Origin of the sequence: Vibrio sp. 10N.247.311.49 (assembly GCF_041467655.1) — a bacterium.
Taxonomy (GTDB): Bacteria; Pseudomonadota; Gammaproteobacteria; order Enterobacterales; family Vibrionaceae; genus Vibrio; species Vibrio crassostreae_C.
Genome location: NZ_JBFSVA010000001.1, coordinates 35263 through 92933 on the forward strand (window position 1 = coordinate 35263; position 57671 = coordinate 92933).

The window sequence follows — 57671 nt, forward strand, 5'->3', positions numbered from 1 at the left end:
GCCCAGAGCCAGAGCCAGAGCCAGAGCCAGAGCCAGAGCCAGAGCCAGAGCCAGAGCCAGAGCGCCAATTTTCGAGTCACCACTCTAGCTACGCAGAAATACGCGCGGCTGAGTTTGAGGTTCCTAACCTTGAAGATGTTCAGAAACTACTCAGCCGTTTAGAGGCGACCAATGTTGTTGATGAACTGAACCTTGATGAGTTGATGGATCAGAACACCCAGAAAATCGCCCAGCAAGCAGACATGCAAATGTTTGATGCCGCGGTTGAGTCTGTTCAAGTGTTCGAAGAGCCAGAGATTCAGGATTGGAATCTTCCAGAACCCGATTTATCAATTGTTTTAGAGCCACCTGTTGAATCGCAGCAAATTGAAGAGTTACAAGCTGAATCGTTGGAGACGGAACAAGTAGAAGTTAAGGCTGTTGAGCCTGAACTTGACGTTCCTGATCCCGAGACAGTTATTGAACCCGAAACTCAAGCAGGAGGTGCTGACCAGTTTACCTCTTGGGAAAGTACGGTTCGCAAAGAAGACTTTCAAGTCTTGTATTTTGATGTAAACGGCGTGACCTTTGCGGTGCCACTTGATGAGCTTGGCGGCATCCATCGCCTTGAAGAGTTAAGTCATATCATTGGTAAGCCAGCTTGGTATTTGGGTTTACAAACCAACCGTGATAGTCAGCTAGATGTGGTCGACACCGCAAAATGGGTGATGTCTGAGAAACTATCAGGTGACGAATACAAAGAAAACTATCAATATATAGTGATGCTTGGAGAGAGCTTGTGGGGCCTGGCGGGCACAGAGCTCAAAGGCACCGAGCTACTTAATACAGACAAAGTACGTTGGCGAGAAATGGCAGGGAAACGCCCATGGCTCGCTGGTATGGTAAAAGAAAAAATGTGTGCTTTGATTCATGTTGAAGCATTAATCGCCATGCTAAACGCAGGGCTAGATGTAAAAGCATTAAGCTAGTAATAAGCATTGGGCTAACAATAAGCATCAAGTTAATAATAGTGGTCGGTAACGACGGCAAGAGGATTATCTATGTCTCATATGAGTGAAGTTGAAGTAAGAAAAGAGCAAACGAATGATGAAGTACTTCAATGGGTGACTTTCCAGCTAGAAGAAGAAACTTACGGCATCAACGTAATGCAAGTACGTGAAGTACTACGTTACAGCGAAATTGCTCCAGTACCGGGTGCTCCAGATTACGTTCTAGGTATTATTAACCTACGTGGTAACGTTGTTACTGTTATCGACACTCGTTCTCGCTTTGGTTTGATGCAAGGTGAAATCACAGACAACACTCGTATCATCGTTATTGAATCTGAGCGTCAAGTAATTGGCATTCTAGTAGATAGCGTTGCTGAAGTGGTTTACCTGCGTTCTTCTGAAATCGACACAACGCCAAGTGTTGGTACTGATGAAAGTGCTAAGTTCATCCAAGGTGTAAGTAACCGAGATGGCAAGCTACTTATCTTAGTAGATCTAAACAAACTACTAAGCGAAGACGAATGGGATGAGATGGCTCACCTGTAATGTTTGAAGCGCTTCCTTTAAGCCCTGTCGCTCTGATATCAGGCGTTGGGGTTTTTACGTTATTTATCCTGATTTTGATTAGCAAAGTAAAACGTGCGATTCAAAAGCAGCTCGATCAGTCACGCCTGCAAGTTCGTAACTTGGACAAAGAGCTTCAAAAATCGAGTAAGCAATTACTTGAGGTTCGCTCTGTTGTGGTTGGCCTTGGCCAGAAAGTGACTGAACAACAAGATCTTATCAAACATTTGAATGAACGTATTGTTGAGCTGGAACATGCGGATACCGATGGACGTTTGTACACACGTGCAACGAAAATGGTTCAGCTTGGCGCTGGGATTAACGAGTTAATTGAAGAATGTGAATTACCCAAAGCAGAAGCTGAGCTGATGATGTCTCTGCAGAACAAGCTTGCTGGTAAAGAGAAAATTCCTTCATTACGAAGCGACCCTTCATCGTACGATCAGCAACCCGATGCCTCTCGCGATCGCAGAGACCCGCCTCGACGTCGTTAAATTGAGCGCTTAATTCGTATTGAGCAATTGATGTTTATTACGTATTCCTCTTAAAAGAAGCTTCGGCTTCTTTTTTTATGCCTGTCCGATCTATATAGAACGATGTTTATAAGTGCTTGTATCTACGACAATATCTTGTTTGTTGATGAAAATGTGTAAATTGTGATGAGGTGGTAACAGTTTCTTACCGACTTTGTTCTATCGAAAACGCCTAGTCCTGTTTTGTCACCATGTTGGTGTGCTACTATAGCGCTCTCATTACTCGACTAAATTTACCTATGCTAGAAGTCTCAAATTTAACTGCTATTCGTGACGACAGGATTCTGTTTGAATCGTTGTCTTTTCAATTGAAACCAGGTGAGCTGGTTCAAGTTGAAGGTCGTAACGGTACCGGGAAAACGACACTCCTTAGGATTATTACTGGCTTAGGCGATCGCGATGACGGCACTATCTCTTGGGACGGTGAGTCTATTGAATCGAGTCGAGATGTTTATCATCAAAATTTACTTTTTCTTGGTCACCAAACAGGCGTAAAGCGCGAGCTTAGTGCTTATGAGAATCTGAGCTTTTATCAGTCGATTCACAGTGGCGGTACCAGCAAAGAAGAGCTTTACCACGCGCTGGCTCAAGTCGGGCTTGCGGGCAGAGAAGACGTACCTGCGGGGCAACTTTCAGCAGGCCAACAACGCCGAGTTGCGTTGGCTCGCCTGTGGTTGAGCAAGCAAATGTTGTGGATTCTTGATGAGCCGCTGACTGCCATTGATAAGCAGGGCGTGAAAGTTCTCGAATCTCTTTTTTCTCAGCATGCAGACAACGGTGGCATTGTGTTGTTAACCACACACCAAGATATGTTTGCTGATAGCCCGAAACTAAGAAAAATAAAGTTGGGTGAGTAATATGATCTCTTCAATGACCACGATTATCCGACGCGAACTGCTTATCGCGTTTCGACGTCAAGCGGATATCTTTAACCCTTTGTGGTTCTTCATCATTGTTATCACGCTTTTCCCTTTGAGTATTGGCCCAGAGCCAAACCTACTTGCGCGTATTGCTGCGGGTATTGTTTGGGTGGCCGCTTTGCTCTCTGCATTGCTCTCTTTAGAGCGTCTTTTCCGTGATGATTTTCAAGATGGCGCCCTTGAACAGATGATGCTGATGCCAATCCCGTTGCAGTTGGTAGTATTGTCCAAAGTCATAGCACACTGGTTGTTGACCGGGTTACCATTGATTTTAATCAGCCCATTATTGGCTGTTTTGTTGTCTTTAGATTTTGATACATGGCTCTCAGTTGTGTTGACCTTGCTGGTAGGAACACCCGCATTGAGTTTTATTGGTGCGATTGGTGTTGCGTTAACCGTTGGGTTACAGAAGGGCGGAGTCCTGTTAAGCCTGTTAATCTTGCCGCTTTACATCCCCATTTTAATCTTCGCGACGTCAGCAATTGACGCTGCGGCTTTGGGCGTTGCATACAACGGTCAATTGGCGGTGCTTGGGGCAATGTTAATGGGTGCGATGACTATGACGCCTTTTGCGATCAGTGCCGCACTTAGAGTAAGTGTGAACTGATTGGGGTTCCGTTATCGTATAGCCAATGTGAACCAAATGTGTCGATTGGACTCATAGAGTCAATAAAACTGAAAGCAAGACAAATAAAATTATTATAATTATAGCTTTAATAGCTGTAAGCAATATGAAGTAAGAGTGAGATTACAACATGTGGAAATGGCTCCATCCCTATGCCAAAGCAGAAACCTCTTATCAGCTTGCTGGTAAACTTTTGCCATGGTTTTCGATCCTAGCGCTATTGTGTCTGTCCGTCGGTACCGTGTGGGGGCTTGCATTTGCGCCTTCTGATTACCAACAAGGCGATAGCTTCCGTATCATCTACATCCATGTTCCGTCTGCAATCTGGTCGATGGGCGTTTACATGTCGATGGCGATAGCTGCCTTTATCGGTTTGGTATGGCAGGTAAGGCTATCAGACATGGCCGCACTGGCGATGGCACCGATTGGCGCTGTGTTTACCTTCATTGCGTTACTAACTGGCGCAGTTTGGGGTAAACCAATGTGGGGTGCTTGGTGGGTTTGGGATGCGCGTTTAACCTCAGAGCTGATTCTTCTATTCCTATACTTGGGTGTGATCGCACTACACCACGCTTTTGACGACCAAAAAACAGCAGCGAAAGCGGCAGGCATTTTGGCTATCGTTGGTGTCATCAACCTCCCTATCATTCACTTCTCTGTAGAGTGGTGGAATACACTTCATCAAGGCGCGACCATTACTAAGTTCGCAAAACCTTCGATCTCAAGTGACATGCTATGGCCGCTTCTTCTTAACATCTTCGGCTTCGCTTTCTTCTTTGGCGCTTTAACCATGATTCGTTTCCGTAACGAAATCATCAGTAAAGAAAGTCACCGTCCATGGGTTCGCAAGCTTGCGGCTGAAAAAGCGTAGTAGGGTAGGTAATTATGTATTTTGAATCTTTGAGTGATTTCTTAGCCATGGGAGGTTATGCCTCGTATGTCTGGAGTGCATTTGGAATCACATTCCTCGCGATGATCATTTTACTGGTCGTAAGCGTTCGTCGTGGTAAGCAATTACTAAATGAAGTACAAGCTAAGATTGATCGTCAAGCTCGTATCGATGCAGCAAAAAATATGGAGAACACTCTATGAACCCAAGACGTAAAAAGAGGCTGGGCATTGTCTTAGCGATCTTTTTTGGTATCAGTGCGACTGTTGGATTGATGGTTTACGCACTTAACCAGAACATGGATCTGTTCTACACACCAACTGAGCTGGTCAACGGCAAAGATGGTAAAAAACCTGAAGTTGGTCAACGCCTACGTATTGGTGGCATGGTCGTAGTCGGCTCTGTAAGCCGTGACAATGAATCACTACGTGTAAGCTTTGATTTGCAAGATGTAGGCCCTAAAGTAACGATTCTATACGATGGCATCCTTCCTGATCTTTTCCGTGAAGGCCAAGGTATTGTTGCTCAGGGTGTGCTTAAAAATGCAACGACAATCGAAGCGTTTGAGGTGTTGGCAAAGCACGATGAAGAGTACATGCCTTCTGAAGTTGCGGAAGCAATGAAGAAAACCCATGAGCCTTTGCAATACACGACTGAACAAAAAGAAGGAAATGCTCAATGATAGCCGAGATCGGCCATTTTGCGATGATCCTGTCCTTGGGACTTGCATTGCTGCTAAGCGTGCTCCCATTGTATGGAGCCGCTCGAAATAACACATTATTGATGAACAGCGCACGACCGTTGTCGTGGGGTATGTTCGGATTCTTAGCGATTTCGTTCTTTATCTTGTGTTACGCGTTCTACACCAATGATTTTACGATTCAATACGTAGCAAGTAACTCGAATAGCCAACTGCCTTGGTACTACCGAATTACGGCGGTTTGGGGCGCTCACGAAGGTTCATTACTGCTTTGGGTTCTTATCCAAGCGGGTTGGACAGTTGCAGTAGCGACATTCAGTCGTGGTATGCCTCAAGAGTCTGTGGCTCGCGTTTTGGCTATCATGGGTCTGATTACTGTCGGCTTCTTGCTGTTCATTATCGTGACGTCTAACCCGTTCTTACGTACATTGCCTTTCTTCCCTGTTGATGGCCGTGACCTGAACCCACTACTGCAAGATCCGGGTTTGATTATTCACCCGCCAATGCTTTACATGGGTTATGTAGGTTTCTCTGTTGCGTTCTCTTTCGCAATCGCTTCTCTAATGAGTGGTCGTCTTGATACGGCATGGGCTCGTTGGTCGCGTCCTTGGACAATCGCAGCTTGGTTATTCCTAACGGTAGGTATCGCACTAGGTTCATGGTGGGCTTACTACGAACTTGGCTGGGGTGGCTGGTGGTTCTGGGATCCAGTAGAAAACGCTTCATTCATGCCTTGGTTGGCTGGTACTGCTCTAATGCACTCACTAGCGGTAACTGAGAAGCGTGGCACATTTAAAGCTTGGACAGTACTGCTGGCTATCTCTGCATTCTCGCTAAGCTTACTAGGGACATTCTTAGTTCGTTCGGGCATCTTGGTATCGGTTCACGCATTCGCGTCGGATCCTGCTCGTGGTATGTTTATTCTAGGTTTCCTAGTCTTTGTTATCGGTGGTTCACTGCTGTTGTTTGCTATTAAAGGCGCATCGGTTCGTGTTCGCGGTAACTTCGATCTGGTTTCTCGTGAAAACGCACTGCTTGGTAACAACATCTTACTGATTGCAGCGCTTGTCGTTGTGTTAGTAGGTACGCTACTGCCATTAGTTCACAAACAGTTAGGCTTGGGCTCGGTATCTATCGGTGCACCATTCTTTGATATGTTGTTCTTCTGGTTAATGATCCCGTTCTCGTTCCTGCTTGGTATCGGTCCTCTGATCCGATGGAAACGTGACAACCTGTCTAAGCTTGTTAAACCAATGCTGATTTCAGGTGCACTCTCACTTGGCTTGAGTGCGCTAATGGTTGCTCTACTGGCTGACCGCTTCAGTGGTACTGCGTTTGCTGGTTGGGTAATGGCGTTCTGGATCATCTTCATGCACGGCTTTGAGCTGCATGAGCGTGCGACTCACCGTCATACATTCTTGAAAGGTCTAACTAAGCTACCTCGTAGCCACTGGGCAATGATGTGTGGTCACATAGGTTTAGCCGTGACAGTGATTGGTATCGCGATGGTGCAAAACTACAGCATCGAACGTGATGTACGTCTGGCGCCAGGTGAAAGCTACCAGCTTGAAGAATACAGCTTCCTGTTTACAGGGGTTCGTGACAAAGATGGTCCTAACTACGATGGTTACATTGCTGACTTTGAAATTACTAAAGAAGGCAAATACATCAACACGCTTCACGCTGAAAAACGTTTCTACACCACAGCTAAGTCTATGATGACAGAAGCAGCGATTGACCGTGGCGTAACGCGCGACCTTTACATTGCAATGGGTGAACGTTTAGACGACAACAAATCTTGGGCTGTACGTATCTACTACAAACCATTTGTACGTTGGATCTGGGCAGGTTCTTTGATTATGTCGATTGGTGGCGCTATTGCTATCAGTGACCGTCGTTACCGTTTCCGTAAGCCAATCAAAAAGTCGGCTGAAGAGCAGGAGGCTTAATTCGAATGAACAAGAAGATTTTATTCATTCCATTGATTGCGTTCATGGTTCTAGCTGGAATCTTTGCAACGCAATTAATGCGCAACCAGTCGGGCGATGACCCAACTAAGCTAGAATCCGTATTGATTGGTAAGCCTGTTCCTGAGTTTGGTCTAGAAGACTTAGAACAACCAGGTAAGTTTCATGATCAAGCGATCTTTAAAGGCGAGCCACTGCTTCTTAACGTGTGGGCGACTTGGTGTCCTACTTGTTATGCAGAGCACTCTTACCTGAACAAGCTTGCGGATCAAGGCGTTAAGATCATTGGTCTTAACTACAAAGATGATCGCAACAAAGCGGTTGGTTGGCTAAAAGAGTTGGGTAACCCGTACCTAATTAGCCTGTTTGATGGTAATGGCATGCTAGGCCTTGACCTTGGCGTGTATGGCGCGCCTGAAACTTTCCTAATCGATGCTAACGGCGTAGTTCGCTACCGCCATGTTGGTGACGTGAACCCAACCAACTGGGCATCGACGCTTGAGCCGATGTATCAAGAGTTGTTGGAGGAATCGAAATGATTAGAAAGGCACTGATTACTCTATTCGCTACGTTCGCAATTTCAGCGACTGTTTCTGCTGCGCCTATCGAGTTCCATGAATTTGATACCGTAGATCAAGAACAGCAGTTCAAAGAGTTGAGTAATACGCTACGTTGCCCTAAATGTCAGAACAACACGATTGGTGATTCGAATGCTGAGCTAGCGGTCGACTTACGCCAAAAAGTGTACGAGATGACAAAAGACGGCAAGTCTGAGCAAGAAATTATTGATTACATGATTGCTCGTTACGGTAACTTTGTAACGTACAACCCGCCACTGACCTTAGCTACATCGATCCTTTGGATTGGTCCGTTTGCGGTTGTTGTGTTTGGATTTGGTTTGATTATTTTACGAAGCAGAAAGTCAAAATCAAAAGCAGCAGTAGAGTCAGATAAAGACTGGGATGCAGACAAAGAAGCTCGCTTAAAAGCGTTACTCGATGAAGAGAACGACGGAGATAAGAAGTAATGACTCTATTTTGGATTTCTACCATTATCCTTTCGCTAGCGGCAATTTTCTTAATTGTTCTGCCTTTCATTAACAAGAAGGCAAACAATGACGAGATGCTTCGCGACGAGTTGAATAAAGCGTTCTATAAAGACCGTCTTGTCGAGTTAGAAGTAGAAGCAGAGGAAGGTCTTGTTGATAACCAACAAGAACTGATCGCTGATTTGAAACAGTCTCTGCTTGATGATGTTCCTGCACAAGAAGAGATGAAGAAGACTCAAATCTCTACGCTTGGTGTGGTTGTACCGTCGATCATTCTTGTCGTGGCTGTGACTTATGGTATGTACTTTAAGTTCGGTGCGTTGGACAAAGTTCAACACTGGCAAGAAGTGAGCTCGAACCTTCCTGAATTGTCTAAAAAGCTAATGTCATCGGAAGGTGGTGCACTAACGGATGATGAGTTGGAAGATTTGACTCTAGCGCTTCGTACTCGTCTGCATTACCAACCAAAAGATTCAACAGGTTGGTTGCTACTCGGTCGTATTGCACTGGCTAACCGCGACGCTGAAACAGCAAAAGATTCTATGGAACGAGCTTACAAGCTTGAACCTAAGAATGAAGATGTTCAGTTAGGTTTCGCACAAGCACTGATGCTTTCTCCTGATGAAGCTGATCAAAACCAAGCTCGTTTGATTTTGAGCCGTTTGATTCAAAACGATTACGTTGACCTTCGTGTGTTCTCACTGCTTGCGTTTGATGCGTTTGAGCGTCAAGACTACCCAGGTGCGGTGAAGTACTGGAGCATCATGCAGCAGATGATTGGTCCACAAGACAGTCGCTATGAAATGCTTTCGCGCAGTATTGAAAGTGCTCAGAAGAAAATGGGCGACAATATGGGTGTCGACCAAGGTAAGACTGTTGCTGTAACGCTCGATCTATCTGCAGACGTGAATGCTGACCCTAACTCAGTGTTAATTGTGTCAGTACACAGAGCTGATGGTTCTCCAATGCCTATCGCAGCGGCACGCTACCCACTAGGGACTTTCCCTCGTACGGTTGTGCTAGATGACGGCAACAGCATGCTGGAAGGGCAAGAGCTGTCTAGCCTTGAAACACTGATGGTTAGAGCTAGGCTTGATACAGACGGCAACGTTTCAACTCGCGAAGGCGATTGGTACGGTGAAAGTGAAGTGGTTGAACTGGGTGCTCCAGTTACCATTGATATCAATAAGCAATATTAATCATCACTTTGCATAGGTGTTAGCTATTCCGATTTGCAGATAAACGGTATAGACTTAGCCAAACAATTGAGGCCAGCGATTGCTGGCCTTTTTTATTATTTGAATTCCTTATGGAAAAGGTGATATGTCTGTCAGTGTTTTAAGACTCTCGAGTTTACTTTTTATCGCAAGCTTAACGGTTGGGTGTTCAAGTGCGCCGGACGAAAGTGTTGACGATGATAACCTCGAAACCTCTGAATACGTCGAAGAGTCCCACCCGAATGATCCTTTTGAAGGCTTCAACCGAGCGATGTGGGATATCAACTACGAATATCTAGATCCTTATTTAGTTCGCCCTGTTTCCCTCGCTTATGTTGACTACACCCCTGTGCCAGTACGTTCTGGTATATCCAATTTTCTAGCCAACTTAGACGAACCATCAAGCATGGTGAATAACCTTATTATGGGCAATGGTGAAAAAGCACTCGACCATTTCAATCGTTTTTGGATTAACTCAACGATTGGTTTGTTAGGCTTAATCGATATTGCCAGCGAAGCGGGGATCACCAAATACGATGATAAGTCGTTCTCTGATGCGATTGGTCATTACGGGGTAGGGAATGGTCCCTACTTCATGGTGCCGGGTTATGGCCCAATAACAACGCGTGAAGTAACTGAAACCGTTGATGGTATGTATGTGCCTCTGTCTTTCTTGAACTTCTGGGCTAGCTTAGGAAAGTGGGCATTCGAAGGCATGGAAACTCGTGCTCAGTTAGTGTCACAAGAAGCGCTGTTGGATGACTCGCCAGATCCATATGCGTTAACGCGAGATGTTTATATTCAACGTCGTGACTTTAAAGCCGAGATCGAGCCTGAAGAGGTCGACCTTGAAGAAGAAGATTTGATCGATGGTTATCTAGAAGATTACTAGAAACACGATTTAGAAAACCGATAAAAGACAGGCTCGATGTTGATGCAACATCGAGCCTTTTTAATATTTTCTACTTTTAGGGCGGTAGATTAGAAGCGGTAGTTCGCTTGGATGCCCACTAACCAGATGCTACCAGTCACTTCACCTTCGAAGTCACCACCAAATGGCGCAGAACTTGCGTCATCTTCAACCATTTTTGCGTCTTTCGCTAGGATGTAAGTGAAACCAGCGTCTAGTGTTAGTTGCTCAGACCATTGGTAGCCAGCACCAATACTTAACCAAGTGCGGTCCGTTTCAGGAATCGTCGCAGTACGGTGCTCTTCGCTTACAGCAGAAGTGTCATATGCGATACCAGAACGTAGAGCTAACTTAGGCGTCATTTGGTAAGTTGTACCGATCGCAAAGCGGTAGTTGTCTTCCCAGTTTTCTTCCTTGATCGGTACCGATTCAGTTGGGAAATCAGCAACAAGCTCTTTGAAGCTACTCCAGTTTGTCCAGTTGACGCTCGCGTGTACTGCTACTTTCTCTGTCAATTGGTGGAAGCTCGCAAGCTCTGCGGTCGCAGGAAGTGCAAGATCCATGGAACCAGGTTTGTGCGCATTAGGATTTGCCATATTGAAAGCAAACCCTTTCGCATGACCTTCAAGAGTTAAATCGACTTCAGATTTATAGGTAAAGCCTAAGCGGTTATTTTCATTGATTTGCCAAGCTGTACCTACTTGCCAACCCCATGCCGTGTCATCACCTTCCATATATTTCAGAGTAGTTCCTACAGGTAACGTACTTGCTGCCGTTGCTCCAAAGCTGCCTTCAGCCATGATGTAACGAATACCACCACCAATAGAAACGGTTTCTAGTACTTGGTAAGCTGCGTTTAGGTTTAGCTCCATTGTCGTAACACTTGCTTCGTTACCGTGGTTCGCACCACCGAAGTCTGTGCCTAGGTCTGTTTCCATACCGTAGTTGGTACCAGCAGCAAAACCTAATGCAAACTTGTCATTGTACTTATGAGAAACATAAAAGTTTGGAATTACTGCACTATGAGCGAAATCGCTAGAATTTGAAGGTGTAGAGGTGCCGCCTGATGTTGAAGTACCGTCGATATCAATATTTGGATCAACATAGATAGCGCCAACAGAAACCTGTGTGCCTTCTAGGTAAGTAAGAAGGGCAGGGTTACGCCATTGTGAACCAGCGTTGTCTGCGATTGCTGCTTCACCAGCATATGCGCGGCCAAGACCTGTTGCTGAGTATTCTGCAAGTTGAAAGCCTGCCGCGTGAGTGACGGTAGAAGTCGAAAGTAGTCCAACTGCCACTGCGGCAGATAGAAGAGTCTTATTCATTTTCATTATTATGTTCGCTGAATCATAAGTATTTAGTGTCGTGATTCTACGTTTAGAGTTATTACTTTAAAAATGAAATTCGAATAAAACAGTGTTTTAGGGATTAAATGAGTAAATGTGTTTAAGAATTAGAGAAATCATCTAAATGTTTCGGCTGTGTTGCGAAGTTTGAGCGTACACTTGTAGGCATATTTTGCCCCTGCAGGCTACAGCTGTAAGCTTAAATTGATGTTGGTCAGTAGTTTAGGCAATAAAAAAGGGTCGCATAATGCGACCCTTTGGGATTGTTAACTTTGATTATATTAGAAGCTACGGCTGTACTGTAGACCTAGTAGGATTGCATCAGCGCGTGTTGTCGCAGAGATTGATGTACCAAGAGGAGAGCTCTCGTTTACGTTTTTAACGTCTTCACCTAGTAAGTAAGTAAAGCCGAAATCAACGTTAGACGCAGTGTCGATATGGTATGTAAAACCAGCAGAGAACCATTGACGGTCAGAATCTGGAACAGACACTGATTTCAGATCATCTTGAGCTGCGATGTCATACATGTAACCAGCACGTAGATCCCAATCGTTATTCAAGTAGTAAGTCGTACCAACTGAGATGTGACCAGCGTTTTTCCACTCGTACGGAGCGTCAGGTAGTGCATTTGCTGAACCGCCAAAATCGATCTTGTCAAATGCTTTCCAACCAACCCACTGTAGAGAGTAGTGTACGGCAAACTTAGTATCTTTAAGTTTGTGGAAACCAGAGAATTCGGCCATATCTGGTAGAGGAAGAGTGATCTCTTGTCCTTTATCATCTTCAGCTGTGATCTCAGGGCTGTAACGGTAAGATAAACCAAAGCGGTTGTTTTCGTCCAGTTCGTAAACTGTACCGACATTGAAGCCTACACCCCAACCGTCTGCACCATCGATATCAACAAGGCTTCGACCATCAAGAGGTGAATTACCACCAGGAGTAACTGAAGTGCTTGTTGTACGTTTTAGCGTACCTTTACCATAAATTAGATCAAGACCAGCACCAAAGCTCCATTGATCATTCAAGCGGTATGAGCCAGCAAGACCGAAGTTAAGGCTTATGATATCGGTTTCGCCACCAAACTCTGAAGCAGCAAAATCGTTACCAAAGTCTGTAGATGTACCGAAATTAGAGTATGCGTTTACACCCCAAGCAAACTTTTCGTTTACAGGAACGATAAGGTGGATGTTAGGTGCAACTGATGTGCCGCCAGCGTCATCGTAGTTTGATGATGTTGGAGTACCTACTGGGTTCATTGCTGAAGTGTAAGTTGCATCAGATACTTTAATGTCTGTAGTGATTGTTTCAAAACCAAGAGAGAGCTCAGTTTTGTCAAACAGTGCCATTGCTGCAGGGTTACGAGCCATTACTGAAGCGTTATCTGCGATTACTGCGTCACCAGCGAAAGCACGGCCAAGACCGGTTGCTGATTGTGCGTTGAGTTGGAAACCTGCTGCCATCGCTTGCGAAGACGCCAGTGTGATTGTTACTGCTAAAAGAGACTTTTTAAACAGACGCGTGTTGTTGGTAGTCATTCATTTATTCCTTTATATATCCGCCTCTACAGGGCGATTAATTTGAGCAATTGCTCAATGGTGGCTGATCCTATTCGCAAGTATACGATATACAAATCCGACCATTGGGAATTTTGAGTGGAAAATTATGGAAATGACGCCTATCTGGCACGAAAATGGTGTGAAATGCTGTTTTTTAGAGTTTTAACTCTAGAGGTATTGGTGGTGTGAATGGTTTTGTGGTCTATTTATAAATAAAGCCCAGCAATATCAGTAATATAATTGCTGGGCCTTTTGTGACGGGGCTTTAAGAGCGAATCAGCTCATTGGTTTGATCATTTTTGTCAGCTTTTCGGCGATTTTGGAAACATCCTCACCATTTTCACCCACAAGGATTAAGCTGCTGCCATCTACGGGTGTTACCGAGCCGGACATGCCTTTTTCATCAAAATCGATAGGTTTGTCTGTTGGAATACCGGTTAAAAACAGTGTTACTTTGCCTTTTGCGCCTTGGAAGACCATATGTACTGCGTTGGATTTACCAAAGCCACAGTGGTTTAGGTAATAAACATGGTAAGGGAAAGCGTCATCAAACTGAAAAGCAAATGGGTTCATTTTTGCGTTGATCTGCTGCGATGTAACCTGTTCATCGATGCTACTAACAAAGCTCTTCTCATCAACAACATGCTTCATCGCTGTATCAACTAAACTAGCTTGCGCAGGTGAAACGAATGCATTTCCCCAATTCACTTGGCCAACTAATAAACCTGCAACGAATGCTACTGAGGCGGCCATTGCCATTGCTCGTCTCGCAAACGTTGGCCTTACTACTTTGCTTTCTTCGCTTGAGGTCTGATTGAACAGAATACGATCAGCAAGATCGTCTGGCACATCCACATTCATCGCAGAGTGGATCTGTTTATCAAGCGCTAGTACATCGTCTAAGAAGTTACTATTGGCTTCGCTATTCGCGGTCGCATCAACAATATCTTGTGTACGTTGTTTAGGTTCCGACAATACACGACGACGAAATTCCAAATCATCCATTATGTTGCCCCCTCTCTGCCTCTTCTGTATCCAACAGCTCTTTCAACTGATTTCGAGCTCTGAATAAACGTGTCATCACCGTGTTTTTGTTGAGATCGAGAATATCGGCAATCTCATCACCACTAAAACCACCAATCACTTGCAAGAAGAGAGGTTCACGGTAATCAATTTCAAGTTTCATGATCTGGGCTTGCAACCACTGATGCTGATGGTGCGGGTCATCACTGACACTAGCATCGTTACCGTGATCGTCGATATCAACCAGATCAAACTGTTTGCGTTCAAAACGTCGAGCGTTCTCGCGTCTCAAGATGGTAATCAGCCAAGATTTGGCGGCTTTTTCATCTTGAAGGCTATCGAGTGACTTCCATGCACGAAGGCAAGTTTCTTGAACTAAGTCTTCGGCAATGCTTTTGTCTTTGCATAACCAATAGGCGTAGCGAAAGAGGTCACGATGATAGGCGCGCACAAGTGCTTCGTATTTTCTTTGTTTGTCCATATCAGAGTTGACCGGACGCTTGGCTGTTTTCTTTCCAAACATTTTTATTATTGACACACGAGCCTCCATAATTGCTCTGCGTATAGCTGTCCTCTATACGTTGTGCTTCGTTTTTATATTTTTAGAGCTAACGATCGGCAGGAAATCGTAAAATCACATTAAAATTGATCTACTTCAAAATCTAAGGCCTCGAACCCGTTATAGTACACCTTGTCGTCTAGTTAGTCATTCGTGGCTAGCATGTTGAGCAAGACGACACTTCCTTTTGAAGGCTGACTTTACTTTCTCCTAATCAGGAAACTGATTATTTCAATTGGCGCTAAGTTAATTGCTTTATATACATTCCGACCACACAGCTTTGTGTGGTTTTTTTTTGCCTCAAGAAAACCATTCCCTACACAGCGATAACAGTCTTTGCTTACAATAGTTTAGTCTCTTACGACAACATTTCCCCCAAAAAGGTTCGCCTGAATGCGCAGTTATATTTTCAAACAGTGAGATACTCGTATCACGTTTATTTAAACGCTCGTTTGATTTAATTAACAACTTCTTTACAATGCTTCAGGTCAGACCTCTTAACTTTAAGGAGAAACCATGGGCAAACAGGAAGTCAAAACGCGTTCTGGAGAACGTGTTGCCGTTGTCGCTGGATTACGAACCCCATTTGCTCGTCAGAGCACAGAATTTAGCCAAGTGCCTGCGGTTGACCTAGGCAAAATGGTTGTGAGCGAAATGCTTGCAAGAACGGATGTCGATCCTGCGCTTATCGAACAAGTTGTGTTCGGCCAAGTAGTGCAAATGCCAGAAGCGCCGAACATTGCGCGTGAAATCGTGTTGGGCACAGGCATGAACATCAATACCGATGCCTACAGTGTCACACGAGCATGTGCGACCAGCTTCCAAGCGGCAGTTAACGTGACCGAAAGCATTATGGCTGGCACGATTGATATCGGTATTGCGGGCGGTGCGGACTCTTCTTCTGTATTGCCTATCGGTGTTTCGAAAAAGTTAGCGGCAAATCTATTAGCGCTGAGTAAAACGAAAACTATGGGTCAAAAGCTGAAAATTCTTAAAACACTTTCCGTAAAAGATTTGATGCCAGTACCACCTGCAGTTGCTGAATACTCGACCGGTTTATCCATGGGACAAACGGCTGAGCAAATGGCTAAGACGCATGGTATTACTCGCGAAGCTCAAGATGCACTTGCTCACCGTTCTCACTCTTTGGCTTCTCAGGCATGGAAAGAAGGCAAGATTAAAGACGAAGTGATGACGGCATTCCCGGCACCTTACAAAAAGTATCTAGCGGAAGACAACAACATTCGCCACGACTCAACGGTTGAAGGATACGCCAAGCTACGTCCTGCTTTTGATAGAAAGTACGGCAGTGTAACGGCAGCCAATGCTACGCCACTGACTGATGGCGGTGCAGCAGTGATGTTGATGCGCGAAGGTAAAGCGAAAGAACTAGGCTTAGAAGTGCTTGGTTATATTCGTGGTTATGCGTTCTCAGCGATTGGTGTTGAAACAGATATGTTGATGGGCCCGACTTACGCGACCTCACAAGTATTAAAGAACACCGGTTTAGAGTTGTCAGACCTTACACTGATCGAGATGCATGAAGCATTCGCTGCCCAAGTTTTGGCTAACGTTAAAATGTTCGCGAGCGATGAGTTTGCACAGAAGAATCTTGGCCGCGACAAAGCGATCGGTGAGATTGATATGGAGAAGTTCAACGTGCTGGGTAGCTCGATTGCTTACGGACATCCGTTTGCAGCGACTGGCGCGCGCATGATGACTCAAACATTACGTGAACTGAAACGTCGCGGTGGCGGCTTGGCATTGAACACAGCGTGTGCGGCTGGTGGTTTAGGTGCAGCAATGATCTTGGAGGTAGAATAATGTCTACGACTCTTGATGCAACAACAGAAAAAGAAACAGTCGCTCAACCAGATTCAACCTCTGCGACTGAATCAACCAAAAAGAAAGCGACAGCATTTACTCTCAATATCGATGAGCAAGATATTGCTTGGTTAGCGATTGATGTACCAAACGAGAAAATGAACACGCTGCAAGCGGCTTTTGCTGAAGAAATGAAAGCCATCTTCGAGCAACTCAAAGAAAAGCAAAGCCGAGTTAAGGGCCTAATCGTTCATTCTCTTAAGCCAGATAACTTTATCGCTGGTGCTGATGTAAGAATGCTTGATGCGTGTAAAACGGCTGACGAAGCACAGTCTCTGGCTCGCCAAGGGCAGGAGATGTTCCAAACGCTTTCTGAACTACCGTACCCAGTAGTCGCAGCGATTCACGGCCCATGTTTAGGTGGTGGTTTAGAGCTTGCACTGGCGTGTGATTACCGTGTATGTACCGATTCAGATAAGACTCGCGTTGGTCTGCCAGAAGTACAGTTAGGTCTGTTACCAGGCTCTGGCGGTACACAGCGTCTACCTCGCCTTATTGGTTTGCTGCCATCTCTTGACCTAATCCTTACGGGTAAGCAACTGCGCGCTAAGAAAGCGAAATCGCTCGGTGTTGTGGATGCTTGTGTGCCTGAAACTATCCTGCTTGAAGTCGCTAAAAGCTTTGTTGAAAAGAATACGGGCAGTAAAAAAGGTAAGCGCCTTGCGTCGAAAAGCCAAGCGTCGACCAAAGAAAAGCTGATTTCACGTAACGGCCTTGGTCGTAAAGTGATTTTTGAACAAGCTTCTAAGAAGACTAATCAGAAAACACGCGGCAATTACCCAGCAGCGGATGCGATTCTAGACGTGATTCGTTATGGCCTTGAGAACGGCTTTGACAAAGGTCTTCAGTATGAAGCGAAGCGTTTCTCTGAACTGGTAATGACTTCAGAATCTAAAGCCCTTCGTTCGATTTTCTTTGCAACCACGGAAATGAAAAAAGAACACGGCGCAGACGCAGAACCCAAAGCGGTTAAGCGTGTTGGTGTGCTAGGCGGTGGTCTTATGGGCGCAGGCATCAGCCATGTCAGTGTTGCTAAGGCGAAAGTGCCTGTACGCATTAAAGACGTATCAAATGAAGGTGTACTGAACGCGCTTAACTACAACTTCAAGTTGTTCGATAAGCAGCGTAAGCGTCGCATTCTGAGCCGAGCGGGCCTTGAAAGTAAGATGCTTCAACTGTCTGGTGGTATCGACTTTACGAGCTTTAATCACACCGATGTGGTGATTGAAGCGGTATTTGAAGACCTCGACCTTAAGCAGTCAATGGTTGCGGACATCGAAGCCAATGCCAAGCCAGAGACTATTTTCGCGACGAATACGTCTTCATTGCCGATCCATAAGATTGCGGAGAAGGCGCAGCGACCAGAAAACGTGGTCGGTCTTCACTACTTCAGCCCAGCCGAAAAAATGCCGCTAGTAGAAGTTATCCCTCATGAAACTACGTCAGAAGAGACGATTTCTACGGTTGTTGCATTAGCGAAGAAGCAAGGTAAAACGCCGATTGTTGTGAAAGACACGGCTGGTTTTTATGTGAACCGTATTCTTGCTCCGTACATGAACGAAGCAGCGCATTTACTGCTAGCGAACGAGCCGATTGAAAAGCTCGACAGCACGTTATTGGACTTCGGTTTCCCGGTTGGTCCTATCACTTTATTAGATGAGGTGGGTGTTGATATCGGTGCGAAGATCATTCCGATTTTAGTGAATGAGCTTGGCGATCGTTTCCAAGGTCCTGATGTGTTCGATATTCTTTTGAATGACAATCGTAAAGGCCGCAAGAGTGGTAAAGGTTTCTACACTTACAAAGGCAAGAAGAAGGAAGTGGATAAGTCAGTTTACAAGCTGCTTAAGCTGCAACCAGATCCTAAGTTGAGCGATAACGATATCGCGATGCGCTGTGTGTTACCTATGCTAAACGAAGCGGTTCGTTGTCTAGACGACGGCATTATCCGCAGCCCTCGTGATGGTGATATCGGTGCGATTTTCGGTATCGGTTTCCCGCCATTCCTAGGTGGTCCGTTCCGTTATATGGATCAAATCGGCATTAAGTCACTGGTTGAGATGATGAACGATTTCGCTAAGAAGTACGGTGATCGTTTCGCGCCATGTGATGGCCTACTGACACGTGCTGGATTGGGTGAGTCTTTCTACAAGTAACTCTCTAACTCATTGATTAAGAAGCCAGTATCAAGCAATTGATGCGGGCTTTTCTGTTTTATGAACGAGTGTGAAAGGAATGAGATTCCCGACTCAGTCGTTCCTCCTTCTCGGGAATGATGATTGAGAGATAAAAAGTAAGTTATTGCGTTGATTAGAAAGGTGGTCAAACACACGTCAATCAAAACTACCGTCATCTCCTAAAGCGACGAAGGAGCGTAATAGGAGATCTGCTTTTGGGCTGCATCCAATAAAAAAGGTTGATGCTTTCACATCAACCTTATGATTTTCATTCCAGCTTTATCAGCCTAGCTCAGTATCTTTCGGGCGTAACTGAAACTCATCAATAGAGCCAATTTCAACACCTGCTGACAGCTTCTCTTCCTCATTATGAGCATTACCGTGAGCATGCATAATCAGGCGATTTGCCGTGCGTGGTTTTAGCTGGCTAACCACAAAACGCATCATGTCTGAGCGAGTTAACCCCTTAAGGTCTTCCAATACGCGCTCTCTCTGGTTGAACTCAACATCCTTATTGCCTATCGCAACCCATAAGCGCTGAGCTCGCCCTCGCAAAGTCGTATCTGGTGTCGAAATCTGATTCCAGAGACCGCGCTTACTGCTGTGCCATTGATAGTCGTTAAGCTCCAACAGCACCATGTAAAAGGCATTGAGGAACTCATCTATTGAAGCTAACAAGTCAGCAGGGGCGGCATTCGGTGATTGCACATACAACACAATACCAGGGTGTCGGTTGAGCGGCATATTGCCAGTACCGACCATGTAACCTAGCTGCTGCTTGGTTCGTATCTCATGGAAGAAAGTGGCCGACATCAAATGGTTTGCCAATGAATACAGCGCGATATTTTTAGGTGAAATATCAGGGCATTGGTAATAAACCACAATTGCTGAATCATCTTGGTTACACACCACTTCACGTTGGAAGCTGCCGTTTTCACCGAGCATGATGAGCGGACGCAGTGATTCTTCGTAAGCCTGATCTTGAACACGCAGTGCATCTTTTAGCGTTTCAGCCATCTTGTGTGCATCGGCTTTTTTCCAGTCGCCATACACAAACATCTCAACATGAAGTTCCGCCAAGATTGCTTGAACAAAAGAGGAGAGCTCATCGACCTCTATCGTTTCTAGGGCTTCAATTAACACGGAATAAGGCGGGTTATTTGGTTGAAGTATCCCAGTCATTGCATTAAACAACTGCGAAATAGGGCGATCTTGCGACGCGTTGTTCCAGTTTCTGAGCAATTGATGCTTGATGGTTTCGAAGCGTGTTGGACTAAAGTCGCGTGCTTGGAAACGTTCAAGAATCATATTGAGCAGTTGTGGCTGTTTCTCGCTAAACCCGGACAGAGTGAGCGTTACACCGCCCTGATGGGTGTACATGTTGTAGCCCATTCCGGCGATTTCAGCCTGATACGTATCTTTTTCGAGTGAGTCTAAGAACATCTCTACGCACAAGCGTGTTTTAACGATATTTCTTGGGCTAGCAACTGAGTGCGGGCTATCGATAGCAACATACACCACACCTTTTGGCACCCGGAATTGATGGTCTTGCAGATGCCATAGCTTAAAGCCATCGAGCTCTTCTAACAGTTGTGGGAACTTAGCGTCACCTTCGAGTTCAGTCGGGTCTAGATCGTAGCAAATAAACGGGTTTTTGCTTGGGAGTTCAAACTGCCAACCGGGGTTAATGCACGTAAAGCATTGAACTTGTTCAGCGCTAAAAGGTGTGACCGAGTAGGGAGTAAAGTACCACTTCGCTTCCCTGTCATACTCGAATCCCTGAGCAACAATGGTCGCTCGCATGTTGTCTACGGTTAAGTAAGGCAGCAAAGAACGCTGTAATTCGTCATCGAAATGCGACATTTTGTAATCGCCATACACCACATCTTGCTCTTGGTAGTGCTGCATGTTGATGACGAGGTGGCTGACGACATCAAGCGGTCTTGCTGGCTCTTGAAAGCGGAAAGCAGACTCTAAAACGGCGCGTTTTTCTAGGTAGCGCCACTCTTCTATGCCTTGTTGTTCGACTAACTTGATGTACTGAAATATCGCTTGGATGATGTTATCGGTTTTGGTTAAACCTTCTATGGTCAATGAGCAACTGACTGTGAAATCACGGTAGTTACTGCCACTCGCGCCACCACCTGCAGAGAGAGATGTTATCCAGCCTTTCTCTTTGAGTTGCATCATCAAACTGCCTTCACCTTCGTAACCTAAAAGGTGGGCAAAGAACGACAAAGGCTTAACGCCGTAGTGTTCGTCCATGCTTGGCATCGGGAAGGTTAAGATCAGTTTGCGTACTTCTTTAATTGGCTCAACACGCACTTGTACGCCTGTGCTCAACTCGCCAACAATCGGAACTTCAACCTTTTTGCCTTGTAGGTTGTGATTGGTGATCGAGCTAAAGCGATCCTCAACCCAGCTTTGCATCTCATCTAATGACTGATTGCCAGACAGTGTCAGGGTCATTAAGTCAGCAGAGTATTGTTGCTGGTGGAAAGCTAAAATCTCTTGTCGAATCGTCTCGCCGTTTCTGTCGCCCAACGTATCGATATTACCGACAGAAAACTTCGAGAATGGGTGATTGTGATTCACCAGTTCTTTGGTAACTTGGTACAAGCGTCGTGAGTCGTCGTTGAGTTTCATCTTGTATTCGGAGTCAACGGCTTGGCGTTCTTTATCTAATGCTTCTTCGTTGAACAGGGGAGCAGTGAAAAATTGGCTGAAGCGATCGAGTGCGGTTTCAAAGGCATTCAATTCAACATCAAAAAAGAAGCAGGTGTGCTCGGTTCCTGTCCAAGCGTTGTTGCTACCGCCATGCTGGCTGATAAAACTTTGGAACTCTCCGACCTTTGGATACTTTTCAGTTCCCAAAAATAGCATATGCTCTAAGTAGTGAGCTAAACCCTCTCGGTCTGTAGGGTCATCAAAATGCCCCACATTGACGGCTAATGCGGCTGCTGCTTTTTGAGCATTTTGATCCTGAACTAACAGTACACGTAACCCGTTATTTAAGGTTATGTAGCGGTATTGATGTTCATCATTTGGGCTTAAGTGCACAGGAGCATCTCCAGAGAAGGTGGTTTTTAAATTATGTACCCGATGATTCGGCGTGCAAACCTTGTGATCATATTTTGGGATATGAAGTGCTTTTTGGCGATTTCTAAATCACTTTTATCGATTTTTATCAGTAATTTATTTTCTTTTAACAAGATTGTTAAGAAAGTCGAACTCTTTGGCAAGTGACTTGATATAATTATTTATATTGACTGCGGTTTCTCTGGATTGAGAGCCAAACCTAAGTAGCGTTTCGCTGATATATGGGATATATCGACTTTCGACATGTTACGAAGACAGGATTGAACATGAAAATATTCATTATGCGCCACGGTGAAGCAGAACATTTTGCCAACTCGGATGCAGAAAGAGCGTTGACCAAGCGCGGGAAAATGGCTTCTCTTGCCGTGGCACAAGCTGCAAATGAGCAGGGGATTAGTCAATTCGATAAAGTGCTGGTGAGCCCATATTTAAGGGCACAAGAAACGTGGTTAGAGATCTCTCAGGCGTTTTCTGGAAAGAAAGTAGAAACCTGTGATGATATTACGCCTTATGGAATGTCCGACGATGTGTTTGATTTGACCTTAGCAATGGCTGAAGTAGAAAAACTAGAGACCATTTTATTTGTTTCTCATTTACCTCTAGTGGGCTACCTAACTGCAGAGTTTGCAACAGGCATGGCGCCGCCTATGTTTCCCACTTCGGGCCTAGCGTGTATCGACTTCAACCTTGAGACACAAAAAGGTGAGTTGCTTTGGAACATCAATCCATAAGCTCGTTGAGCTCTGTTTGATGACAAAGTTGCAGACAATTAGAAAGGGCATCTCAATATGATTGGGATGCCCTTTGTTGTTTTTTGGTGAGAGAGAGTTTGTTAACCAGAATTACTTCTCAGGAACCGAAAGCAAGACTAACAGCGCGCCATTGCCGCCAAACTCTAACGGCGCTTGGTGGAAAGCCATCACGTCTGGGTGCTGTGCTAACCACAAAGGCACCTTCTGTTTAAGGATGTGTTTACCGATACCGTGTTGAACGCAAGCACACGCCACGCTCTCTTTCACGCAGTGCGCAATCATCGCGCCAAGCTCACGTTTGGCTTCTTGTTGAGTCATACCATGCATATCGAGATACACGTCAGGCACGTAGACACCACGACGGAGGCGCTTGACCTCATATTTAGAGACATCATCACGCGCATAACGCGTCGGACCGTCTTCGCTAAGATGCGGAATGAACTCATCCGAGAAATAAAACTCGCTATCACTGGCTTGTCTTGCCGTTCGAGTAATTTCTTTTTGCTTGGCATTTCTTTTTGGCTGCTGGACTATGGTATCCTGTTGCAACTTTTTAACGCCCTTTACTGCATCGTTGAACAGGGCGAAATCGTCATCGAAGTCGGTGTCTTTTTTGCTCATCAGGTTATGAATTCTAATTAGAAACGTAATTAGCAGTATTGTAGCGCTTTTCGGAGACAATTTTGGATAAGATTTTTGTAGAAGAAGCGGTATCAGAACTACACACGCTTCAAGATGTGATTCGTTGGACTGTTAGCCGCTTTAACGCAGCGGGCCTATTTTATGGTCACGGCACTGATAACGCGTGGGATGAGGCAGTACAACTTATCTTACCTACTCTTTATCTGCCGATTGATGTTCCTTCGCATGTGATGAACTCTCGTCTAACGAGCAGCGAACGTCTACGTATTGTTGAGCGCGTAATCAAGCGTATTAATGATCGTACACCAACGGCTTACCTAACCAACAAAGCTTGGTTCTGTGGTCTTGAGTTCTTCGTTGATGAGCGCGTTCTTGTGCCTCGTTCTCCAATTGGTGAGCTGATCGAAGCTCAATTCCAACCTTGGTTAACTGAAGAGCCAACTCGCATCATGGATATGTGTACGGGTAGTGGTTGTATCGCTATTGCTTGTGCTCACGCATTCCCAGACGCTGAAGTAGATGCGATTGATATCTCTACTGACGCATTGCAAGTTGCAGAGCAGAACGTTCAAGATCACGGCATGGAGCAGCAAGTGTTCCCAATCCGTTCAGATCTTTTCCGTGATTTGCCAAAAGAGAAATACAACCTGATCGTATCTAACCCACCTTACGTGGACGAAGAAGATATGAACAGCCTGCCAGATGAGTTTACTCACGAGCCAGAACTTGGCCTAGCAGCGGGTACAGACGGTCTGAAATTGGTTCGTCGCATCTTAGCTAATGCACCAGACTACCTAACTGACGACGGTATTCTTATCTGTGAAGTTGGTAACTCAATGGTTCATATGATGGATCAGTACCCAGAGATTCCATTCACTTGGATTGAATTCTCTAACGGTGGTCATGGCGTATTCATGATCACTCGTGAGCAGCTTGTTGCTTGCGCTGATGAGTTCTCTATCTACAAAGACTAGGTTTCAATTATTAGGTTAGTGCCCCTATCTTAGGGCTGTAAGCTTAGAACCTGACATCTAGTAAGACGTTCGATTTGAAACGTTTTTATTTAAACGCCATGCAGCAATGCATGGCGTTTTTTATTGCCTAGATTAAAGATGTTTGCATTTATATCGAAGACGTTAAGCGCAATATTTAGTTGATTAATATGAGGGCTTATTACATATTGGTGTTTAATATTTAGTCGTTTTAGTGAGTTAAGGAGGATTCACGATGAGCTTTGATACATGGATTTATTATTTATTAGCGGTGCTAATTTTAACGGCATCACCAGGCCCAAGTTCTTTATTGTGCATGACCAAAGGTGTGCAATCTGGCTTTAAATTATCGATATTTACTGCCTTGGGGAGCTTAATTGCGATTACTGGTATTTTAACTTTATCGTTTACCGGGCTAGGGGTAATTATTGCTTCGTCTGAAGTGGTATTTAATGTCATAAAATGGACTGGTGCAGCTTATCTGATCTTCCTCGGTTGGAAGTCTCTGCGCTCTAGCCAACAAGATTATGACAAGTTATCGGATCAACAAGGCGGTGCTCAATCTGTCAAAGAAAGCGCTGCGCAGCATTACTTAAGTGGCTTTATTGTTGGCGCGAGTAACCCCAAAGCTATCTTGTTTTTTACTGCACTTTTCCCACAGTTTATTGATCCCTCAATTGCGCTATTACCACAGTTTACCGTGTTTGCTTTTACCTTCGCAGTGATGGAATTGTCTTGGTTATTGGTGTATGCCTACTTGGGGGCGAAGTCGTCAAATTGGTTGTTTGCGAAAGGTCGAGCCAAGGTCTTTAATCGTGTCACTGGAGGTGTCTTTATTGGGGCTGGCGCACTGCTTTCGACGACCAGTCGAGCATAACTTTCTGTTTTATCAGAGAGGTGAATGGTTACAGAATATTCTTGATGCTGTCATAAAAGGTTAATATTAATGTGCTTGCTGCTTTTGGCGAAAAGCCGATATATTGTAGTTACACCATCACGTTCTCAAGGAGAGACATATGCAGCATCAAGAAATGATTCAACACAGTAACTTTGGCGTAATCAGTCGTACTTGGATTTTCTCTACCCTTTCTCTAGTGGGTATTCTTGCTCTAATGTAGTCAGCTTCATGGCTCTATAGTTTTAGTTTTTATTATGAAATCACTTGTTAAAAAGTCTTCAAAGTCAGAACTCTTTCTCTTATAAATGTGGCTTTTCTCATCAGGCTAGCCACTTAACTTTTTCTTAGTCATCTTCTTCTAGCAAGCATCCCCCAGTAATTTACTCCTAGTCACCACTTTCTTCTTGTGGAATGGTTTATCACCTTACCTCTATAAACAAGCGCCATCGCACTTCTGAAGTTGTTACGAAACTGTGATAATCTTAAGTTATCTTTTATCTACAGTGTATCTCTCATGTCTGTCTGGGATTCTATTTCATTTAACAATCGATTTACTGCATTACCTCGACTGTTCTATACCCCAATTCAACCTACACCGCTCAGCAATGTCCAATGGCTCGCATGGAATCATAAGCTTGCGGATGAACTCGGTTTTTTGTCATTTGATGATGCTTCCGAGGAATTGCTTGAAACGTTATCTGGCAATGTTGAACCTGAGCAGTTTTCGCCTGTAGCAATGAAATACGCAGGCCACCAGTTTGGTTCTTATAACCCGGATTTAGGTGATGGAAGAGGGCTGTTATTAGCTCAAATTGTCGCGAAAAGTGGCGAAACGTTCGATTTACACCTTAAAGGTGCCGGTAAAACGCCCTATTCACGTATGGGCGATGGACGCGCTGTTATTCGATCAACCGTTCGTGAGTACTTATGTAGCGAAGCGATGGCAGGGCTCAATATCCCAACCACTCGCGCGTTGGCTATGATGACCAGCGACACACCGGTATATCGAGAGAAGCAAGAGTGGGGCGCATTGTTGGTGCGTGCTGCCGAATCACACATCCGTTTCGGTCACTTTGAGCATCTGTTTTATACCAATCAGTTGGCTGAGCATAAGTTGCTGGCCGATAAAGTCATTGAATGGCACTTCCCTGAGTGTCTCGATGAAGAGAAACCCTACGCTGCTATGTTTAATCAGATTGTTGACCGTACCGCGAAGATGATTGCGTTGTGGCAAGCGAATGGTTTTGCTCATGGCGTGATGAACACCGATAACATGTCGATCATCGGGCAAACTTTCGATTATGGTCCGTTCGCGTTTCTTGATGAATATGACCCAAGATTGATCTGTAATCACTCGGATTACCAAGGTCGTTATGCTTTTAACCAGCAGCCAAGAATAGGGCTTTGGAACCTGTCGGCACTGGCTCACTCACTTTCTCCGCTGGTGGATAAGGCCGACTTAGAGGCGGCTTTAGAGCAGTACGAACCGCAAATGAACGGTTACTTTAGTCAGATGATGCGTCGTAAGTTGGGGCTACTTTCGAAACAAGAAGGCGACAGTCGTTTGTTTGAATCTATGTTCGAGCTGATGTCGCAAAACAAAGTCGACTACCCAAGGTTCTTTAGAACGCTATCGAACCTAGACACCTTGTCGCCACAAGAAGTGATTGATCTGATAATTGATCGAGAGGCAGCAAAACTGTGGGTAGATAACTACTTACAACGCTGCGAATTGGAAGATAGCTCAGTGGTCGAGCGCTGCGAAAATATGAGACAGGTAAACCCGAAATACATCCTCAGAAACTACCTAGCTCAGCTAGCGATAGACAAAGCAGAGCGCGGTGATAGCAGCGATATTGACGCTTTGATGGTGGTACTGGCAGACCCTTATGCGGAACACCCGGATTATGAATACCTTGCGGCTCTACCTCCTGAGTGGGGCAAAGGTATGGAGATTAGCTGCTCGTCTTAAATCGGCTTATCAGTATAAAACCAACAGATAGCGGTCGCTTAGTTGTGATCTCTATCTGTTTGTTCTTCTAATTTTACAAACATATCAATAATCAAATACTCGACCTGCCTATACACTATGTGAATAAGTTGTAAATTTTATAGGTTTGGGCGATGCCAACAAATACTCGAATTCTCGTGGTGGATGATGATCAAGAAATCCGCGAGTTGCTGGAAGAGTACCTTACAAAATCGGGTTTCGATGTCTCTTCGGTTGGAGATGGTGTTGAACTAGAAACTCATCTCCAAAGCCAAGGTTATCCTGACCTGATACTTCTAGACGTGATGCTTCCTGGTGACGATGGTTTTACCTTGTGTCAACGCGTCCGTAAGCAATCGAATGTGCCTATCATCATGCTGACTGCCGTATCGGATGAAACCGACCAAATTATCGGCTTAGAAATTGGTGCTGATGATTACATTGCCAAGCCGTTTAGCCCTCGTCAGTTAATGGCGCGTATCAAAGCGTTGTTGCGCCGCGTTCAAGTGGTGGATGACAAGACAAGTGATGCATTGCCAAAACAGATTGTTTTTGGTGATTGGACGCTTGATACGTTAGCGCATCGAATTTCCCACAATGAAAACTCGGAAGAGATGGATTTGTCGGGCAGTGATTTTTCTCTGTTGATGTTGTTCTTAACTCGCCCTAACGAAGTTCTCGACCGTGACACTATCTCATTCGCGACCAGAGGCCGTGAAGCGTTGCCTTTTGAGCGAGGCATTGATGTGCAGCTTAGTCGTCTGAGAAGCCGATTGGGCGACAGTGGCAAGTATCCTCACTACATCAAAACCATGCGCGGTAATGGCTATATCCTCGCTGTGCCTGTTCAGTATGAACACTGATAATCAAGTGATGTTAATGAGCACCTCGGCAATGAAGTATTTCCTATGAACGGGTTGAGTCGGTTAAAGCCAAACTCTTTGGTTGCCAGAACATTGTTACTGACCTTGTTAGCCGTGGTAATAGCTCAAGGCATCGCAACGTCTATATGGTATAGCGAATCAAAACACAAAGAGCTGGAAGGAATTCGTTCTGCCTCGTCGAGCATGGCGAACATGTTTGCTTCAACGGTGACTTTTTTCCAATCTCTACCCGTTAAATATCGTCATATCGTGCTGGATCAAATACGGAATATGGGCGGTACGCGCTTCTTCGTTTCTTTCAATAAAGAGGCTTTGATTGTCGAACCGATCCCCGATACCCGTTTAAAAACAGCCTCGATTGAAGCGATAGAAAGTGTTTTGAGTAGCAAACTCAATAAAGTGGCGTCAGTGCGGGTAGATTTTTCTCGACCTGAACACCTTCGCTTGCTTAAAAACGACATCTACTTAAGCGATCTCCCGCGATCTTGGGCACATCATACTTTAACGTTAGAACCGCTGAATCCACCCATTCTGGTTGTACAAATCGAATTGACCAGTCACGAATGGGTATACATTGCGGCACTGTTGCCTGCTCCATATGTGAAACTCGACGATACGATTCTTGGCAGAGAGCAGGTGATCTTCTTAGTTTCTTCAACGCTTATTCTGCTGGTTCTAACTTACTTGATGATTCGTCGCCAAGTGCGTCCTCTGAAAAAGTTAGCAAGGGCGGCCAATGAGATGAGTATGGATATTCAGCAGCCTCCGCTAAACGAAGAAGGGGCGACTGAACTGGTCACCGCAACCCGAGCCTTTAATCGCATGCAGCAACGGATTCGTCGCTATGTTGCCGACCGAGAGCACCTTTTTTCTGCGATCTCCCATGACTTAAAGACACCAATAACACGTCTAAGATTGCGTGCAGAGTTGTTGGAGAGTGAAGTAAAGAAAGACAAATTCAATAAAGATCTCGATGAGCTCGAGATGATGGTCAAAGGTGCTTTGCAAGCGGTAAGAGACACCGATCTACACGAGAATAATGCCATTATTGACCTCAACGAAATGGTACTTTCTGTTATTGAATCTCATAACCAGTATCAGACAAAAGTTGAGTTTGAGCCGGTCGTCATTGAGCCACTGGTCGCGAAACCACTGGCGATTAAGCGTGTACTGACCAACTTAATTGACAACGCGGTTAAGTATGGTTCATCAGCTGTCGTGGAAGTTAGTGGTGATGAGCTTTGGGTTGTCGTGACTATTCAAGACCGTGGGAATGGCATTCCTGAAGACAAGTTAGAGATGGTTTTTGAACCCTATTTTAGGCTAGCAACGGATGATCAAGGACACGGACTTGGCCTCGGGATCTGCCGAAATATCCTGCACGGACACGGTGGAGATCTCATTATTCGCAACTCCTCTCAAGGTGGCTTGGAAGTCAAAGTCTATATCCCAACAGGCTTAGAAGTGTAGTGTAACAATCTTGTTACATTGGGCTTACCTTTTGTTTCAATCTTACCAGTCAGAATAAGTAGACTCTTTAATGAACCGGACGTCGAGTCCGCTAAAACATGGAAGATAATAATGAAAATCAATAAAACCCTACTTACTCTATCTCTTCTTGCTGCCTCAACATTTTCTCAAGCTGGTGAAGTGGAAGTGCTTCACTGGTGGACTGCCGGTGGCGAAGCGAAATCCGCAGCTGTACTGAAAGAGATGATTGAAGAACAAGGCCATACTTGGAAAGATTTCGCTGTTGCTGGTGGCGGCGGTGAAAGTGCGATGACTGTTTTGAAAACTCGAGCAGTGTCGGGCAATCCTCCATCTGCGGCGCAGATTAAAGGTCATGATATTCAAGAGTGGGGTGGTTTAGGTTTTCTAACGTCTCTCGATGCAACTGCGAAACAAGAAAAATGGGATGAGCTACTGCCAGAAGTGGTCACTAAAGTGATGAAGTGGGATGGCGAATATGTCGCAGTTCCTGTCAACGTTCACCGTGTTAACTGGCTTTGGGCTAACCCTGTTGTTTTAGAAAAATCAGGAGTGACGGTTCCAACTACGTTAGATGAGTTCTTTGTTGCCGCAGACAAGATTAAAGCGGCTGGCTTCATTCCACTGGCTCACGGTGGTCAACCTTGGCAAGACGCTACGGTATTCGAAGCTGTAGCACTTGATGTACTAGGCAGTGAAGATTACAACAAAGCGTTCGTTGATCTGGATATGGACGTGTTATCTGGCGACAAAATGGTGGGAGTGTTCACCAAGTTCAAAAAGATGCGTGATTACATCGACAGCAACTCTCCGGGTCGTGATTGGAACGTAGCAACTTCGATGGTTATCAATGGCGAAGCGGCAATGCAGATCATGGGTGACTGGGCGAAAGGTGAATTTACTGCGGCAGGCAAAGTACCGGGTAAAGATTACATCTGTGCACCAGCACCGGGCACTGATGGCCAATTCACTTTCAACATCGATAGCTTTGCGTTCTTTGAGCTGAGTGACAAAGAGAACCAAAAAGCGCAGCAAGACCTAGCGAAAACCATTCTTACCAAAGATTTCCAAGAAGTCTTCAACCTTAACAAGGGTTCTATCCCTGTACGTCTAGATATGGACATGTCTAAGTTCGACCAATGTGCGTTGGATTCAATGGCAACCTTCAAAGCGAGTGCGAAATCTGGCGATCTTGTTCCGAGTATGGCTCACGGCCTAGCGACAACAAGCTACGCTCAAGGCGCGATTTACGACGTGGTAACCAACTTCTTCAACGAAAAAGATGCCGATCCAAAACAAGCGGCGGCTAAGTTAGCGAAAGCTGTGAAAGCGGCTATCTAATATAACTTGATAAGCGACACACAACGCACGTGAGTGACGGGTTGTGTTGCTTTACCAAACCCCCAGGGTGGGTAGGCTCGTAGGGAGCCTATCTACTCTTCACTCCCAATTCTGATATGCGTGATGCTGATGTGGTGCCGAAAGGTAAGCCATTGGCTCGATTGTGCAACAAGGATAAGTTATGGAGCATGTTTTGACTGAGTCGACTCCAAAACCCACAAGGAGCCAGCCTGCGCCCAAGCCTAGCTTTGCTGACAGGTTGCAACATTGGTTACCCAAGATTGTACTGGCGCCGACCGCGTTAGTGACCGTGGTGTGTATCTACGGCTATATATTCTGGACGGCGGCGCTGTCGTTTACGAATTCTCGATTTTTACCGAGCTTCAACTTTGTTGGTTTAGCTCAATATGAAAAGCTGATGGACAACGATCGCTGGATCACCTCAATCACCAACCTCGGTGTGTTTGGTTTTCTGTTCATGGCGATTGCTATCTTGTTGGGTGTGGGTTTGGCGGTATTGCTTGACCAGAACATCCGTCAAGAAGGCGCGATTCGTACCATTTATTTATACCCAATGGCCTTGTCATTCATCGTGACGGGTACCGCTTGGAAATGGATTCTCAATCCGGGTCTTGGCATTGAAAAACTGATGCAAGATTGGGGCTTTACCGACTTCAAATTCGATTGGTTAGTCGACTCTGAAATGTCGGTCTATACCTTGGTTATCGCAGCACTTTGGCAGTCGTCAGGCTTCGTGATGGCGATGTTCTTAGCCGGCCTTCGTGGCATTGATTCTTCAATCATCAAAGCCGCTCAAATTGATGGGGCGAGCTTACCCACTATTTATCTGAAAATCATTCTACCTTGCTTGCGCCCTGTGGTTTTCAGCGCGGTGATCATCACCTCACACATTGCGATTAAGAGTTTCGACCTTGTGACCGCGATGACAGCGGGTGGCCCAGGTTATTCATCGGATCTTCCTGCGCTATTCATGTACGCACACTCATTTACGCGTGGACAAATCGGCCTTGGTGCTGCCAGTGCCATGATGATGCTTGCTGGTATCTTAGCGATTCTCGTGCCTTATCTTTACTCTGAACTTAGGGAGAAAAAGTCATGATGAATAACATCAATTTTGCTCGAATCTTTATTTATTCAGCACTGCTTTTCTTCTGCTTGGTGTATCTAATGCCATTGTTTGTCATGGCGCTGACCTCATTCAAAACTCTGCCAGACATCAAGGCAGGTAACTTGATGAGCTTACCGAAAGAGTGGGTGTTTGATGCTTGGTATAAAGCGTGGGACACCGCCTGTACGGGCGTGAAATGTGAAGGCATCAAAGGCTACTTCTGGAACTCGTTCCAAATGGTGATTCCTGCGGTTGCGATTTCAACATTGCTCGGTGCATTCAATGGTTATGTAGTGACGAAATGGCAATTCCGAGGCTCGAATCTGTTCTTCAGCTTACTGTTGTTTGGTTGCTTCATTCCGTTCCAAGTGGTGCTACTACCAATGGCAACCATGCTCGGCAAGATGGGGCTAGCGAACACAACCATCGGCTTGGTGATTGTGCACGTTATCTACGGCATGGCGTTTACAACTCTGTTTTTCCGTAACTTCTACATCTCGATTCCGGATGAATTGATCAAAGCAGCAAAACTGGATGGTGCAGGCTTCTTTACCATTTTCTTCAAGATCTTATTACCGATCTCTACGCCTATCATCATGGTGACGGTGATCTGGCAGTTCACCGCAATCTGGAACGATTTCTTGTTCGGGGTGGTGTATTCCGGCTCAGAGACTCAGCCAATCACCGTAGCATTAAATAACTTAGTCAACACCAGCACGGGCGTTAAAGAATACAACGTTGATATGGCTGCCGCGATCATCGCCGCGCTGCCAACGCTGTTGGTGTATGTCTTCGCAGGAAAATATTTTGTTCGTGGCCTAACGGCAGGATCAGTAAAAGGATAATTACCCATGGCAACATTAGATTTAAAACAGATCCGTAAAACCTATCGCAACGCGGACAATGAAACGTTAAAGGGCATCGACATCAGTATCGATTCGGGGGAGTTCTTGATACTTGTCGGCCCTTCGGGGTGTGGAAAATCCACCCTAATGAACACCATTGCTGGGCTAGAAAATATTAGTTCGGGTGAAATCGTGATTGATGGTGTTGACGTGGCCCAGGTTGAACCTAAAGACCGCGACATCGCGATGGTATTCCAGTCGTACGCACTTTACCCAAACATGACGGTACGCGGCAATATCGCCTTCGGCTTGAAGATCCGCAAGATGCCACAAGACGAAATCGACGCAGAAGTGAATCGCGTCGCTGAAATGCTACAAATCGAACAACTGCTTGATCGTAAACCATCGCAGCTATCTGGTGGTCAGCGTCAACGTGTCGCTATGGGGCGCGCTTTGGCGCGTCGTCCTAAGCTGTATCTGTTCGATGAGCCGCTTTCTAACTTGGATGCCAAGCTACGTGTCGAGATGCGACACCAGATCAAACGTCTGCACCAAAAGCTGAACACCACCATTGTCTACGTGACCCATGACCAAATCGAGGCGATGACCTTGGCTGACCGTATTGCGGTGATGAAAGATGGTGAACTGCAGCAACTCGGTACGCCGCAAGAGATCTACACCAAGCCAAACAATATGTTTGTTGCGGGCTTTATGGGTTCACCATCAATGAACTTCATTAAGACCATGGTGGATTTGGATGATGAGCAGAATCCGATCATCAAAGTAACGGGTACAGCTGAGCAAGAGCACCACATTCGATTACCACAAAGCATGCGTGAGCAAGATGGCAAAGAAGTGGTGATTGGCCTGCGCCCTGAACATATTACCGAGCAGGAAAGTGAAGATGTGTCGGCAACGACCAAGCTAGACTTGCAGTTAGAAGTGCTAGAACCAACAGGGCCAGATACGATTGCGATGGTGAAAGTGAACGACCAAGAAGTGGCATGTCGCTTGTCGCCAGAATTTGAAGTGTCAGTTGGGCAAATGGCGCCGCTGCATTTTGACTTATCAAAGGCGGTATTCTTTGATGCTCAGACTGAAGCGAGAATTGATTTTTAGTTTTTGAGACAGTAGCTCAATGAGAGTCTAAGCTTAAGCAAAGGCAGTATCACTAATTACTAATAAGTAACGTGATGCTGTCTTTTTTGTTGTTTTAGCCTGTTTTATTTCCTCACGAAAACAGAGGGATAAACGAGATAAATGGATTAACTGCAATAATATCGCCAAATAGCCTCCGTTAGCTCTATAAAGCTGACCGAGAACAGCGTAGGATCGCGCTACTTTAGACCAAATACTAGGTTGCACATTAGTGCATAAACAGAAGAATACATGAAACTAACAGCAAAACCCTCAGCTAGTAACGCTTTACTTATTTCTATTACGACACCGGACTTCAAAGGTGACGAAGCAAAAGAGTCTCTTGCCGAACTTGCTCGCTTAGTAACAACCCTAGGGTTTAAAGTGGTCGGTACTCAATCGCAGCACCACAGTTCAACTCAACGACAAAACGTGTTGGGTGCTGGTAAGCTTGCGGAAATTGCACACCTAACCGGCTACCAAGGTTCGATTGAAGAAGCAGAAGATGAAGACTTCCTTGATGAATCTGGTCTGTTTGATTCAGAAATCGACGAGCTAGATTTTGATGATCTTCCAACGGGCGACTTTCAATACGGCGCTGCTGATGTTGTGGTATTCGACTGTGATTTGAGCCCGTCTCAACTGCGTAATGTCGAATCTCACCTAGGTGTCGAAGTTTTTGACCGTACAGGCATCATCATTGAGATCTTCAGTCGCCACGCTCGTACTCGTACTGCTCGTCTGCAAGTTGATATCGCTCGTCTAAACTATTTAGTGCCACGACTTCGTGAAACGGCTGAGGGTGACAAAGAGCGCCAGATGGGTCAGGGCGCTGGTGAAACTTCACTAGAGCTAGACCGTCGTAACGTACGTGACCAAATTGCTGCGCTTAAGCGTGAGCTAGTAAGCGTACAAGATGAAATGAAGACCCGACGCACAAGGCGCGCGGAGCTTTTCACTGTTGCTTTAGTTGGCTACACCAATGCCGGTAAGTCTTCGATGATGCGTGCAATGACCGCAACCGAAGTGGTGGGTGAAGATAAACTGTTCGCAACGCTAGACACCACGGTTCGTGCGCTTCAACCAATTACTCAGCCGCGTATTCTGGTTTCAGATACAGTAGGTTTCATCAAGAAACTGCCACACGATTTGGTTGCTTCGTTCCACTCTACGCTAGCAGAAGCGCATGATGCTTCATTGCTGCTTTATGTCGTTGATGCTTCTGACGTTTCATTCCGCGCACAACTTGATGTGGTACACGACGTATTGGCACAAGTGGGCGTTGAAGGTAGCGAAAAACTATTGGTGCTGAATAAGTGCGATAGATTGACGGAAGAACAGCAGTTAGAGCTGATCGAAGACTTCCCAGATGCGATGCTAACGTCGACTCGTGATCCGTTAGATATCACTAAACTGCACAAGTACATCGTTGGTGTTGCTGAAGAAGGCATGATCGAAGAAGAGATCACTATCCCTTATTCTGGACAAGGCATCATCGGTGAGATTCGCTCAAACATGAGTGTGGTGAAGGAAGAATACGACTACGAATGCATCAAGCTTACTGTACGCTCAAGTGCAATTGATTTAGCGCGCTTGAAAAAGCGTATGCAGAAGTCTTAATTTTGTAGCGAGCCTGGCAAGAACAACCAAAAGAAAAGCGACCCGATAAGGTCGCTTTTTTGTTTCCTGTCGCTGAGTAATTAGTTACTCGTCAACCAGTCCATTTAGGTCATTTACGCCATTCTTTGAGTTGGCTTCCATCGTGCTAGTTCTGGATCAAGCTTGATGCCTTGCGAAGTCAGCAGGTTAACACGTGCTAAGTAAGCCGCACCGTGCATCAGGTGCTTAGCAAGGTCGACCGCATTACGCTGCTGGTAATCATCTAGGTAGCTGTCTTTTGCCCACGCGTTGAATGCGCCAAGTGCAGGACCTGCCCATACTTGGTAATCCATCTCACGGCCTTGTTCACCTGTGTTTGACCAACGACTTGAAAGACCCAAGTACCAACGGAAAATCAACGCCATTTTACGTTTCGGGTTACCTTCAGCACGCTCGATCTGTTTAGGATCGCGCTCGTTAAAGTGCGCCACAGTCCCCGCCCAAATGTCATCCAGTGTTGAACGGAATACTTGCTTCTCAAGCTTCAGACGCTCTTCTACTGGAATCGCTTCAATTGAGTCGTAGCGTGTGTATAACTCATACAGTTTGTTGGCACGCATTGGGAATAAAGTGCCGCGCTTAACCACTTGCAGTTTCACGCCCATTTCGAACATGTCGGCCGCCGGAGCCATAGTCACATCAGCCATTTCAGTTGTCGAAAGTAGCTTACGAGTGTGTTCGCTCGCGCCAGCCTCAACACACGCTTGGTTGATTGAACCGGTAACAATGTAAGCAGCACCCATGTTAAACGTCGCTAGAGCAGCATCAGGTGTGCCTACGCCACCACCACAACCGACACGTAGTGGTGTTTTGAAGTGATACTGAGCTTGGATTTGCTCTTTCAGCGCTAGAATCGTTGGTAGCAGTGTTACTAGCGGACGGTTGTCGGTGTGACCACCAGAATCGGCTTCTGCGGTAATGTCATCAGCCATAGGAACCAGCTGTGCCAGTTCCATCTGTTCTGCTGTGATTCGACCTTCATCAACTAGAGCTTGCAGCATTTTAGCTGGAGCTGGTTGCATGAACTTACTCGCGACTTCAGTACGGCTTACCTTAGCAATAACCTTGTTGCCAATCTGAATCTCACCTTGTGCATCACGGCTAAGGCCCGCGGCACGGTAGTGAACGATTTGCGGTGTTAGACCTAAGAAGGCAGAAGCCTCAACCGTTTTCACTTTGTGCTTCAAAAACAGCTCTACACTGCCGCGCTCTAGTGCGGGTTCGCTTGGGCTATGAATCAGGTTAAACGCATAAGGGCCGTTTGGCAGTGCTGCTTGGATACGGTTGATCGCTTGCTCAACGCGAGACGGGATTAAGCCCGCCGCGCCAAATGAACAAAGAATGCCAGCTTGGCCAAGTGCAATCACCAACTCTTCAGATGAAATGCCGTTTGCCATTGCGCCCGCATAGTAAGCGTATTTCACGCCATGACAGCGACGAAAATCTTCGTCGCCTAGGCTTTGTGTACCAAGAGCGGGAGCAAATGCGCTAACAGGTTGGTTGTTCGCTGAACTTGCTGAATCACCCGATGCAATCTCTGCTTGTTGGCTAACGCCTAAACCTTTTTCTGGGTGATTCACGACGTAACAAGCAAGGCTTAAGTCTTTTAATATTGTCGACATTGTCGCGTTATCAAAGCGAGTTGTGCTCTCTTCAATCTGCCAAGGCCACGGAGATAGCTTTTCGTTATTGATAGTGGTTTGAGTTGTCATAATTAATTCTTTCCTAGTTCTCTGTCTCTGTCACTAATGGCGGCTTATGCTTTATCGTTCGCAGGGGCTTCTTCGATACAAATCGCGATGTCTTTCACTTCGTAAATACGCAGACCATCTTTGCTCAGGTTTGCGTCGCCAACGATGATGCGTTTGCCGTCTTCGTCTTTAATCGCAGTGATATGTACATCCAGAGACATTTGCTTGTTCAGAGGGTTAATCTGACCACGGTATTTCCATTTCACTTCAGATTGGATTTGACCAAACTTCGGATTGCGGAAGCCAGCGCCGAGATCTTTGTTTAGCGCATAGGTTTGCATCAGCTCGATGATCGCTTCGACACCTAGAGAGCCTGGCATTACCGGATCTTGATGGAAATGGAACTGAAAGAACCAATCGCTTGGGTCAATCGTACGCTCAGCGTATAGGTAACCCAGACCGTCTTTACCACCATCGCTGGTGATTTGCACGGTATCGATAAAGTTCAAACGACCGCCAGCCAGTTGGTAGTGCTCTTGCACTTCACCAGTAGCTGAAACGGGTGCATTGAAGTAACGAGTCGTTTTGTCTAGCAGGTTGATGTTTACATCCGGCGTGCGGTTGTTATCAACGTGCCAAGGGTGAGTCACTTTACCGTTATCTAAACCAAGCTGGTCTTTCAGTGCTGCGCCCTTGAAGTAACCAAACACCGCTGTACCTTGGTAGAACGGCACGCCGTCAGTGCTCAGTTCAAAGCTGAAGCTCTGTACGATGTTGGTGCCCATCATTACCGTTGAAAGCAGACGAGAATCGTTGGTGATCGTTTTGCCGGGCAAGTCGACGTTACGCAACATTTTGCCGCTGCCATCTAGGTTACGGAAAAACAGTTCTTCGCCTGGGAAGCCCAGTGTTGTACCCATGTAGCCAGAGATAAAGCCGTTTGGCTGCAGTGAAATTTCCATTAATACCGAGTAAGGCATTAGGGTCTGGTGGCTGTTTTCATCAAAGTACCATGCATTTTCTGGCACTTCGTACTCTGCGATACATGATGAAGGCTTCTTGAAGTCGCCACGCTTACCATCGATTTCAACGACACGAGTGGTTAGCTGTAGGTCGCCACACGGAGTACGTGGTGGAATCATCCCACGGTAGATAGAGAAATCAGGACCGAAACATTTCTCGATATCGCCAGTCGCGAATTCGAACATGTGATAAGGCGTGAACGGAACCGTATCGGGTGTGCGGTTCGGGTAATCAGGAGTCACCGGAGCTTCAACGTGTTGAAGAGGAATCACACCTTTGTTTGGTGCAGTTTCTAGGTCTTCAATTTGAGCCATGAGTGGTGCATTCGCTGAAGCCTGTTGGTTCACTGCTGGTGTATGGCCCAAGCTTTTATGGTCCAAGCTTTCGATAACAGGGGTCGCGACAGATGTTTCTAAAGAAGGTAGGTAACGAGTGCATTCGTCGTCTTCTTTGATCATCACACCTAAGTTTTGGAAATCAACAATCACTTTGCCGTTGAGCAAGATATCGATGTTAGCTTTCGCGTATGGGCGAGGGCTTAGACCAATCTCGGTCACTTCCATGCGGTAAGTCAGTTCTGCCGATTGTGGTAGAACTTGACCACGACAGCGTACTTGTTGAGGGGCATTTTCAAGCGGTTGGAAACGACCATTTTGAACAAGCGTGTGCATGCCAAGGTGCATCATGAAGAATTGCAGCAGTTGACCACAACCTTCTGCCATCAAAGAGCCAGCCATTACTGAGTCATCTTTGAAGTGACAAGGGAAGTACCAGTGCTCAGGCTCTAGCTGTTTGTGACCTTCAATCAGACCAAGTCCCCATGTGCCGCCTTGCGGTTCTACACGGCTAACCTTTTCGATCATCATGAACTTCTCTGAGCTGAAGCATAGAGAAGGCTGGTGGCGATTAGATTGGTGAGTCGGGCCAAAACATTCTGCGATGTTTGCAGTCAGCAGGTGGCGCAGTTCTTGGTGGTTAAACTGAGTTTTAGGGCAGTGCAACATAGGGTCGAAGCGTTGCTTAGTCGCAAGTTTACGAGCCTTGATTTCATCTTCAGTGTGAATCACACCTTTGCCGTCAGCCAACTCCTCGTCAGTGAAGAAGCCTGCACAACCGTTATCCATTTTCAGGATCATCTTGTCGCCAACGAAACATTCATACGAGAAGAAGAACAGTAGCGTGTCGCCATTGCGAGCAAAGCTGTTGATTGAGATGTCGTAACGCAGCGTATCGCCACCACGAGGCAAGTCGCCAAGGAAGGTCAGTGTACAATCAAGCAGGCGATAAACACGCTCGCCTTTGTTTTCGAAATCAATGCCTAAGTAGCTGATCAGCATTAGGTCACACTGACCAGATTCTACCGCTACAGCCCAAGGGATTTGACCATCAACAAGATACGGCGCATCAACTGGGATGTCGTACTCTGTGGTCATGGTGCTTGGCTTGTATTCGTTCACTGTCGCGTTGAGCTTGGTTACACGAGATACCAATAGGTAGTCTGTGGTTGGTAGGCGAACGCGGCGCGAGTAGCTATCGATGATCGCGTAGTCAGGGCCAAATACATTGGCGATGTCGCCTTCAGCGTATTCAACCAGATCATCGTAATCCCAGATACATGGTTTACGGATAGGTTTTACTGGTGCTGGTGTCGCAAGTGCGTTTACTGGCGCTGACTGAACCTGAGCTGGTTGAGCTTGCACAGGCTGAGTTGATGTTTCGGCTGAGCTATCTAAACCAGACGTAATTGCGTTTAACTGTGCTTTTAATAGCGCATCAGCCATCTGCATGCCTTGGGCTCGAGTGTGCAGGAATGCTTTGTGTACCTGTTGAGCTGCTTGCTGATTTTGAGCAAAAGCTTGGTTGTGTGGTGTTACAGACGGCTGTGATGCTGCATCCGTATTAGCGTCGATATTTGATACGCCATTTTTAGCGGATAGGACATGAGTCATATTGCTGTGGTTACCTGTTAGCTGACTGTGGCGAGTTGGCGCCAGAGTAGGGGATACTGATGTAGGAGTTTCGATGACTGGCTCTACCGCGTTCTGCGCTAATGCCTTCTTCTCTAACTCTTTTTGCGCAAGGGCTGCTTTGATGTTTGCTGTCGTTGGAATCGACGCCACTTTTGCTGCTTGTTTGCCAGAAGCTTTCTGCTGAATCGTTGCCAAGTTAGTCACTGGGGTTTGGGCAATATGTTGATAGATATCGCGACCACCAAGAGTCACTTGCTTAACCAATTGACGTTTAGCATCGCTCGCCAGTTCATTGCTTAAACGAACGGAAAGTGACTGAGATTCAACACTCGACTGGCTTAGTAGCAGCTGTGAACATTGTCCTTCGCTGATGTTGGCAACAATCGCGCTCTTAGAGCTGATATTTGGATTCAGAGACTCAAGGTTCAGGTTGAGCAGACCGTGTAGCAGGCTTGCCATGCCAGAAGCTGCAGAGCAGTGACCAACACGTTGGCTCACTTGAGTGGTCTTGGTAACTTCTAAGTTGAGAGATACAAGCTCGTGTGACAAAGACTCAGGTGCATGGTTAAGCTCAAGCAGAGAAACATCGTTTGAGCTCATACCGACTCGAGTCAGTAACTCATCAACAACGGCGTTGTTACGCTCGCTTGAGCCAAAGGCCAAGGCGTTAATGCTGCCGTAAGCTGTGTCTTGGTTGCTCGCTACTCGACCTTCTTCCACAAGAACAATTGCACCTGCGCCTTCGCCCACATTCCAACTGCCGTCTTGCGGTTGTCCGAATTTTGGAGCAAGTGACACTGGGCTGACGCTGTTCTTCAGAATCACATGTTCTGCACTGCCACTAAGGTCAACGGCTGCAATCACGACTGCGTCCATTGATTCTTGCGACATTAGGTTTTGCGCGACATCGATACAACGAGCAACCGACTGTTCAGCGGCTGAAATCGTAAAGGCAGGGCCGTTAAAGTCCCACAGTGAAGAGATACGCGAAGCCATGATGTTACCAATGAAACTGGTGTATTGGTTCAGCTTGGCTGCGTCCATCACACTGTCCATCGCGATGGTTTCTAGCGATTGGTATTCATCTTGTGTTAGCTCAATCCCCATGTTGGTAAAGCTGTCAGCCAATTGGCTATGCAGGTTTACGCGTCCACGGAATTGGTGCATTTCAAGCTCTGTTTCCATCGCTACCAGTACTGCAACCTTTTGGCCTGCCACGAGCTTGGCGTCTTTGATGGCTTCGTCTGCAACTTTCATCAGTAGCAACTGCTGAGAGATCAAACGGTCATCTTCATTCGGCGGCACTTTGAAGCGTAGGAAATCGAGATCGAATTGATCGATGTACGCTCCGTTTGGAATACCGTGTAAACCAAACTGATTCAGCAGTTCTGGATGTTGGTCTAAACCTTTCCAGCGCTTCTTAGGCAAAGCAATGAAAGCATCGTTGTTGGTTTCAATCGCAGTGCTCAGCGCGTTGATGCTTTGCAGAGAACCGAAGTGAGACGCTAGGCCAGTAATGCTTAAATTAGACGGCTGTAGGCTTGGAGATGCCGACTCTAGAGTCTGGTTTACATGACTCTTATCTGAGTACGCTTCAAGCAGTAAGTGTGCGTTACAACCACCGAAACCAAATACAGAAACACCCGAACAGCGCTCTGAGTTGCCCGCTTTACTTGGCCAAGGTTGAACTTGCGTTGGTAGCGTCTGTGAGCCAAATAAACCTTCTGGCGACGATAGCGGCTTGTCCAAATTAATACTTGGCGGAAGAACACCTTCTTTCATCGCAAAAATCATCTTCATGATCCCCGGCATACCCGCCGCAGTCAGTAAGTGACCGAGGTTGGACTTCGCAGAGCCAATCAATGGCGGGTTAGAACCATTCAGTTTGTCAGCAAAGAAACGTTCCATTGAGGTTAGCTCAACCTTGTCACCTAACGGTGTGCCGGTTGCGTGACACTCAATTACTTCGATGCTGTCTGGTGTTAGGTTAGAAGCTTCGTAAGCGCGTTCAAAGGCTTGGACTTGTCCTTTGCTATTTGGGCTTAATACGAACTGACCACGGCCATCGTTCGACAAGCCGATTCCACTGACGACTGCGTAGATGTTGTCGCCATCACGCTCTGCATCAGCCAAACGTTTTAGGACTAAAACACCGGCACCTTCGCCAGCAAATAGACCTTTACTATTGCTATCAAACGGAACCGAAACACCGTGGTCAGGGTAAGCGTGGAAGATGGAGAAACCCATGTTGATAAAGAATGGGTCAGCACCGGATACCGCGCCTGCCAACATCATGTCGGCTTTGCCCGTGTTCAAGTAATCACACGCTAACTTCAATGAATACACTGAGCTTGCACATGCCGCATCTAGGCTAAGTTGCACGTTGCCTAAACCTAGCGCATCAGCCACTAACTTCGAGGCGTTGTGTGCTGCAGCACCATTGATCGGATTAAGGTCTTGCGCGGTTTCATTGGTTGGTAGCAGTGAAAACTGGTCATTAGCCAATTTAGCTTGTAGTGCCTTTTCGACGACCGAGTGATACATCGGCAGAAACAGGTCGTTCGAGCGTGTGGTTGGGAACGAAAGGGCACCCATGATCACGCCTGTACGCTCTAAAACATCGGCATTTAAATCAATGCCGGCGTCAACTAACGCCTTACGACTGGTATCCAAAGCCCATAGGAAACTTTGGTCAACACCGTTGAATGACTCAGCTGTTAAGCGGTAGCCATTGCTGTCGAAATTGAAGTTTTCGATGTAGCCGCCTTTATCACAGTAAAAGCGGTCTGATTCGCCTTGCACGCCCTGATAGCTTTCAGGTTTAGCACCTAACTTTTCAGCGCTTAATGTGGTGCGAGAATCTTTTTTATCTAGCAAGTTTTGCCAAAAGTCTTTTGGCGTATCCGCTTCTGGATACTGGTTAGCAATACCAACAATCGCGATCTTATTGCACTTCACTTGCTGCTTATTCTTAGTTTGAGCCTGATACTGGTTCGATTGAGAACTCATACTAGCTCTCCTTGATGATTCACTGCGCTGCCTTGAGGCACACCACGTAATTGCTTAGCGGCGGTGATCTGTTGTTCTAGCCCTTGAATAAGTGGCTCGACAGACAGTGGAATTTGATGAGTAATGAGCTGGCCAATACACTTGATGAGCGTGACAATATCGTCACCACCCTTGGCATTGGAAGCGATTGTGCAGTACTGGTCGGCTACGTTGTCGCTACGATTGATCTTGTCGATCAATGTGCTGGTTTGACGATCGGCACCTACTTCGACAAACAGACGAGCACCTTGCTGACGCACACTCTGGATCAACGCGGTGAAATCCAGCGTCGAACAGAAAGTGTCGGCAATCGAAAGGGCGATGCTGTCGCTGTCTATATTGACTGGTGCGCCCGTCGTTAGACCTGCTGCGCTGATAAAGCGGATATGCTTTGGCAATTCGTCGAACAGTGGTTGCGTGTAAAACTTACGCACTTGGCTATGTTGGCTCAATGCTGGTGTGGTGTGCATTGCGGTAACACGATTCGCGGCAATGCCACGTTTACCCAGTTTTTTGAGCAATGTACGACATGTGCTTTCACAACCTGCCAGTACGCAAGTGTCACCTTGGATGATAGCGAGATAAGCGCGTGGAAACTCTGGTAACAGAGCCTCAATCGCTTGCGCATCACTGCGAACCACAAAGCTGTTCCATTGGATGCTTTCGTCGCCGTTCAGCTGCCAATCTTGACGCACTGCAGTGAGTTCGCCAGAAATTGCCGTGGTGAAAATAGGGCTAGTTTGAGTCATCTCAATCAGCGCATGTGGGTTTTTCCAAACATTTAAGCTGGCCCACATGGAAGCCTCACCCTTGGAGTAACCCAAAGCGAAATCTGGCTGCACTTTGAATTCATCACATAGCAGTTGTGTTAACAGGTAACTACTGCCTACACCGGCAATTGCCAATTCACTAAGCGACATTTCTTGCGAATCTTCAGCGTAGGTTTTCTCTGCCTGCAGCATCTCTTTCAAGTTACCCTCACGTTCTAAACGAGCAAATAACTGTGGGAAATGGTGGTGAAAATCGCGCAACATACCGGGATAAACCGTGCCAACACCAGGGTAAACAAATGCAACGCCACCTTTGCTTTGAGGCTTTGGTGAGAAACAACTGCCTGCTGGAGTCTTGTATTGGCTATTGTCAGCCATTATTTTTGGCAACGCATTTTCTAGCGCTGTGATCTCTTGCAGTGCAGCATCGATTGAAGCCGCCTGAATCACGATATTCGCACCACAGTCAGCATTGTGTTGAGCGCTTTGGAAATGACTTAGGTTTGAATACATCAAGCTGGCGATAGCAAGTTCTCTGTCTGCCGAATCACTAACGCATTTAAGCTCAGCTCTTAGTGAGGCCAACTGAGAAACCAATTCAGTTTGCTCGCAGCCAGAAACCACAAACATCAAACTCTCGCTGGATAGCAATGGCTTTGGCTCGTGCAAACCGGTCGCTTGAGTCAATATCAGGCTGGTGGCTTTTGGGCTATCGTCACTGAAAGTTAACGCAGCAACACGTGCTTTGTTTGGCTCAGTGAACCAGTAATGGTTAGGTAATGAATGGCTCGGTAATGAACGGCTCGATATCGCATTAACTATATTCAACAATTCATCAAACTGCTGCGAAGCCGATAAGTCAGAGTGTTGCTGTTGATGACTTAAATCTGAAGCGGGGCGGCGTGCAATATCCAGAGCTAGCTGAATGCTATTTCCGGTAGCTGTATCTACAAAGCTCGCCAAATTCGCGTGTGGGTGAATCTTATTCTGAGCAGCATTCAGCGCACTTAACATCAACAATGATGGTGAGTGAGAATCTAAACAAAGTTTAATAACACTACCTTGAATGACAGCCTCAATCGCTTGAGCAAGTGCTTGATTAAAATTGCCATCGACCACAACAGTAACCATCTCTGGAAGCGAAGGTGATAAGTCGGCAGAAAGCTCAGCCGCGTTTGCTGGCTGAGCTAAAAGAGCGATGCGCAATGGCATCGCTTTATTAGTAGGAACAGTCACTATGACAATTGCTCCTTTTCTGCGTTTTTAGTCGCCTCTTTCTTTGATACTGCTGAGCTAGACTTTGGCAAAAATGCATCGTTTAAACTCTTGCTGATGGTGACTTTGGCACCTTTCATTACCGCACTTAAACGACCATCTTGGTGGTAAAGTGAGATATCAGCTTGCAGCGAACGAGCCGTGCTTTTTATCACGCTCAGCTCTAGCCAACCTTGGTCACCATTGTGCATCGGTGCGTAACAAATAAACTCACCGATTGCAGACGGTAGGCTTGCCGCGCCGTACTTCAATCGAGCCCATACCAGCATTGCTTGCAACAGATAATCTTCAGCAAATGGTTGGCTATCGCCAAAGCCTTGCTTAGGAATAAATGATCCGCAGTCGCTGTTTTCAATCTGAGGCAACTGGCACTGAGCCAATAAGCCTAAGTCGTCAAAGCGCTCAACTGAGGTAATACCTTGCAATCTTGGTCCATGAAACAGAGTGCCGTCACTGTATAGAGCTTGTGCCGTTGTTACAGGTGCTGAAGTGCTGGCTTCAAAGCGTTTTGTCGACGCTTGTTGAACATCTTCAGACATTTGCACAGAGGCAACTTGCAACTGAGCTTGATACTGTGGTCGTCCTTGGCAGCTGATTACTGCTTTTAGCTGATCTTTTGATTTAGCATCAGAGGAAAGAACCAGTTTCAGCTCTTTCACTTCATCAGTATCAAAAATCACACCTTTCAGCAGTTTGTAGTTGTGAACGCTAACGTTCACCCCTAACAGTTGCTCTGCGACTTCACGCATCCATTGGATGGCACACACTGTCGGTAACACTGGGTTACCGGCAATGCAGTGATCTTGAATGAAAGGCAATGCCTTTGGATCAAGATGACGTGTCACAGTAATGCTTGTATTCAGCGGACTCTCTGCAAGGTGCACAGACTCCGCATTAAGCTTTTTTACAGCAGCTTCCTTGTTGTCAGAACCTTGCATGCTCGTACCAACCAGCAGTTGAATGCCAGTTTCGTTCAGTAGTTGAGAACTAAATAGCTCTGCACCCGCCTGAAGAGGAATTACGTACACACCGCGCTCTGTAAACATACGTTTCAGTGCTGCGTTGACCATGCCACCGTCCCACGGTCCCCAGTTGAAGCTCATCACTTTCGCTTGAGGGTTACGAGCAGACAGCTGTAGAGCCGCTTTGTTCAGGATCTCGTTGGACATTGAGTAATCGCTTTGGCCTGTGTTTCCGTAGAAACCCGCCGCCGAAGAGAACATCGCAATCAGTTTTAGCTTGCTGCTATCAAGACCACCAAGAACCGCTTCTAGTCCGCCCACTTTGGTGCCGTAAACCATGTTCAGTTCATCAAGCGTTTTGTCTTGAATATGCTTGTCAGCCAGTACACCTGCACCGTGGATAAGACCTGTGATGCCTTCGAAGTTTGCCAGTGTTTTTGCTACTGACTCATGGTTCGATACATCTAGGCTTAGGTATTCAGCGCTCGCGCCGATCTCATTGAAAGCGGCAAGTGCTGCGTTGATTTCAAGGCTGCTCAATACAGGTTTTAGCAAGGCATCTACTTTCTTCGGCGTTGGTTTGTCACCTGTTGCTTGTAGGTGAGCGATAGCCGCTGGTTTTAGCTCTTTCTCTTGCTTACCTTGTGCCCACTGAGGTAGATCAACTGAAGTAATATGCTTACTACGACCTGCAAGAACGAAATGAGATTTACATTGCTTAGCAAGCGTCAGTGCACATTCAAACGTCACGCCTTTAGCGCCACCAGTTACGAGAACTTTGTCGCTCTTGGTGAGTTGAGCGCCTGTGTTTTTAGTTTGTGCAGCGCCTGGTGTTGTCGCAATCAGTGTTGCACGACCAGATTCACCGTTTTCCGTATGGCTAAGGCCGATTTCAACCGTGTTGGTATCGATATCGAACAGTTCACCTGTGATAGCTTCAGCTAGGTGACGAGCATCAATAGAAGCGTCAGCATCCAATGCACGGCAGAATACGTTTGACCATTCATGGCTCAGTGTCTTAGTTAGACCAGATAGAGCCGCTTGGTTAAGTTCTGCATTCGCTAATTGCTTAGTATCTAGGTAACCAAAGCCACCATCGATACGGCTTAGTGTGAAGAACACGCTACGACCAGAAACGGCATTCAGTTGGCCATTTAGGTGCTTGGCGAATAAGAACGCTGTCGTCAGTGAAGCTCTTGAGTCTGCATTCAAGTTAACCGCTTGCTCGTTGCTTTGTTTAGCATCAACGATAGCTTGTAGGTGAATGAAGCCAGCAATCACTTTGTTCGACGTTTTAAGGTCTGCTTCGATGTCGTTAATAACTGCAGTCACACCAGCATCATCGACGCTGTTGAGTGTGTAGCTTGCGATTTCACTGTTTAAAGGTGACGCGGCAGAAAGAGCACTACGCACTACAGCAACTTGAATGCCGTTAGCGGTCAACTTTTCTGCTAGAACACCGGCGTTGTGACCATCATCTGTGATCACGACACAAGCGTCTTTTGAGAAACAATCGACGAGTTTATCTGCCGCTGGTAGCTTTTTTAGCGCTACCTCATTGTGTGGAGGAAGTTCCGCTGTCGCTGTTTCTGCGATAGGCGTTACTGATTCAGCTTTAGCAGTCGCTACAGGTGCAGCAACGGATAGCTTGCTTTGCATGTAGGTAACGATTTCACCAAGAGTACGACACTCAGCTAAGTCTTCAGGGTTTAGCTCTGGCAGCGTTGGTAGCTGGTCTTGAACCGTACCCAAGATCTCAACGCGTTTAATCGAATCGATACCAAGGTCAGCTTCCATGTCCATCGCTAGGTCGAGCATTTCTGCTGGGTAGCCTGTTTTGTCGGCAACCACTTCCATCATAGTTGATTGAACGTGAGCAGGGTTTAGGTCGTTGCTCGTGCTTTCTACAGCGGCTTCTGGAGCAGGAGCTACTGTCGCTGCTTCCGAATTCGGAGCTAGCTTGCTGTTCATGTAGTCTACAATTTCACCCAGAGTACGACACTCAGCTAGGTCTTCAGGGTTTAGCTCTGGCAAGGTTGGTAGTTGGTCTTGAACCGTACCAAGGATCTCAACACGTTTGATTGAGTCGATGCCAAGGTCAGCTTCCATGTCCATTGCTAGGTCGAGCATTTCTGTTGGGTAGCCCGTTTTATCCGCTACTACGCTCAACATTGTGCTTTGAACTTGTTCTGCGTTTAAACCGTTTGATACTGCTGGCGCAGATGCTTGAGCTGCTACTGGAGCAGAAGCTGGAAGCTTGCTGTTCATGTAGGCTACGATTTCGCCTAGAGTGCGACATTCAGCTAAGTCTTCAGGGTTTAGTTCTGGAAGAGTCGGTAGTTCATCTTGAACCGTACCAAGAATCTCAACACGCTTGATTGAATCGATACCAAGGTCAGCTTCCATATCCATTGCTAGGTCTAGCATTTCAGTCGGGTAGCCCGTTTTCTCTGCTACTACTTCTAACATGGTTTTTTGAACGACAGCCGCATCTAGTCCGTTGTTAGATGTTGCCGGAGTAACTGCTGGTGCTAGTGAAGGCACAGGAGCAGAAGCTGGAAGTTTGCTGTTCATGCTTTTAGTATTCATGTAAGCAACGATTTCGCCAAGAGTACGACACTCAGCTAAGTCTTCAGGGTTTAGCTCTGGAAGAGTAGGCAGTTCATCTTGAACCGTACCAAGAATCTCAACACGTTTGATTGAGTCGATGCCAAGGTCTGCTTCCATATCCATTTCTAGATCAAGCATTTCCGTTGGGTAACCTGTCTTCTCAGCAACCACTTCAAGCATGGTTTGTTGAACGACTTTTGCATCAAGACCGTTAGCTGCTTGAACAGGAGCGGTTACGCTTGGCTGTGCTGCCACAGGCGCTGATGCTGGCATCTTGCTGTTCATGTAGGTAACGATTTCACCAAGAGTGCGACACTCAGCTAAATCTTCAGGGTTCAGCTCAGGTAGGTTTGGCATCTCGTCTTGAACGGTACCAAGGATCTCTACGCGCTTGATTGAGTCGATACCAAGATCTGCTTCCATGTCCATTTCTAGATCAAGCATCTCCGTTGGGTAACCCGTTTTCTCAGCGACCACTTCCAGCATCACTTTTTCAGCATCTGCTGATTGTACTGCTACTGGTGCCGCCACAGGAGCCGGTTGTGCTTTAACTGGCACAGGTTGAGCTGCAACAGGCGCTGCCGCTTGAGCCGCTACTTGTGGGGCAGGAACGGCTTTCTGTACCGGAGCTTGTTGAGCTGTTGTATTTTGAACTGGCGCCGCTTGTACAGGAGCAGCTTGCACTTGAACTACAGGCTGTTGAACGATAGCTGCTGAAGTAGTTGGAGTAGCTTGAATCGCTGGCTGAGCATTTACAGAAGCAACGAAGGTTGGTTGTACTGTTTCGACAGAACCTTGTGTCAATATGTTAAGTGCTGAGTTGTTGCTGTGCGCTTGCATCTCTAGGTAATGAGCGTGCGCTTTTAGCGTTTCAGCTTGGTGCTGGTGGAACATCTCCATAGAACGCTGTAGATTCTCAGGAATTGCTACGCCTGCTGTTGCCATTTTCGCTTGCTCAGACATTAGGGTATTGAACGTGTCACCGTATTGCTGAGGAATCGCCAAGAATTTCTGATGTACTTCTGCTGCTTGTTGTTGAGCATTGAAGAACGACTGCAGTGAAGATTCATCAACCGTTACTTGAGCTGCTGGCTGAATAGTCGCTGGTGCAGCTTGCGCCACTTGAGGTTGCTGAGCTACTTGTGCACTTGGCGCTGCTGCAACTGACTGTTGTACATTTGAAGCTTGAGGAGCAGCCACAGGTACTTCAACGATTTCTGTTTTAATCACTTCTTTTTCCACGATTTTCTCGACTTCAACTTTCACTTCAACAATCTCAGTCTTTTCGGTGACGTTGCCCGAAGCCAATGATTGATCCATTTTCTTACGAGTAGCAGGGCTGATGTAGTTGGTTGCATTCAGCTTGATGTTCATTGGTGATGCCTTTGCAGGTTCAGCAATGTCAGCTTGGTAAGGGTCAATGTTGTCTAATGAAACACCTGTCACGCACAGTTGAACCGCAGCTAAACGAAGCTGTTGGTCACTGTCTCCTTTAGGGCTTGGGTTGATGCTGATTGCGTAAAGTTCTTCGTTTTTATCAGCCAGTGTTTTCTCAACCAGCTTTTGAAGAATGTTTTTCGGACCGAACTCAACGAATACGCGCGCGCCTGCTTCATACATCGCTTCAATTTGCTCGCTGAAACGAACCGATTGCAGCATGTGTTGTTTGAATGCTTTCTTAATCGCTTTAGCGTCTTTGCTGTGCAGTTTGCCCGTTGCGTTTGAGTAAAGCGGCAGCGTTGGAGCGCTAAATGAAGCTTTATCAATTGCAGCTGCAAATGGCTTTTGAGCATGAGCAACAAGCGGGGTGTGGAAAGCACCAGATACTGGCAGAGCAATTGCTTTGAAGCCTTGCTCAGTTAGCGCTTGGGCTGCCTGCTGAACGGTTGCTGTTGGACCAGCAATAACCAATTGAGTCGGAGCGTTGTAGTTGGCAATGCTCACGCCTTCGAATTGGCTGATGCAGCTTTCAACGGCTGGAAGTTTGTCTGCGTCTAGGATGACCGCAAACATAGTACCGCTGTCGCCTTGTTCAGGTGTCGCTGCCATCGCATCGCCTCGAGCGAAAGCTAGCTGGTAGTAATCGTCTTGCGAGATAACACCCGATGCACATAGTGCACTTAGCTCACCAAAGCTGTGGCCTGCGACCATGTCGGCTTTGAAGCCTGCTTGAGTCATGATGTCGAACTGACCCATAGACACAGTACCAATCGCACTCTGCGCATTGGCCGTGTTGGTTAACACAGCTTCTTGAGCTTTGGTTGCTTCTGGTGTGAAGGTTGGAATTGGGAACAGAATTTGTGACAGAGCCGTTTTCTTGTGCTGACCAAATACTTGATCCGCTTGAGCAAGCTGTTGACGCATTTCAGGGTAATGACAAGCAAGCTCGCGACCCATGTTCAGGTATTGTGAACCTTGACCAGCAAATAATGCAGCCACTTTACCTGCGCCGTTTTCAGCAATCAGTGCCGACTCACGGTAGCTAGTACCGTTTGGCATCTGCCAATGTGCTTTTGTTTGGCTCTCAAGCATTGAAACCGCTTGAGTCAGTTGCGCTTGAAGGTCTGCTTGGTCAGTCACGACTAAACCAAGACGAGCATGCTTAGCGTCAACTTCGCGTAGAGCGTGTTGCTCAGCAAGCGCTTCAAGTTTGAACGCAGCGTCTGCCGCTTGAGTTGAAACCTGCTTGAGCTCATTGATCAGTGCTTGACGAGATTCTGCGCTGAATAACAGAGTTTGCGGCACTTGGCGCTGACGGTATTTGTCACCGCGAGCGTGCTCTGGTGTGTACTCTTCCAATACAACGTGGAAGTTAGTGCCACCAAAACCGAATGAGCTGATACCTGCACGGCGTGGTGTGCCGTCGACACGTTTCATCCAAGGGCGCGTTTGTGTGTTTAGGTAGAACGGTGAGTTCTCGATATCTAACTTAGGATTCGGAGCTGATACATTGATCGTTGGCGGCAGCACTTTGTGGTGCAGTGCTAGTGCAGCTTTGATTAAACCTGCAGTACCCGCGGTTGATTTAGTGTGACCAATTTGAGATTTCACAGAGCCTAACGCAATGTGTTGCTTCTCTTCATTGTTCTCACTGAATACCGAGTTTAAGCCACCAAATTCAGCAACATCTCCTGCCGCTGTACCTGTGCCATGAGCTTCTAAAAGGCCAAGCGTGTGCGGTGCGAAACCAGCATCATCGTAAGCACGTTTTAGTGCTTTTGCTTGTCCTTCAGGGCGAGGTGCGTAAATACTCTTGAACTTGCCATCCGAAGAAGAACCGACACCTTTAATTACTGAGTAGATTCTGTCGCCATCGCGTTCTGCATCTTCTAAGCGCTTCAGAGCAACCATACCGATGCCTTCACCAATCATCATGCCTTTTGAGTCGATGTCGAAAGGTTGAATGGTTTCATTGGTGGTAAATGCAGGTGTTTTAGAGAAACTCATGTACATGGTTGGCGAGTTATCAGTACACACACCACCTGTGATCATCATTTCGCTGCGGCCTTCAACCAGCTCGCTCAGTGCCATGCGCATTGCGGCTAGAGAACCTGCACACGCAGCATCTACCACACAGTTAATGCCACCAAGGTCAAAGCGGTTAGCAATACGACCTGAAATTACGTTACCTAATGAACCAGGGAATGAGTTCTCTTCCCAGTGGATGTATTGGTCTTGGAACTTTTTGATCAGCATTTCGCTGTCTTCGTCGTTGATGCCACTGCTCTTGAAGACTTTTTTCAAAACAGGGTATTGCAGACGAGCATTCAGGCTTTGAGCGATCTTCTGACCACCACCAACACCGAGCGTGATACCGATCTTATCGCGATCATAGCCTTCAGGAAGTTTCGCATCTTCAAGTACTTCTTTTGCCACGATCAAAGAAAGCAGCTGTGAAGTATCAGTCAGTTCTAGGATGTTTGGCGGAAGACCGAACTCCATAGGGTTGAAGTCCACTTCAGGGATGAAACCACCGCGCTTACAGTAAGACTTGTCTGGCGTAGTACGATCTGAGTCGTAGTAATCTTCTGGACGCCAGTGCGTATCTGGTACTTCAGTAATCGCATCGATCTTTTCGCTAATAAGGTCCCAAAATTTATTCAGGTAGCGAGAGTTCGCAAACATGCTCGCCATACCAACGATAGCGACAGGCATATCTTTAAGGCGTTTATTCAGTCGAGAATCGTCGACTGATTCCGGTGTATTTGTCTCGGGTTGGCTCATTATGAGTCTCCACTAGAAATCACAGAAAGTGATGTCGTGTTTTGAGGCTGCGCTTTTAAAATTAAAGAAAGAAAATCTGAAACAGATTTAGGGAAGCGCAGCTGAAAATTCAGGTTGCTGAGTGGCGGCAACCAGATAGAAATTAGGCTTTCGAAGTGCGTTGACTTACGAGAGTAGGGGAGGTGTTTCATGCGCGACGGTGGCATTCAAATGTTGAGGCGATGTCCATTAAAATCCTGTTCAAAGTCTGACTAAATGAAAAGTCGGTATCCGCAAAGAAAACGTGTGAATTTGTTTAATGGTTGAGCAGGCTACCCGAGGTGACTTATTGATACAATGCTCCGAGAGGCCACTATGATCTGTTCAGACCAGATGAATTTGGTATGGTTTTGATTTTTGCATTTTCAATTTCATTAACTTGTTGATAATTAATGGTTATGAGTTGTTATTTAGTGTTTTTACTCTATATTTTGATTTGGTGAGATCTATGTCATGTTTTTGTAAGTAACATTTAATGGATGCCTCTTGTGTAAGGCTAAGTGTGATCTGTGTTTTAATTTGTTATTATTTGAGAAATTGGTTTTAAGCCCGTATATGAAGGGTGTTTCCCTCCCGTATTCTCTAGGTTTCACTTAAATCATAGATGAGTTAAATTTGTTCGATTTGGTTGTTCCAATCGTGTTTTGAAGAGTGATTTCTAGAAGTGAGTTCGAGTTAAATGAAAACTTCCGTTGTTGATTTGTGGCTATGTTCTCTGAGTCATTTAAATGACCAGCCAGACAATGTATCGCAGCTCAAAAAGAGACTGGCAGCCGATGAGATAGCTAAAGTTGAGCGCTATCGAATGCCCTCATCTCAAATTCAGGCTCTGTATGTTCGAAATTACCTAAGAAAAGTTCTGTCTCGCTATTCTGATTTGATGCCTGAAGCGTGGCGCTTTGAATATGGCGAGAAAGGAAAGCCAAGTTTAGTCGCCAAACAGCAACTCAAGACGGGGTTAAATTTCAATATTAGTCATAGCAAAGAACATTTGTTGATTGCAGTTTGCCAGAGAGAAGGGAAGCAAGTTCAATTGGGTGTTGATATTGAACACGCAAGAAGTTCGACCAATATCGACTCGATCATGAAGCACTACTTTTCAGATAAAGAATTGGCGGATTTACTTGAGCTCAGCAAAGAAGAACAGAGAGAGCGTTTTTTCGATCTGTGGGCGTTGAAAGAGTCGTACATCAAAGCGACGGGCAAGGGGCTGGCCACATCGTTGCGAAGCTTTTCGTTCGAATTCTCCAATCTGACGGAGCAAACATTGTCAATTCACGCTTCGGGTTTTCAACCAAACTTGCAGGATGAAATTAGATTGCATGGTGAAATCAGCATATACAGTGGAGTTGGGTTGGATGTTACTGAGCAAATCGATAGTTCTGCAGATTGGCAATGTTGCTTGGGGAGGTTGGATGAGAAGTATCGCTTTGCTGTTACGCTTGGTGGGGCGAGTCTGCCAATGCAATTAGAGATGAGAACCTTTTCGTCGTCTCATCTCTTTTAAGCTGGTTTGGTGAGACGAAGTTAGCTCGTTTCGCCAAGCATCGCTTTTAATACTTCGGCAGGTACGGGCTGCAGTTGTTTGTCTTTATCTAAACAGACCATTTCGATATCACCAATCACCGCGGGTTTGGTTGCATCTTTACGCCACACTTCTTGTCGCCATAGCGTTTTGTATTTGCCATCGAGTTCAAAAGAAGTTCGGATGTCACAGATCTCAGCGAACTCAACACCATCTTGAAAAGTCATGTTGGCTTTATAGACCGCAAAACCTAGTCCGTGCTCGTTCCACAATTCCGCCAATTTATCGCTACCCAAGACATGTTCGCGCGCACGCTCAAAGTACTTTAGAAAGTTAGGGTGATAAACCACACCTGAGTGATCGGTATCTTCATAGTAAATTTGTACTGGGTGATGGTAGATCTGACTCATTGGTATCAACTCTTATTAAGTGTAAATCTGACTAAGTTGTGCAGCACTCTACAGGATAGGTCGAAATTACTTCAAGGTATCATCGGCAATGTGGCTCTTGGTCAGACCTCATTCGGCCGTATCCATTAGTGATGCGTTGGTCAACTCCCACCCATTTACAAATATTCTATGTGTCATTTCCCACCCATTGATTTTTGCAGCGAGTTGGTGATTGCAGCAGGCAGATATCATGAAGCCTTATAGTTAAAGGGTTGTTAATGATTTGTGTCAATGTGGCGCGCTAATTGCCTTAGTGAAAGCACGCAGTTCCCATTGAAGGGCTGTTTTGTTTACTAAGGAGAATAATAATGTTTAAGCCTCTTACCCTGCTGTCTGTCTCTGCTCTGGCGCTCACAAGTTTTAATGCTGCTGCAAACTGTGATCCAGGTGAAATCGTGATTAAATTCAGTCATGTAACCAATACCGATAAGCACCCGAAAGGCATCGCCGCTTCTTTACTGGAAGAGCGAGTAAACACAGAAATGAATGGAAAAGCTTGTATGCAAGTTTTCCCTAACTCAACACTTTACGATGATAATAAGGTACTGGAAGCCCTGTTAAATGGTGATGTTCAAATGGCGGCGCCATCGCTGTCAAAATTTGAGAAGTTCACTAAGAAATACCGCATTTTTGACCTTCCTTTCCTATTTGAAGACGTAGAAGCCGTTGACCGTTTCCAAAACTCAGAATCTGGTGAAAAGCTGAAGAACGCGATGAAGCGTCGTGGCCTGCAAGGTCTTGCGTTTTGGCACAATGGCATGAAACAGATGTCGGCGAACAAACCTCTTATCAGCCCTGAAGATGCAAAAGGTTTGAAATTCCGTGTTCAAGCATCGGATGTATTGGTGGCTCAGTTTGAACAACTAGGCGCTAACCCACAGAAGATGTCTTTCAAAGAAGTGTACGGTGGCTTGCAAACTAAAGTTATCGATGGTCAAGAGAACACATGGTCAAACATCTACGGTAAGAAGTTCTTTGAAGTACAAGACGGCGTGACCGAAACTAATCACGGTATCTTGGATTACCTAGTTGTAACGTCAAACGACTTCTGGAAAGACCTACCTGAAGATGTACGCACACAGCTTGGCACTATCGTTCAAGAAGTGTCTGAGACGCGTAACGCAGAATCTTCAAAAGTTAACCTAGCGAACAAAAACAACATCATCGAAGCGGGTGGTGAGGTTCGTACACTTACGCCTGAACAGCGTGAAGCATGGGTAGCTGCACTTCAACCAGTATGGAAGAAGTTTGAAAAAGACATCGGTTCAGACCTTATCGATGCAGCGTTAGCTTCAAACCAATAACACCGCTAAGGGAGTGGCGAGTATTCGTCACTCCTTATTAAAACAATTATAAGCGGAGTCAATTATGGAAAAGCCTCAAATGGAACAACCAAATTCTAGCGAATCAGCACTGGAAACCTCTCTTTTTTCCAAAGTCGGAAGAGTTACGGATGTGATTGAAGAGTCACTAATCGCATTTTTCCTTGGCGCAATGACGCTACTTACTTTTGCCAACGTGGTATTTCGATACGCATTCAATGACAACATCTTATGGGCACTGGAACTGACCGTGTTCATGTTTGCTTGGATGGTGTTAGTGGGCGCATCTTATGGCGTTAAAAAACACTTCCACATTGGTGTTGATGTGATCATCAACCTTGCCCCAGAAAAGCTACGCAAAGTGTATGCGCTCATCGCCGTGACAAGCTGCCTAGCATTTTCAATCTTACTTCTTATCGGTTCTTGGAATTATTGGTACCCGTTCGCGACCGATCGTGCATGGTATGAGACCGATGATATTCCAATGCCCGAGATGCTTCAGTTTCTTTCTGACTGGATGAATGAAGGTGAGCGATACGAGAAACTGCCACGTTTTATTCCTTATATGGCGCTGCCGATTGGTATGGCAATGCTAACGTTCCGTTTTGCTCAAGTTGCTTACCAAGTCGTAACAGGCAAGCTTGACCGCATGATTGCAGGACACGAAGCCGAAGAAGAGCTGGATGCGTTGAAAGCAGACGTGCTAGCGGGCTCTGACGAAGATGCGACAGCGGTATTGAATTCGACTCCGCAGAACAAAGCGAATGAGTCGAGTACAAAATCTAACGGTAAGGAAGACTAATCATGGCAATGTTATTTCTATTTTTAATGGTAATTGCTTTCATGTTGGTCGGTGTACCAATTGCAATTTCCCTCGGTTTATCGAGCGTAATATTCTTATTGATGCACTCAGATGCGTCATTAGCTTCAGTCGCACAAACGCTGTTTAATGCATTTGCAGGCCACTACACACTCTTAGCGATTCCTTTCTTTATTTTGG

The 57671-nt window shown here is 46.0% G+C and carries 42 protein-coding genes (1 of these 42 running past the window's edge); 30 read left to right on the plus strand and 12 right to left on the minus strand.

Annotated elements, in window-relative coordinates; all coding sequences use genetic code 11:
• From AB6E54_RS00175 to AB6E54_RS00235, 13 genes are all read left to right on the plus strand, one after another.
• Positions 1 to 968: chemotaxis protein CheW (locus AB6E54_RS00175; RefSeq protein ID WP_372168697.1), on the plus strand; the 968-nt coding region annotated here is incomplete at its 5' end.
• Between the two features lie 72 nt (positions 969 to 1040).
• On the plus strand, positions 1041 to 1535 hold the full coding sequence (locus AB6E54_RS00180) for a chemotaxis protein CheW (protein WP_017064109.1): 495 nt from the start codon (positions 1041 to 1043) through the stop codon (positions 1533 to 1535).
• Complete coding sequence (locus AB6E54_RS00185) at positions 1535 to 2047, plus strand: DUF2802 domain-containing protein (protein WP_017060660.1); 513 nt, start codon at positions 1535 to 1537, stop codon at positions 2045 to 2047. Before AB6E54_RS00180 ends, AB6E54_RS00185 begins: the two co-directional genes overlap by 1 nt.
• Before the next feature lie 278 nt (positions 2048 to 2325).
• Positions 2326 to 2943: a cytochrome c biogenesis heme-transporting ATPase CcmA gene (gene ccmA / locus AB6E54_RS00190; protein ID WP_017060659.1), complete on the plus strand. Its 618-nt coding sequence runs from the start codon at positions 2326 to 2328 to the stop codon at positions 2941 to 2943.
• Between the two features lies 1 nt (position 2944).
• Positions 2945 to 3613 carry a heme exporter protein CcmB gene (gene ccmB, locus AB6E54_RS00195; RefSeq protein ID WP_017060658.1) on the plus strand — a complete coding sequence of 223 codons (669 nt, stop codon included), beginning with the start codon at positions 2945 to 2947 and terminating at the stop codon, positions 3611 to 3613.
• A gap of 148 nt (positions 3614 to 3761) precedes the next feature.
• Complete coding sequence (locus tag AB6E54_RS00200) at positions 3762 to 4502, plus strand: heme ABC transporter permease (protein WP_017068974.1); 741 nt, start codon at positions 3762 to 3764, stop codon at positions 4500 to 4502.
• Positions 4503 to 4516: 14 nt separating this feature from the next.
• A complete protein-coding gene (gene ccmD, locus AB6E54_RS00205; RefSeq protein ID WP_017060656.1) occupies positions 4517 to 4723 on the plus strand; it encodes a heme exporter protein CcmD in 207 nt (68 codons plus the stop codon).
• Entirely contained in the window at positions 4720 to 5202 is a 483-nt protein-coding gene (gene ccmE / locus AB6E54_RS00210; protein WP_017064106.1) for a cytochrome c maturation protein CcmE, read from the plus strand. The genes ccmD and ccmE overlap by 4 nt, the downstream gene beginning before the upstream one ends.
• On the plus strand, positions 5199 to 7169 hold the full coding sequence (locus tag AB6E54_RS00215; protein WP_136979573.1) for a heme lyase CcmF/NrfE family subunit: 1971 nt from the start codon (positions 5199 to 5201) through the stop codon (positions 7167 to 7169). Before ccmE ends, AB6E54_RS00215 begins: the two co-directional genes overlap by 4 nt.
• 5 nt (positions 7170 to 7174) lie before the next feature.
• A complete protein-coding gene (locus AB6E54_RS00220) occupies positions 7175 to 7726 on the plus strand; it encodes a DsbE family thiol:disulfide interchange protein (protein WP_017060653.1) in 552 nt (183 codons plus the stop codon).
• Entirely contained in the window at positions 7723 to 8214 is a 492-nt protein-coding gene (locus AB6E54_RS00225; RefSeq protein WP_065583667.1) for a cytochrome c-type biogenesis protein, read from the plus strand. The genes AB6E54_RS00220 and AB6E54_RS00225 overlap by 4 nt, the downstream gene beginning before the upstream one ends.
• Entirely contained in the window at positions 8214 to 9434 is a 1221-nt protein-coding gene (ccmI, locus tag AB6E54_RS00230; RefSeq protein ID WP_136982081.1) for a c-type cytochrome biogenesis protein CcmI, read from the plus strand. The genes AB6E54_RS00225 and ccmI overlap by 1 nt, the downstream gene beginning before the upstream one ends.
• Before the next feature lie 124 nt (positions 9435 to 9558).
• Entirely contained in the window at positions 9559 to 10344 is a 786-nt protein-coding gene (locus AB6E54_RS00235) for a VacJ family lipoprotein (protein WP_017064102.1), read from the plus strand.
• A gap of 89 nt (positions 10345 to 10433) precedes the next feature.
• Here the strand turns inward: AB6E54_RS00235 and AB6E54_RS00240 are convergent, their stop codons facing one another.
• The 4 genes from AB6E54_RS00240 to AB6E54_RS00255 form a co-directional block, all read right to left on the minus strand.
• Positions 10434 to 11693: an outer membrane protein transport protein gene (locus tag AB6E54_RS00240; RefSeq protein ID WP_108209303.1), complete on the minus strand. Its 1260-nt coding sequence runs from the start codon at positions 11691 to 11693 to the stop codon at positions 10434 to 10436.
• Between the two features lie 296 nt (positions 11694 to 11989).
• Positions 11990 to 13243 (minus strand): outer membrane protein transport protein, encoded by a 1254-nt coding sequence (locus AB6E54_RS00245; RefSeq protein WP_372106533.1) that lies wholly within the window; start codon positions 13241 to 13243, stop codon positions 11990 to 11992.
• A gap of 297 nt (positions 13244 to 13540) precedes the next feature.
• Entirely contained in the window at positions 13541 to 14269 is a 729-nt protein-coding gene (locus AB6E54_RS00250; protein WP_017060647.1) for a DUF3379 domain-containing protein, read from the minus strand.
• A complete protein-coding gene (locus tag AB6E54_RS00255) occupies positions 14262 to 14810 on the minus strand; it encodes a sigma-70 family RNA polymerase sigma factor (RefSeq protein ID WP_017060646.1) in 549 nt (182 codons plus the stop codon). Before AB6E54_RS00255 ends, AB6E54_RS00250 begins: the two co-directional genes overlap by 8 nt.
• 552 nt (positions 14811 to 15362) lie before the next feature.
• Between AB6E54_RS00255 and fadI the strand changes: the two genes are divergently transcribed.
• Entirely contained in the window at positions 15363 to 16670 is a 1308-nt protein-coding gene (gene fadI, locus AB6E54_RS00260) for an acetyl-CoA C-acyltransferase FadI (RefSeq protein ID WP_017060645.1), read from the plus strand.
• Positions 16670 to 18886 carry a fatty acid oxidation complex subunit alpha FadJ gene (gene fadJ, locus AB6E54_RS00265; protein WP_102332825.1) on the plus strand — a complete coding sequence of 739 codons (2217 nt, stop codon included), beginning with the start codon at positions 16670 to 16672 and terminating at the stop codon, positions 18884 to 18886. Before fadI ends, fadJ begins: the two co-directional genes overlap by 1 nt.
• Before the next feature lie 303 nt (positions 18887 to 19189).
• Here fadJ and AB6E54_RS00270 read toward each other — a convergent pair whose 3' ends face one another.
• Complete coding sequence (locus tag AB6E54_RS00270) at positions 19190 to 21967, minus strand: insulinase family protein (RefSeq protein WP_017064099.1); 2778 nt, start codon at positions 21965 to 21967, stop codon at positions 19190 to 19192.
• Between the two features lie 305 nt (positions 21968 to 22272).
• Here AB6E54_RS00270 and sixA point away from each other — a divergent pair, with 305 nt between their 5' ends.
• Positions 22273 to 22737 (plus strand): phosphohistidine phosphatase SixA, encoded by a 465-nt coding sequence (sixA, locus tag AB6E54_RS00275; protein WP_017064097.1) that lies wholly within the window; start codon positions 22273 to 22275, stop codon positions 22735 to 22737.
• Between the two features lie 111 nt (positions 22738 to 22848).
• Here sixA and smrB read toward each other — a convergent pair whose 3' ends face one another.
• Positions 22849 to 23379 carry an endonuclease SmrB gene (gene smrB, locus AB6E54_RS00280; protein ID WP_017064096.1) on the minus strand — a complete coding sequence of 177 codons (531 nt, stop codon included), beginning with the start codon at positions 23377 to 23379 and terminating at the stop codon, positions 22849 to 22851.
• Between the two features lie 62 nt (positions 23380 to 23441).
• Here smrB and prmB point away from each other — a divergent pair, with 62 nt between their 5' ends.
• The 10 genes from prmB (at position 23442) to hflX (ending at position 35724) form a co-directional block, all read left to right on the plus strand.
• Complete coding sequence (gene prmB / locus AB6E54_RS00285; RefSeq protein WP_017060640.1) at positions 23442 to 24374, plus strand: 50S ribosomal protein L3 N(5)-glutamine methyltransferase; 933 nt, start codon at positions 23442 to 23444, stop codon at positions 24372 to 24374.
• Between the two features lie 253 nt (positions 24375 to 24627).
• On the plus strand, positions 24628 to 25269 hold the full coding sequence (locus AB6E54_RS00290) for a LysE family translocator (protein ID WP_372106535.1): 642 nt from the start codon (positions 24628 to 24630) through the stop codon (positions 25267 to 25269).
• Positions 25270 to 25804: 535 nt separating this feature from the next.
• On the plus strand, positions 25805 to 27262 hold the full coding sequence (locus AB6E54_RS00295; RefSeq protein ID WP_372106537.1) for a protein adenylyltransferase SelO: 1458 nt from the start codon (positions 25805 to 25807) through the stop codon (positions 27260 to 27262).
• Positions 27263 to 27414: 152 nt separating this feature from the next.
• Complete coding sequence (locus tag AB6E54_RS00300) at positions 27415 to 28143, plus strand: response regulator (RefSeq protein ID WP_017066145.1); 729 nt, start codon at positions 27415 to 27417, stop codon at positions 28141 to 28143.
• A 45-nt stretch (positions 28144 to 28188) separates the two neighbouring features.
• Positions 28189 to 29634: an ATP-binding protein gene (locus AB6E54_RS00305; protein WP_372106538.1), complete on the plus strand. Its 1446-nt coding sequence runs from the start codon at positions 28189 to 28191 to the stop codon at positions 29632 to 29634.
• A gap of 111 nt (positions 29635 to 29745) precedes the next feature.
• On the plus strand, positions 29746 to 30993 hold the full coding sequence (locus tag AB6E54_RS00310; RefSeq protein ID WP_372106540.1) for an ABC transporter substrate-binding protein: 1248 nt from the start codon (positions 29746 to 29748) through the stop codon (positions 30991 to 30993).
• Between the two features lie 181 nt (positions 30994 to 31174).
• Entirely contained in the window at positions 31175 to 32113 is a 939-nt protein-coding gene (locus AB6E54_RS00315) for a carbohydrate ABC transporter permease (RefSeq protein ID WP_017060634.1), read from the plus strand.
• Entirely contained in the window at positions 32110 to 32967 is an 858-nt protein-coding gene (locus tag AB6E54_RS00320; protein ID WP_009848502.1) for a carbohydrate ABC transporter permease, read from the plus strand. The genes AB6E54_RS00315 and AB6E54_RS00320 overlap by 4 nt, the downstream gene beginning before the upstream one ends.
• 6 nt (positions 32968 to 32973) lie before the next feature.
• The gene (locus AB6E54_RS00325) at positions 32974 to 34086 is read left to right on the plus strand and encodes an ABC transporter ATP-binding protein (RefSeq protein ID WP_017066148.1); all 1113 of its coding nucleotides are present in this window, start codon (positions 32974 to 32976) and stop codon (positions 34084 to 34086) included.
• A 270-nt stretch (positions 34087 to 34356) separates the two neighbouring features.
• Complete coding sequence (gene hflX, locus AB6E54_RS00330; RefSeq protein ID WP_372106542.1) at positions 34357 to 35724, plus strand: GTPase HflX; 1368 nt, start codon at positions 34357 to 34359, stop codon at positions 35722 to 35724.
• Positions 35725 to 35837: 113 nt separating this feature from the next.
• On the opposite strand, the gene pfaD is transcribed toward hflX, so the two are convergent.
• The 5 genes from pfaD to AB6E54_RS00355 are packed head-to-tail and all read right to left on the minus strand — an operon-like array spanning position 35838 to position 53527.
• On the minus strand, positions 35838 to 37475 hold the full coding sequence (pfaD, locus tag AB6E54_RS00335) for an eicosapentaenoate synthase subunit PfaD (RefSeq protein WP_372106544.1): 1638 nt from the start codon (positions 37473 to 37475) through the stop codon (positions 35838 to 35840).
• Positions 37476 to 37519: 44 nt separating this feature from the next.
• Positions 37520 to 43456, minus strand: a complete 5937-nt coding sequence (locus AB6E54_RS00340) for a beta-ketoacyl synthase N-terminal-like domain-containing protein (protein ID WP_372106546.1) — start codon at positions 43454 to 43456, stop codon at positions 37520 to 37522.
• The gene (locus AB6E54_RS00345) at positions 43453 to 45501 is read right to left on the minus strand and encodes a PfaB family protein (protein WP_372106548.1); all 2049 of its coding nucleotides are present in this window, start codon (positions 45499 to 45501) and stop codon (positions 43453 to 43455) included. The genes AB6E54_RS00340 and AB6E54_RS00345 overlap by 4 nt, the downstream gene beginning before the upstream one ends.
• Positions 45501 to 53336 (minus strand): phosphopantetheine-binding protein, encoded by a 7836-nt coding sequence (locus tag AB6E54_RS00350; RefSeq protein ID WP_372106550.1) that lies wholly within the window; start codon positions 53334 to 53336, stop codon positions 45501 to 45503. Before AB6E54_RS00350 ends, AB6E54_RS00345 begins: the two co-directional genes overlap by 1 nt.
• The gene (locus AB6E54_RS00355; protein ID WP_017076779.1) at positions 53336 to 53527 is read right to left on the minus strand and encodes a hypothetical protein; all 192 of its coding nucleotides are present in this window, start codon (positions 53525 to 53527) and stop codon (positions 53336 to 53338) included. The genes AB6E54_RS00350 and AB6E54_RS00355 overlap by 1 nt, the downstream gene beginning before the upstream one ends.
• A gap of 527 nt (positions 53528 to 54054) precedes the next feature.
• On the opposite strand from AB6E54_RS00355, the gene AB6E54_RS00360 reads away from it, so the two are divergent.
• Positions 54055 to 54882 (plus strand): 4'-phosphopantetheinyl transferase superfamily protein, encoded by an 828-nt coding sequence (locus AB6E54_RS00360; protein WP_372106551.1) that lies wholly within the window; start codon positions 54055 to 54057, stop codon positions 54880 to 54882.
• A gap of 20 nt (positions 54883 to 54902) precedes the next feature.
• Here AB6E54_RS00360 and AB6E54_RS00365 read toward each other — a convergent pair whose 3' ends face one another.
• On the minus strand, positions 54903 to 55310 hold the full coding sequence (locus AB6E54_RS00365) for a thioesterase family protein (protein WP_004736070.1): 408 nt from the start codon (positions 55308 to 55310) through the stop codon (positions 54903 to 54905).
• Between the two features lie 347 nt (positions 55311 to 55657).
• Between AB6E54_RS00365 and AB6E54_RS00370 the strand changes: the two genes are divergently transcribed.
• The 3 genes from AB6E54_RS00370 to AB6E54_RS00380 all read left to right on the plus strand — a co-directional run.
• Positions 55658 to 56653: a TRAP transporter substrate-binding protein gene (locus AB6E54_RS00370; RefSeq protein ID WP_016788636.1), complete on the plus strand. Its 996-nt coding sequence runs from the start codon at positions 55658 to 55660 to the stop codon at positions 56651 to 56653.
• Between the two features lie 64 nt (positions 56654 to 56717).
• Complete coding sequence (locus tag AB6E54_RS00375) at positions 56718 to 57473, plus strand: TRAP transporter small permease (protein WP_372106553.1); 756 nt, start codon at positions 56718 to 56720, stop codon at positions 57471 to 57473.
• Positions 57474 to 57475: 2 nt separating this feature from the next.
• Positions 57476 to 57671, plus strand: partial view of a TRAP transporter large permease gene (locus AB6E54_RS00380; RefSeq protein ID WP_017060625.1) — the start only. 1166 nt of this gene lie beyond the right edge of the window; 196 of the gene's 1362 nt are visible here — the first part of the coding sequence; it begins with the start codon at positions 57476 to 57478; the stop codon falls past the right edge of the window.

What these genes read in the sequence shown, in the direction of transcription:
- AB6E54_RS00360 (WP_372106551.1), top strand. Translation starts at nt 54,055, where the DNA reads ATGAAAACTTCCGTTGTTGATTTGTGGCTATGTTCTCTGAGTCATTTA.
- ccmD (WP_017060656.1), top strand. Translation starts at nt 4,517, where the DNA reads ATGTATTTTGAATCTTTGAGTGATTTCTTAGCCATGGGAGGTTATGCC.
- AB6E54_RS00340 (WP_372106546.1), bottom strand. Translation starts at nt 43,456, where the DNA reads ATGAGTTCTCAATCGAACCAGTATCAGGCTCAAACTAAGAATAAGCAG.
- AB6E54_RS00355 (WP_017076779.1), bottom strand. Translation starts at nt 53,527, where the DNA reads ATGAAACACCTCCCCTACTCTCGTAAGTCAACGCACTTCGAAAGCCTA.
- ccmB (WP_017060658.1), top strand. Translation starts at nt 2,945, where the DNA reads ATGATCTCTTCAATGACCACGATTATCCGACGCGAACTGCTTATCGCG.
- AB6E54_RS00255 (WP_017060646.1), bottom strand. Translation starts at nt 14,810, where the DNA reads ATGTTTGGAAAGAAAACAGCCAAGCGTCCGGTCAACTCTGATATGGAC.
- fadI (WP_017060645.1), top strand. Translation starts at nt 15,363, where the DNA reads ATGGGCAAACAGGAAGTCAAAACGCGTTCTGGAGAACGTGTTGCCGTT.
- ccmE (WP_017064106.1), top strand. Translation starts at nt 4,720, where the DNA reads ATGAACCCAAGACGTAAAAAGAGGCTGGGCATTGTCTTAGCGATCTTT.
- ccmA (WP_017060659.1), top strand. Translation starts at nt 2,326, where the DNA reads ATGCTAGAAGTCTCAAATTTAACTGCTATTCGTGACGACAGGATTCTG.
- sixA (WP_017064097.1), top strand. Translation starts at nt 22,273, where the DNA reads ATGAAAATATTCATTATGCGCCACGGTGAAGCAGAACATTTTGCCAAC.
- AB6E54_RS00215 (WP_136979573.1), top strand. Translation starts at nt 5,199, where the DNA reads ATGATAGCCGAGATCGGCCATTTTGCGATGATCCTGTCCTTGGGACTT.
- AB6E54_RS00310 (WP_372106540.1), top strand. Translation starts at nt 29,746, where the DNA reads ATGAAAATCAATAAAACCCTACTTACTCTATCTCTTCTTGCTGCCTCA.
- AB6E54_RS00370 (WP_016788636.1), top strand. Translation starts at nt 55,658, where the DNA reads ATGTTTAAGCCTCTTACCCTGCTGTCTGTCTCTGCTCTGGCGCTCACA.
- AB6E54_RS00375 (WP_372106553.1), top strand. Translation starts at nt 56,718, where the DNA reads ATGGAAAAGCCTCAAATGGAACAACCAAATTCTAGCGAATCAGCACTG.
- AB6E54_RS00180 (WP_017064109.1), top strand. Translation starts at nt 1,041, where the DNA reads ATGTCTCATATGAGTGAAGTTGAAGTAAGAAAAGAGCAAACGAATGAT.
- AB6E54_RS00290 (WP_372106535.1), top strand. Translation starts at nt 24,628, where the DNA reads ATGAGCTTTGATACATGGATTTATTATTTATTAGCGGTGCTAATTTTA.
- fadJ (WP_102332825.1), top strand. Translation starts at nt 16,670, where the DNA reads ATGTCTACGACTCTTGATGCAACAACAGAAAAAGAAACAGTCGCTCAA.
- AB6E54_RS00295 (WP_372106537.1), top strand. Translation starts at nt 25,805, where the DNA reads ATGTCTGTCTGGGATTCTATTTCATTTAACAATCGATTTACTGCATTA.
- AB6E54_RS00300 (WP_017066145.1), top strand. Translation starts at nt 27,415, where the DNA reads ATGCCAACAAATACTCGAATTCTCGTGGTGGATGATGATCAAGAAATC.
- AB6E54_RS00365 (WP_004736070.1), bottom strand. Translation starts at nt 55,310, where the DNA reads ATGAGTCAGATCTACCATCACCCAGTACAAATTTACTATGAAGATACC.
- AB6E54_RS00315 (WP_017060634.1), top strand. Translation starts at nt 31,175, where the DNA reads ATGGAGCATGTTTTGACTGAGTCGACTCCAAAACCCACAAGGAGCCAG.
- AB6E54_RS00325 (WP_017066148.1), top strand. Translation starts at nt 32,974, where the DNA reads ATGGCAACATTAGATTTAAAACAGATCCGTAAAACCTATCGCAACGCG.
- pfaD (WP_372106544.1), bottom strand. Translation starts at nt 37,475, where the DNA reads ATGACAACTCAAACCACTATCAATAACGAAAAGCTATCTCCGTGGCCT.
- AB6E54_RS00220 (WP_017060653.1), top strand. Translation starts at nt 7,175, where the DNA reads ATGAACAAGAAGATTTTATTCATTCCATTGATTGCGTTCATGGTTCTA.
- hflX (WP_372106542.1), top strand. Translation starts at nt 34,357, where the DNA reads ATGAAACTAACAGCAAAACCCTCAGCTAGTAACGCTTTACTTATTTCT.
- AB6E54_RS00240 (WP_108209303.1), bottom strand. Translation starts at nt 11,693, where the DNA reads ATGAAAATGAATAAGACTCTTCTATCTGCCGCAGTGGCAGTTGGACTA.
- smrB (WP_017064096.1), bottom strand. Translation starts at nt 23,379, where the DNA reads ATGAGCAAAAAAGACACCGACTTCGATGACGATTTCGCCCTGTTCAAC.
- ccmI (WP_136982081.1), top strand. Translation starts at nt 8,214, where the DNA reads ATGACTCTATTTTGGATTTCTACCATTATCCTTTCGCTAGCGGCAATT.
- AB6E54_RS00245 (WP_372106533.1), bottom strand. Translation starts at nt 13,243, where the DNA reads ATGACTACCAACAACACGCGTCTGTTTAAAAAGTCTCTTTTAGCAGTA.
- AB6E54_RS00305 (WP_372106538.1), top strand. Translation starts at nt 28,189, where the DNA reads ATGAACGGGTTGAGTCGGTTAAAGCCAAACTCTTTGGTTGCCAGAACA.
- AB6E54_RS00320 (WP_009848502.1), top strand. Translation starts at nt 32,110, where the DNA reads ATGATGAATAACATCAATTTTGCTCGAATCTTTATTTATTCAGCACTG.
- AB6E54_RS00225 (WP_065583667.1), top strand. Translation starts at nt 7,723, where the DNA reads ATGATTAGAAAGGCACTGATTACTCTATTCGCTACGTTCGCAATTTCA.
- AB6E54_RS00235 (WP_017064102.1), top strand. Translation starts at nt 9,559, where the DNA reads ATGTCTGTCAGTGTTTTAAGACTCTCGAGTTTACTTTTTATCGCAAGC.
- AB6E54_RS00200 (WP_017068974.1), top strand. Translation starts at nt 3,762, where the DNA reads ATGTGGAAATGGCTCCATCCCTATGCCAAAGCAGAAACCTCTTATCAG.
- AB6E54_RS00185 (WP_017060660.1), top strand. Translation starts at nt 1,535, where the DNA reads ATGTTTGAAGCGCTTCCTTTAAGCCCTGTCGCTCTGATATCAGGCGTT.
- AB6E54_RS00350 (WP_372106550.1), bottom strand. Translation starts at nt 53,336, where the DNA reads ATGAGCCAACCCGAGACAAATACACCGGAATCAGTCGACGATTCTCGA.
- AB6E54_RS00250 (WP_017060647.1), bottom strand. Translation starts at nt 14,269, where the DNA reads ATGGATGATTTGGAATTTCGTCGTCGTGTATTGTCGGAACCTAAACAA.